General features: G+C 44.9%; 56 protein-coding genes, 1 pseudogene, 1 riboswitch and 1 other annotated feature (2 of these 59 only partly in view). Of the genes and pseudogenes, 37 read left to right on the forward strand and 20 right to left on the reverse strand.

Annotated features, from left to right (window positions below; translation table 11 throughout):
* Positions 1–208: the 3' portion of a tryptophan--tRNA ligase gene (trpS, locus tag DYB02_RS06740; protein WP_005459886.1), read on the forward strand. Its footprint begins 815 nt before the window's first position; only the last 208 of its 1,023 coding nucleotides appear in the window; its start codon lies beyond the left edge, outside the window; the stop codon is at positions 206–208.
* 69 nt (positions 209–277) lie between these two features.
* Here trpS and DYB02_RS06745 read toward each other — a convergent pair whose 3' ends face one another.
* The 4 genes from DYB02_RS06745 to DYB02_RS06760 all read right to left on the reverse strand — a co-directional run bounded on the left by DYB02_RS06745 (position 278) and on the right by DYB02_RS06760 (position 4,471).
* The gene (locus DYB02_RS06745; protein WP_029805451.1) at positions 278–1,237 is read right to left on the reverse strand and encodes a hypothetical protein; all 960 of its coding nucleotides are present in this window, start codon (positions 1,235–1,237) and stop codon (positions 278–280) included.
* Positions 1,234–2,562 (reverse strand): sphingomyelin phosphodiesterase, encoded by a 1,329-nt coding sequence (locus tag DYB02_RS06750; RefSeq protein ID WP_029805448.1) that lies wholly within the window; start codon positions 2,560–2,562, stop codon positions 1,234–1,236. The genes DYB02_RS06745 and DYB02_RS06750 overlap by 4 nt, the downstream gene beginning before the upstream one ends.
* Positions 2,563–2,811: 249 nt before the next feature.
* Entirely contained in the window at positions 2,812–3,582 is a 771-nt protein-coding gene (gene miaE, locus DYB02_RS06755) for a tRNA isopentenyl-2-thiomethyl-A-37 hydroxylase MiaE (RefSeq protein ID WP_029805446.1), read from the reverse strand.
* A gap of 124 nt (positions 3,583–3,706) precedes the next feature.
* Entirely contained in the window at positions 3,707–4,471 is a 765-nt protein-coding gene (locus tag DYB02_RS06760) for a hypothetical protein (RefSeq protein WP_005459911.1), read from the reverse strand.
* A gap of 314 nt (positions 4,472–4,785) precedes the next feature.
* Between DYB02_RS06760 and cysB the strand changes: the two genes are divergently transcribed.
* Both cysB and DYB02_RS06770 read left to right on the forward strand, forming a co-directional pair.
* Positions 4,786–5,760 (forward strand): HTH-type transcriptional regulator CysB, encoded by a 975-nt coding sequence (cysB, locus tag DYB02_RS06765; RefSeq protein WP_005459882.1) that lies wholly within the window; start codon positions 4,786–4,788, stop codon positions 5,758–5,760.
* Between the two features lie 56 nt (positions 5,761–5,816).
* Positions 5,817–7,013, forward strand: a complete 1,197-nt coding sequence (locus DYB02_RS06770) for a methyltransferase (RefSeq protein WP_029806389.1) — start codon at positions 5,817–5,819, stop codon at positions 7,011–7,013.
* A 92-nt stretch (positions 7,014–7,105) separates the two neighbouring features.
* On the opposite strand, the gene ald is transcribed toward DYB02_RS06770, so the two are convergent.
* Positions 7,106–8,230, reverse strand: a complete 1,125-nt coding sequence (gene ald / locus DYB02_RS06775) for an alanine dehydrogenase (RefSeq protein WP_029806388.1) — start codon at positions 8,228–8,230, stop codon at positions 7,106–7,108.
* A 156-nt stretch (positions 8,231–8,386) separates the two neighbouring features.
* Between ald and lrp the strand changes: the two genes are divergently transcribed.
* From lrp to DYB02_RS06815, 8 genes and pseudogenes are all read left to right on the forward strand, one after another.
* Positions 8,387–8,881: a leucine-responsive transcriptional regulator Lrp gene (gene lrp / locus DYB02_RS06780; protein ID WP_047022953.1), complete on the forward strand. Its 495-nt coding sequence runs from the start codon at positions 8,387–8,389 to the stop codon at positions 8,879–8,881.
* Between the two features lie 152 nt (positions 8,882–9,033).
* Positions 9,034–12,120 (forward strand): DNA translocase FtsK, encoded by a 3,087-nt coding sequence (locus tag DYB02_RS06785; RefSeq protein WP_029805929.1) that lies wholly within the window; start codon positions 9,034–9,036, stop codon positions 12,118–12,120.
* Between the two features lie 74 nt (positions 12,121–12,194).
* Positions 12,195–12,821, forward strand: a complete 627-nt coding sequence (gene lolA / locus DYB02_RS06790) for an outer membrane lipoprotein periplasmic chaperone LolA (RefSeq protein WP_029805927.1) — start codon at positions 12,195–12,197, stop codon at positions 12,819–12,821.
* A 66-nt stretch (positions 12,822–12,887) separates the two neighbouring features.
* Positions 12,888–14,177, forward strand: a complete 1,290-nt coding sequence (locus DYB02_RS06795) for a replication-associated recombination protein A (RefSeq protein ID WP_043043278.1) — start codon at positions 12,888–12,890, stop codon at positions 14,175–14,177.
* A 91-nt stretch (positions 14,178–14,268) separates the two neighbouring features.
* Positions 14,269–15,576, forward strand: coding sequence for a serine--tRNA ligase (gene serS / locus DYB02_RS06800; RefSeq protein ID WP_005495761.1), 1,308 nt, complete (start codon positions 14,269–14,271; stop codon positions 15,574–15,576).
* A 369-nt stretch (positions 15,577–15,945) separates the two neighbouring features.
* Positions 15,946–16,512, forward strand: coding sequence for an ATPase (locus tag DYB02_RS06805; RefSeq protein ID WP_225868813.1), 567 nt, complete (start codon positions 15,946–15,948; stop codon positions 16,510–16,512).
* Positions 16,506–16,946 (forward strand): annotated as a pseudogene (locus DYB02_RS25875) (hypothetical protein). Before DYB02_RS06805 ends, DYB02_RS25875 begins: the two are co-directional and overlap by 7 nt.
* Positions 16,947–17,080: 134 nt before the next feature.
* A complete protein-coding gene (locus tag DYB02_RS06815) occupies positions 17,081–17,347 on the forward strand; it encodes a DksA/TraR family C4-type zinc finger protein (protein WP_015296513.1) in 267 nt (88 codons plus the stop codon).
* 69 nt (positions 17,348–17,416) lie between these two features.
* On the opposite strand, the gene bioA is transcribed toward DYB02_RS06815, so the two are convergent.
* Positions 17,417–18,697, reverse strand: a complete 1,281-nt coding sequence (gene bioA, locus DYB02_RS06820) for an adenosylmethionine--8-amino-7-oxononanoate transaminase (protein ID WP_029845746.1) — start codon at positions 18,695–18,697, stop codon at positions 17,417–17,419.
* A 129-nt stretch (positions 18,698–18,826) separates the two neighbouring features.
* On the opposite strand from bioA, the gene bioB reads away from it, so the two are divergent.
* From bioB to bioD, 4 genes are read left to right on the forward strand one after another with little or no spacing between them, the layout of a single operon-like run.
* Positions 18,827–19,879 carry a biotin synthase BioB gene (bioB, locus tag DYB02_RS06825; protein WP_005495747.1) on the forward strand — a complete coding sequence of 351 codons (1,053 nt, stop codon included), beginning with the start codon at positions 18,827–18,829 and terminating at the stop codon, positions 19,877–19,879.
* On the forward strand, positions 19,866–21,017 hold the full coding sequence (gene bioF / locus DYB02_RS06830) for an 8-amino-7-oxononanoate synthase (protein WP_029806394.1): 1,152 nt from the start codon (positions 19,866–19,868) through the stop codon (positions 21,015–21,017). The genes bioB and bioF overlap by 14 nt, the downstream gene beginning before the upstream one ends.
* Complete coding sequence (bioC, locus tag DYB02_RS06835; protein ID WP_029806396.1) at positions 21,017–21,823, forward strand: malonyl-ACP O-methyltransferase BioC; 807 nt, start codon at positions 21,017–21,019, stop codon at positions 21,821–21,823. The genes bioF and bioC overlap by 1 nt, the downstream gene beginning before the upstream one ends.
* Positions 21,820–22,506, forward strand: a complete 687-nt coding sequence (gene bioD, locus DYB02_RS06840; RefSeq protein ID WP_005460040.1) for a dethiobiotin synthase — start codon at positions 21,820–21,822, stop codon at positions 22,504–22,506. Before bioC ends, bioD begins: the two co-directional genes overlap by 4 nt.
* Before the next feature lie 82 nt (positions 22,507–22,588).
* Here bioD and DYB02_RS06845 read toward each other — a convergent pair whose 3' ends face one another.
* Positions 22,589–22,756 (reverse strand): hypothetical protein, encoded by a 168-nt coding sequence (locus DYB02_RS06845; protein WP_005459995.1) that lies wholly within the window; start codon positions 22,754–22,756, stop codon positions 22,589–22,591.
* 357 nt (positions 22,757–23,113) lie between these two features.
* Here DYB02_RS06845 and htpX point away from each other — a divergent pair, with 357 nt between their 5' ends.
* From htpX to DYB02_RS06890, 9 genes are all read left to right on the forward strand, one after another.
* Positions 23,114–23,977, forward strand: coding sequence for a protease HtpX (htpX, locus tag DYB02_RS06850; protein WP_005459987.1), 864 nt, complete (start codon positions 23,114–23,116; stop codon positions 23,975–23,977).
* A gap of 214 nt (positions 23,978–24,191) precedes the next feature.
* Positions 24,192–24,611, forward strand: a complete 420-nt coding sequence (locus tag DYB02_RS06855; RefSeq protein WP_005495742.1) for a nuclear transport factor 2 family protein — start codon at positions 24,192–24,194, stop codon at positions 24,609–24,611.
* The gene (locus tag DYB02_RS06860; RefSeq protein WP_025611747.1) at positions 24,608–25,333 is read left to right on the forward strand and encodes an SDR family oxidoreductase; all 726 of its coding nucleotides are present in this window, start codon (positions 24,608–24,610) and stop codon (positions 25,331–25,333) included. Before DYB02_RS06855 ends, DYB02_RS06860 begins: the two co-directional genes overlap by 4 nt.
* An 11-nt stretch (positions 25,334–25,344) precedes the next feature.
* Positions 25,345–26,637 carry an NAD(P)/FAD-dependent oxidoreductase gene (locus DYB02_RS06865; RefSeq protein WP_029806642.1) on the forward strand — a complete coding sequence of 431 codons (1,293 nt, stop codon included), beginning with the start codon at positions 25,345–25,347 and terminating at the stop codon, positions 26,635–26,637.
* Between the two features lies 1 nt (position 26,638).
* The gene (locus DYB02_RS06870) at positions 26,639–27,457 is read left to right on the forward strand and encodes a DUF1365 domain-containing protein (RefSeq protein ID WP_024699922.1); all 819 of its coding nucleotides are present in this window, start codon (positions 26,639–26,641) and stop codon (positions 27,455–27,457) included.
* The gene (locus DYB02_RS06875) at positions 27,451–28,707 is read left to right on the forward strand and encodes an SAM-dependent methyltransferase (protein ID WP_029846432.1); all 1,257 of its coding nucleotides are present in this window, start codon (positions 27,451–27,453) and stop codon (positions 28,705–28,707) included. The genes DYB02_RS06870 and DYB02_RS06875 overlap by 7 nt, the downstream gene beginning before the upstream one ends.
* A gap of 5 nt (positions 28,708–28,712) precedes the next feature.
* On the forward strand, positions 28,713–29,225 hold the full coding sequence (locus DYB02_RS06880) for a DUF2878 domain-containing protein (protein ID WP_029805533.1): 513 nt from the start codon (positions 28,713–28,715) through the stop codon (positions 29,223–29,225).
* Complete coding sequence (locus DYB02_RS06885) at positions 29,185–29,778, forward strand: chalcone isomerase family protein (protein WP_031822875.1); 594 nt, start codon at positions 29,185–29,187, stop codon at positions 29,776–29,778. The genes DYB02_RS06880 and DYB02_RS06885 overlap by 41 nt, the downstream gene beginning before the upstream one ends.
* The gene (locus DYB02_RS06890) at positions 29,775–30,314 is read left to right on the forward strand and encodes a DUF3833 domain-containing protein (RefSeq protein ID WP_029805535.1); all 540 of its coding nucleotides are present in this window, start codon (positions 29,775–29,777) and stop codon (positions 30,312–30,314) included. The genes DYB02_RS06885 and DYB02_RS06890 overlap by 4 nt, the downstream gene beginning before the upstream one ends.
* Before the next feature lie 126 nt (positions 30,315–30,440).
* On the opposite strand, the gene purB is transcribed toward DYB02_RS06890, so the two are convergent.
* The 3 genes from purB to mnmA all read right to left on the reverse strand — a co-directional run bounded on the left by purB (position 30,441) and on the right by mnmA (position 33,705).
* Entirely contained in the window at positions 30,441–31,811 is a 1,371-nt protein-coding gene (purB, locus tag DYB02_RS06900; RefSeq protein ID WP_005460028.1) for an adenylosuccinate lyase, read from the reverse strand.
* A gap of 141 nt (positions 31,812–31,952) precedes the next feature.
* Positions 31,953–32,570, reverse strand: a complete 618-nt coding sequence (hflD, locus tag DYB02_RS06905; RefSeq protein WP_005459996.1) for a high frequency lysogenization protein HflD — start codon at positions 32,568–32,570, stop codon at positions 31,953–31,955.
* Positions 32,571–32,580: 10 nt separating this feature from the next.
* On the reverse strand, positions 32,581–33,705 hold the full coding sequence (gene mnmA, locus DYB02_RS06910) for a tRNA 2-thiouridine(34) synthase MnmA (protein WP_005459992.1): 1,125 nt from the start codon (positions 33,703–33,705) through the stop codon (positions 32,581–32,583).
* A 189-nt stretch (positions 33,706–33,894) separates the two neighbouring features.
* Between mnmA and DYB02_RS06915 the strand changes: the two genes are divergently transcribed.
* Both DYB02_RS06915 and DYB02_RS06920 read left to right on the forward strand, forming a co-directional pair.
* Positions 33,895–34,164 (forward strand): hypothetical protein, encoded by a 270-nt coding sequence (locus DYB02_RS06915; RefSeq protein WP_005459999.1) that lies wholly within the window; start codon positions 33,895–33,897, stop codon positions 34,162–34,164.
* Positions 34,165–34,281: 117 nt separating this feature from the next.
* On the forward strand, positions 34,282–35,586 hold the full coding sequence (locus DYB02_RS06920; protein WP_005459989.1) for an inosine/guanosine kinase: 1,305 nt from the start codon (positions 34,282–34,284) through the stop codon (positions 35,584–35,586).
* Between the two features lie 125 nt (positions 35,587–35,711).
* On the opposite strand, the gene DYB02_RS06925 is transcribed toward DYB02_RS06920, so the two are convergent.
* Positions 35,712–36,119 carry a DNA-binding protein H-NS gene (locus DYB02_RS06925; protein ID WP_005460020.1) on the reverse strand — a complete coding sequence of 136 codons (408 nt, stop codon included), beginning with the start codon at positions 36,117–36,119 and terminating at the stop codon, positions 35,712–35,714.
* Between the two features lie 597 nt (positions 36,120–36,716).
* Positions 36,717–36,897: riboswitch (Lysine riboswitch) on the forward strand.
* Positions 36,898–37,010: 113 nt separating this feature from the next.
* Here DYB02_RS06925 and tet(35) point away from each other — a divergent pair.
* Positions 37,011–38,612, forward strand: a complete 1,602-nt coding sequence (gene tet(35), locus DYB02_RS06930; protein WP_005460042.1) for a tetracycline efflux Na+/H+ antiporter family transporter Tet(35) — start codon at positions 37,011–37,013, stop codon at positions 38,610–38,612.
* Between the two features lie 105 nt (positions 38,613–38,717).
* Here tet(35) and DYB02_RS06935 read toward each other — a convergent pair whose 3' ends face one another.
* Both DYB02_RS06935 and DYB02_RS06940 read right to left on the reverse strand, forming a co-directional pair.
* Positions 38,718–41,090, reverse strand: coding sequence for a hypothetical protein (locus DYB02_RS06935; RefSeq protein ID WP_029806589.1), 2,373 nt, complete (start codon positions 41,088–41,090; stop codon positions 38,718–38,720).
* Between the two features lie 176 nt (positions 41,091–41,266).
* On the reverse strand, positions 41,267–42,220 hold the full coding sequence (locus DYB02_RS06940; RefSeq protein ID WP_021449282.1) for a sigma-54 interaction domain-containing protein: 954 nt from the start codon (positions 42,218–42,220) through the stop codon (positions 41,267–41,269).
* A gap of 364 nt (positions 42,221–42,584) precedes the next feature.
* Positions 42,585–42,722 (forward strand) — a sequence feature (His leader region).
* A gap of 54 nt (positions 42,723–42,776) precedes the next feature.
* On the opposite strand from DYB02_RS06940, the gene hisG reads away from it, so the two are divergent.
* The 8 genes from hisG to hisIE all read left to right on the forward strand — a co-directional run bounded on the left by hisG (position 42,777) and on the right by hisIE (position 49,947).
* The gene (gene hisG, locus DYB02_RS06945) at positions 42,777–43,673 is read left to right on the forward strand and encodes an ATP phosphoribosyltransferase (protein WP_005480403.1); all 897 of its coding nucleotides are present in this window, start codon (positions 42,777–42,779) and stop codon (positions 43,671–43,673) included.
* Between the two features lie 5 nt (positions 43,674–43,678).
* Entirely contained in the window at positions 43,679–44,974 is a 1,296-nt protein-coding gene (hisD, locus tag DYB02_RS06950) for a histidinol dehydrogenase (protein ID WP_029804748.1), read from the forward strand.
* 15 nt (positions 44,975–44,989) lie between these two features.
* Positions 44,990–46,030, forward strand: coding sequence for a histidinol-phosphate transaminase (hisC, locus tag DYB02_RS06955; protein ID WP_017448331.1), 1,041 nt, complete (start codon positions 44,990–44,992; stop codon positions 46,028–46,030).
* Between the two features lie 65 nt (positions 46,031–46,095).
* Positions 46,096–47,169 carry a bifunctional histidinol-phosphatase/imidazoleglycerol-phosphate dehydratase HisB gene (hisB, locus tag DYB02_RS06960; RefSeq protein ID WP_029804749.1) on the forward strand — a complete coding sequence of 358 codons (1,074 nt, stop codon included), beginning with the start codon at positions 46,096–46,098 and terminating at the stop codon, positions 47,167–47,169.
* 26 nt (positions 47,170–47,195) lie between these two features.
* Positions 47,196–47,810 carry an imidazole glycerol phosphate synthase subunit HisH gene (hisH, locus tag DYB02_RS06965; protein WP_029804750.1) on the forward strand — a complete coding sequence of 205 codons (615 nt, stop codon included), beginning with the start codon at positions 47,196–47,198 and terminating at the stop codon, positions 47,808–47,810.
* Positions 47,811–47,822: 12 nt separating this feature from the next.
* A complete protein-coding gene (gene hisA / locus DYB02_RS06970) occupies positions 47,823–48,560 on the forward strand; it encodes a 1-(5-phosphoribosyl)-5-[(5-phosphoribosylamino)methylideneamino]imidazole-4-carboxamide isomerase (protein ID WP_005495717.1) in 738 nt (245 codons plus the stop codon).
* Complete coding sequence (hisF, locus tag DYB02_RS06975; RefSeq protein WP_020840389.1) at positions 48,542–49,315, forward strand: imidazole glycerol phosphate synthase subunit HisF; 774 nt, start codon at positions 48,542–48,544, stop codon at positions 49,313–49,315. The genes hisA and hisF overlap by 19 nt, the downstream gene beginning before the upstream one ends.
* Positions 49,312–49,947 carry a bifunctional phosphoribosyl-AMP cyclohydrolase/phosphoribosyl-ATP diphosphatase HisIE gene (hisIE, locus tag DYB02_RS06980; RefSeq protein ID WP_029804751.1) on the forward strand — a complete coding sequence of 212 codons (636 nt, stop codon included), beginning with the start codon at positions 49,312–49,314 and terminating at the stop codon, positions 49,945–49,947. Before hisF ends, hisIE begins: the two co-directional genes overlap by 4 nt.
* Positions 49,948–50,014: 67 nt before the next feature.
* On the opposite strand, the gene DYB02_RS06985 is transcribed toward hisIE, so the two are convergent.
* The 4 genes from DYB02_RS06985 to DYB02_RS07005 form a co-directional block, all read right to left on the reverse strand.
* A complete protein-coding gene (locus DYB02_RS06985) occupies positions 50,015–50,518 on the reverse strand; it encodes a YchJ family protein (protein ID WP_015296531.1) in 504 nt (167 codons plus the stop codon).
* 73 nt (positions 50,519–50,591) lie between these two features.
* The gene (locus DYB02_RS06995; RefSeq protein WP_005459985.1) at positions 50,592–51,806 is read right to left on the reverse strand and encodes an EAL and HDOD domain-containing protein; all 1,215 of its coding nucleotides are present in this window, start codon (positions 51,804–51,806) and stop codon (positions 50,592–50,594) included.
* 108 nt (positions 51,807–51,914) lie between these two features.
* Positions 51,915–52,643 (reverse strand): UDP-2,3-diacylglucosamine diphosphatase, encoded by a 729-nt coding sequence (lpxH, locus tag DYB02_RS07000; protein WP_024702734.1) that lies wholly within the window; start codon positions 52,641–52,643, stop codon positions 51,915–51,917.
* 60 nt (positions 52,644–52,703) lie between these two features.
* Positions 52,704–53,198 (reverse strand): peptidylprolyl isomerase, encoded by a 495-nt coding sequence (locus DYB02_RS07005; protein WP_005495708.1) that lies wholly within the window; start codon positions 53,196–53,198, stop codon positions 52,704–52,706.
* Between the two features lie 203 nt (positions 53,199–53,401).
* On the opposite strand from DYB02_RS07005, the gene cysS reads away from it, so the two are divergent.
* Positions 53,402–54,784 (forward strand): cysteine--tRNA ligase, encoded by a 1,383-nt coding sequence (cysS, locus tag DYB02_RS07010; protein WP_005478905.1) that lies wholly within the window; start codon positions 53,402–53,404, stop codon positions 54,782–54,784.
* A gap of 82 nt (positions 54,785–54,866) precedes the next feature.
* Positions 54,867–55,445 (forward strand): thymidine kinase, encoded by a 579-nt coding sequence (locus tag DYB02_RS07015; protein WP_005450744.1) that lies wholly within the window; start codon positions 54,867–54,869, stop codon positions 55,443–55,445.
* Positions 55,446–55,517: 72 nt separating this feature from the next.
* On the opposite strand, the gene DYB02_RS07020 is transcribed toward DYB02_RS07015, so the two are convergent.
* The 3 genes in view from DYB02_RS07020 to DYB02_RS07030 are tightly spaced (at most 8 nt apart) and all read right to left on the reverse strand, a layout consistent with a single transcriptional unit that may run on beyond the window.
* On the reverse strand, positions 55,518–56,156 hold the full coding sequence (locus DYB02_RS07020; RefSeq protein ID WP_029804752.1) for a YdcF family protein: 639 nt from the start codon (positions 56,154–56,156) through the stop codon (positions 55,518–55,520).
* Positions 56,153–56,980, reverse strand: coding sequence for an NAD(P)H-binding protein (locus DYB02_RS07025; RefSeq protein ID WP_029804753.1), 828 nt, complete (start codon positions 56,978–56,980; stop codon positions 56,153–56,155). Before DYB02_RS07025 ends, DYB02_RS07020 begins: the two co-directional genes overlap by 4 nt.
* Before the next feature lie 8 nt (positions 56,981–56,988).
* On the reverse strand, positions 56,989–57,671 hold the 3' portion of the coding sequence (locus tag DYB02_RS07030; protein WP_005495701.1) for a LysR family transcriptional regulator. The gene runs 202 nt beyond the window's last position; 683 of the gene's 885 nt are visible here — the last part of the coding sequence; the start codon falls outside the window, past its right edge; its stop codon occupies positions 56,989–56,991.

The raw sequence follows: 57,671 nt of genomic DNA on the forward strand, positions 1-57,671 counted from the left end.
TGGCGGGCTAGGAGATGGAACCACGAAAAAAGTATTGGAAGAATGCCTTCAAGAAATGCTGCGTCCGATCCGAGAGAAACGGGCGTTGTATTTGAACGACAAAGCGCAACTTATTGAGATTCTTAAACATGGCAGCCAAGTCTCTCGAGAAAAAACAGAACAAGTTTTGTCCGATGTTAAGAGTGTATTTGGCTTGAACTTGTTCTGAAATAGGTTCGGGAGCACAAAGTAAAAAGGCGCGAAAGCTAACCTGCTACGTGCCTTTTTTATGCGCACCTTATGAAGCAAAGAACTCGCGACGAAAATTCGCTATCTCTTGTTGATAGTAACGCTGCCAGTCAGATTCAGACCAACTCGAGTGGCTGGTGGCTCTTTGCGTTGCCAATCTGGATTCGAGCTGCTTTAGATCGGTTTGATAACTGCGAACTTGCTGCTTTTGTTTTGCTATTTGTTGTTCACGAGTGCGGATTTGGTTGCTTTCTTGTTCAGACAGATAGTTTTTCTGCAACTCTTGAATCAAGGTTTGTCTCTCGACCCCATTCATACTTGCAGGGATCAGAGCCACCGCTCGTTCATATTTTGTTTGGTTGCTGTCTAACCCCAAGGCATTTTCGTTCCCCTGCCATTCGGTGATTAAATCCTCGAATGCTTTCACGTAATCTTGAGCCGATACGGCGTCAAGTTGCTCGGCTTGTAAGCTGAAGTCGTAAAGTGCGAACTCATCGGCGAAAATAACCTCAGCGAGCTCTCCCCAAATCTTTCTCGCTTCGGACTTTAATAGTGCGATACGAGAGGCGAGCGGTTGCTGCTCATCAAACAACAAGTTGCCAACGCTTTGCTGCCAAAGACCATCGAGTTGATGGTAGTTCGCTAACAAATTAAAACGCTCTTCAGACAAATCTGTGGCCAGTTCATTAAGTTTGGATTCGCAATTGAGCTCGGACATACAGGTGTGCCAAAACGTCTCGATTTCTGCTTTCAATGCTCGACCTTTAGAACGGTTTAGTCGCTCTGCAAGATCTTGAATCTCAGTGGGCATATTGTCTGATTTTGAATTGGACTTTTGTGTACTGCTTTGGCGCTGGGGTGGCGTCGAATCACTATCAACCAATGCGACTGATTTATCCTGCAACTCCGAAGAAAGCTGCGTTAAGTGATCGCGTTCGTCGACATTGACTGAATACCAAACTATGCCCGCCAAAACGGCGGACACAGTGATTAGTAAGCTAAGCTTCATGGCTTGATCACGGCGCTGACAGGGAAGTGATCCGACAGGTTGTAATGTTTCCACAACCCCTCTGTCGTTGAACGTGGAACATCAACGCGGTTGTCGTTAAACGATTTCACGCCATATTCGTTGCTCACCATGACGTAATCGAGGTATTCCACATTTTCGCCACCAGATAGTGCTTCGCCTGCGAAGTTATTGATACGAGGGTCGAACGTAGACGCTGTATAGCCAGAGTATTGAGGCTCCATCGCACTTAGGTTTGCGATCATCTGCTGGTAATCTCCAGGGAACTTTAGCTTGTTTACATTAAAGTCACCATTGTAAACGACCGTTTCGTTATTCGGAATGTTGAGAGATTGCGCCATAGTGCGCATTTGTTGAAATTGACGCTGACGATACTCACGCGCTGTATCAGTATCGAAAGACGCGGTATGTGTAGCAAAAACATGGTAGGCCTGACCACCTTTGATGATCTCTGCGTAGTTTACGCCTTTATCAGCGAAACAATCGGTACCCGAACAATCTGGGAACACGTATTGTGCCTCGTTGACGATAGGGTAACGACTCACAATGACTACGCCTCCGTCGTAAACGTTGAAGCCATCTTTATCCAACATCTTCGTTTGGTATGGGTAATCTTTTGCAAGCTCACGTAAAAATGCATCACGACCACTAGCAAAAACCTCTTGCAATGCCAGTACGTCATAGCCTTTTACGTAATCGGGGATTAACTCGTAACGGTCACCAATATGTGACGCAATCGCAGGCAAGGCCCAAATGTTGTAAGTCATCAGTTTGAGATTTTGCTCGTTGTTATCGACGGTTTCAGCCACTTTGCTTGGTGTGACGGTATAGTACAAATCGTCATAACGCGCGGTGCTATCCGATTTAAACGCTAGCTCTGCACTGCGAGAGCCAAACGCCTCGGTATTTGAACGATGAATCGTGCGATCGTCTTTTAATGCCAAGTTCACGTCGGCGGCTGACAAACCGTACTCAATGGTCGAGTTGTACCAATGTCCTTCCATGACTTGGTGGAGTGTAATGCTTTCACCTTGCGGGTTAGATACGACAGTTTCAAAGCGATAGTTCTGACCCGATTTCACCCCTTCCCAACGATTAAAACTCAGTACGGGCTTTGTTTCCCAAGGGCCTAATACTTCTACGTGTTGCTGCCATTCTTCTCCGTATTGCAGCAAATCACTGCCATTGTGTTTGACCTGAATGGTTAATGGTTGGTCTGAGTTATTGGTGAGGTATACGTCCGTATCAGCCAAGCTCGGCAATGCTACTAAAGTGCTCAGCAAAAGACTCCACTGCGAAAATTTCATCTTGTTTATCCATGATTTGTGTTAGAGCAATCATTCTTATTTATAAATGTTACTCGAGCGTTAAAGATGGATGACAGCTTATGGTTCGATGAAAATAGTTCGCTATTTGTGACCTTGGTTCTAACTGAGTTGTAAACAAAATGAAGTTACAGGCGCGGTTTATACAGACGGAGAGGTAGGTTGAAATGGTGAGATTTAAAACTAAAAAGCCAGACTCACATCTGGCTTTTTAGTGACGGTTTAGCACGGCTAAGCAGGTATGCCACTGTGGAACTTGAAGTCTTCGTCGGGGGTTGAAATCAGCTCAGCTTCGATACGGCCGAAGTATGCAATACGCTCGCTGATATCTTTGCCTGCAATCTGCTCAGCCAGTACAAGGTAGTCTTGATAATGACGTGCTTCAGAGCGGAGTAGGGAAACATAAAACTTCGCAATGTCTTCATCCATGTGCGGCGCAAGTTTAGCGAAACGTTCACATGAGCGGGCTTCGATGTAAGCGCCGATAATGAGCTTATCGATAAGCGTCTCGGGCTCATGAGTCTTCATGTGTGAAATCAGCGTTTTTGCGTAGCGGCTTGCGGGAATGTTTTTGTATTCCACGCCACGGCTCCCCATTATTTCCAGCACTTGATAGAAGTGATGTAATTCTTCTTTGATCAAGAGAACCATTTTATCGATCAGATCTTGGCTATACGGCGAATCCGATTTTGCCATGATGGCTTTCGAAATATTGCTCTTACCTTTTAATGTCTCTAATGAGCCGATTTTTCGGTAAGCGAAATCTTCATATGGTTTGAACCAGTCAAGTAAGGCATGTGAACTGTCTTTATCTACTGCGTATTTGCGGATCAAGAACATGGCTGACTGACCTGCTTTAAGCTCGCACAGTAAGTGATCCAATAAAATGGTTTGCAAGTTTTCTGGTTTCTTTGCTTCTTCAACCCATTCGTTGGGTGTGCGGCATTGCAGAAATTGATTGATAGGAGCAAGAAGATCTTGATAGGCGTCGAGATTAATCATTTTATTTTTAGTACGTTACGTTCAAATTTGGTTCATCCAGAGCATAAGTAAAACGGAAATCTGGATAGAAAAAAGGCTGCAAACGCAGCCTTTAATCGGATAGGGCGAAAAGCTGGTGGGGATATTACCACTTTTTCTTCTCGCCGAAGAGTGCTTCCATGTCGTTGTCACGCTCTTTGTCTGCCATTTGCTGCATTTCTGCATCGCTTTTGTCTTGGCGTTTCTTGTCTAAGTCGCCAAGCATCTCTTCAAGCTTTTGTTTTGCTTGGATGGAGTACGGATCGCTTTTTGTACTCAGCGCATCGATGCCTTTGCGAAGCAGTTGTAACGCAGTACCCGGTTGGCCGCGAGCAATGGAATCGTTCGCTCGCTTAATCACGTTTTCGATGTTGATGCGAATTTGCATCGTTTCCAAACGCGCATTCTCGGTTACGTAAGTCTGGGTGTCTAATCGGCCTTTGTTGTGCTCGTTTCGAACGGTGTCACGCAGGCGCTTAACCAGCTTAAGCATCACGATGGCTTGCTTATCGCTGCTTGGCATTTTGAAAGAGGTACTTTCACCAGTCGGACCGTTTTCTTTTAGCTGTCCGATTTGCTGCTTCATATTCTCTATGCGTTGAGTGAGCTGCTTATTTTTCGGGTCAAGCTCATGCATGCTTTCTAGTGCATCAAGAATACGATTGTTTAGGCACAGCAGAAGCTCCTTACTAAAAGGAATATGGTGTGCGTGACCAATCAGTTCTTCAGTGCCATCAATAAGTGCAACATAGCGTGCCGATTCCTGCCTTTTGGCGGTTTCAACTTTAACCTTGTATTGCAACATGATGTTATAGCCTAGGATTAATACCAGTAGGATGGCTACCAAAGCGATTATTAAACCAATATTCATATCTTTGCGTCTGCTTTTACTTTTCTACGGCTAGCGTTCAAGAATACATGAATCTTATCTTACTCGGCACCTTATTTGTTTGATTATTTTGCCTCACCCACGTTTTCGTTACTGATAGAACCAACATCACTAAAATCGATGTTTTTATAAGCTCAACATTGTGCATATTGTTTCTCTGCTTAAGGTTATCAGCTATATGTTAGAAATTACTGTTCATTTCGTTGTGATCGCGTTATAACTAATCATTATATCGCTCGTAAGAGCGGTCAATTTAGTTATGACATTATTATCTCGTGAATGAGTAAGGGATTACGATGAAACTGCAGCAGCTGAAGTACATTGTTGAGGTTGTGAACCATAACCTAAACGTTTCTGCGACGGCAGAGAGTTTATACACCTCTCAGCCTGGTATTAGTAAGCAGGTTCGTTTACTAGAGGATGAGCTGGGAATCCAGATCTTCGAACGAAGTGGTAAACATTTAACGCAAGTGACACCAGCAGGTGAAGAGATAGTACGTATTTCCCAAGAAATCCTTGCTCGGGTTGAGAGTATCAAAGCGGTAGCGGGCGAGCATACTCACCCTGAAATGGGCACGTTAAATATTTCAACAACCCATACTCAAGCGCGCTATGCATTGCCCGATGTCATCAAAGGTTTTACGGCACGTTACCCTAAAGTGTCTTTGCACATGCATCAAGGTACGCCTTCTCAAATGTCTGAAGCGATTGCAAAAGGTACAGCCAACTTTGCGATTGCGACAGAAGCTCTCCATCTTTACCAAGATGCTATCATGTTGCCTTGTTACCACTGGAATCGCTCTATTGTGGTGCCAAAAGATCATCCGTTGGCGAAGAAAGACTTAGTTACTATTCACGATTTAGCTGCTTATCCTTTGGTGACTTATGTGTTTGGATTTACTGGTCGCTCTGAGTTAGATACCGCTTTCAACCGTGAAGGTTTGACGCCGCGAGTCGTGTTCACTGCAACCGATGCGGATGTGATTAAAACGTATGTGCGCATGGGTATCGGTGTTGGTGTGATTGCGAGCATGGCCGTCGATGAAGAGCAAGACCGAGATTTAGTTGCTATTGATGCGAGCCATTTGTTTGGTGCAAGTACAACAAGTATTGGTTTCCGCCGTGGCACGTTCCTGCGTTCTTACATGTTTGACTTTATGGAGCGTTTCGCACCGCACTTAACGCGCCCTGTTGTCGAACAGGCGATTTCTCTTAAGTCGAATGCTGAAATTGAAGAGATGTTTAAAGACATCGAGCTTCCGGTAAGATAACACTTCATTCAAGTGATGATTCCCCCTACAATCCATCCCAAATTGTAGGGGGGGCTATGCAAACGCAATTTCAATTTATTAATGACTGCTTAATTGAGCATCAACCATTATGGCGATTCGAGCCATTTCAAAGCAGCATTCAACCATCATTACCTTGGCAGGAAACGCACCCTCAGCTTTGCCAATGGTTAGAATCGCTTTCTCCCTCTCAAATAGAAACTCTCAAAGCTGACCCAGACCTTGCGTTGGCTGAAATCAGTGTGTTTTTGCCAGATTTACCATCCTTACTTAGGCATACACAGTTAGAGTCGATGGCATTAGATGGCCTAGCGCTAGAAAGAGGGTTAGACAGTGGAATCCCAGGGCGCAAGTTAGAACAGATCACAGCGATGGGGGAGGCAGCGATTCAATCTCATCAAGGTGAGGAATGGTTAGAGTGGTGCTCGGGTAAAGGATACTTAGGTCGGATCTTAACCACGCAAACCGATCAACCAGTGACCAGTTTTGAATATCAACAAGCGTTATGCGACTCCGGCCAACAAGCCGCGAATGAACATCATTGGAAAATGATCTTTATCCAAGGTGACGCGTTTGATCCTCAAACCAAGGCAGTATTCAAACCCACGCAACATGCTGTCGCACTGCATGCTTGTGGTGACCTTCATGTTCGGTTGATGGAATATGGAAGTGAAGCCGGCATCGCGGCGATGACGATTTCACCTTGCTGTTATCATTTGATTCAAAGCGAGACGTACCAAGCGTTATCCCAATCAGTACGAGCGTCTGAACTCATTTTGTCTAAGCATGAACTGCGCATTCCATTGCAACAGACGGTGACAGGCGGTGAACGTGTGCGTCGCCATCGTCAACAAGAGATGGTATTCAGGCTTGGTTTTGATTTACTGACACGTGAGATTTTGGGAGTTGATGAGTATCAACCCGTGCCAAGCATTCGAAAATCACAGTTAAGTGATGGTTTTGAGGCATTGTGTCTCTGGGCTGCGAAAGAAAAAGGTATCGAGATTAACCAAGCGATTGACTTTGCCGAGTTTGAAAAGCGGGCAATAAAACGTTTTTGGCATATGGAAAGAATGAGCTTAGTGCAACTGGTTTTTCAGCGACCTTTGGAGATCTGGCTCGCATTAGACAAAGTGCTTTATCTTGAAGAACGTGGTTATCGTGTTAGATTGGCAGAGTTTTGCCCTAAATCAGTTACGCCGAGAAATATTTTAATTTGTGCACATAAGAATTAGTTATTTTTTATATCTAAATCGACTATATGAAAAAGCCCACTTTACTGTGGGCTTTTGTAAACAAAACGTGACAAAATTGCTTAATTTTGTTGTTAGTTGAACATAGCGATAGCTTGTTCAGGATCTACATATTCAAGGTCAAAGCTTTCTGCGACTTCTTTACAAGTGACTTTACCGTGAATCACGTTTAGACCTTCTAGGAAGCCTTTGTCTTCCAGAAGAGCTTGTTGATAGCCTTTGTTTGCAAGTTTCACAATGTAAGGGAGAGTGGCATTATTCAATGCGAAAGTTGAAGTACGTGCAACTGCACCAGGCATGTTTGCTACACAGTAGTGAACGACATCATCAACCACGTAAGTAGGCTCGGCGTGTGTTGTCGCGTGAGATGTTTCGAAACAACCACCTTGGTCGATAGCTACGTCAACGATTGCTGCGCCTGGCTTCATCTTAGCAATATGCTCTTTTGTTACCAGTTTCGGAGCTGCCGCGCCTGGGATTAGAACTGCACCAATAACAAGGTCTGCTTCTAGAACATGCTTCTCGATAGCGTCTTCTGTAGAATAAATGATTTTCGCTTGGCCTTGGAATTCTTCATCCAGTTTACGCAGAGTGTCTACGTTGCGGTCAAGAATTGTTACGTCTGCGCGAAGGCCAACAGCCATACGAGCTGCGTTTGCACCAACGACACCACCACCAACGATAACGACTTTAGCAGGTTCAACACCAGGTACGCCTCCAAGAAGTAAACCACGACCACCGTGTGATTTTTCTAACGTTTGCGCACCCGCTTGGATAGACATCCGACCTGCCACTTCTGACATTGGTGCTAACAGTGGCAAACGACCCATATTATCTGTTACAGTCTCATAGGCTATACAGACAGCTTTGCTCTTGATTAGCTCATCAGTTTGTGGAAAATCTGGTGCTAGGTGTAAATAAGTAAATAAAATTTGCCCTTCGCGGAGCATTGCTCTCTCAACTGCTTGGGGTTCTTTTACTTTTACTATCATGTCTGCTTGCGCGAAAACGTCTGCAGCATGAGGGAGAATGGATGCGCCGACGGCGATGTAATCATCGTCTGAAAAACCAATGCCGGCACCTGCATTGGTCTCAACTAAAACTTGGTGGCCATGTGAGATGAGTTCTCTCACGCTAGCAGGGATCATACCCACACGGTATTCGTGGTTCTTGATTTCCTTAGGTACGCCAATGATCATCCTGTATCCTCTTTCTATAATGGTTGTAAAAACTATTTGTAGGGTGTTATTGTCGAATTTGTAACTAGTATAGTTATGGGTTTGTAAAATTTGGCACCAAATATTAAAAAGTTGTAGTATATTTTTTTGCAAGGAAGTAATAAGGTGGAATAAAAAATGGCAGACAACTATAAAAAGCCGTCCAAGGAACTAGACCGTATCGACCGCAACACTCTTAATGAACTGCAGAAAGACGGTCGTATTTCAAACGTTGAGCTTTCAAAACGTGTAGGACTTTCTCCAACGCCATGTTTGGAGCGTGTGCGTCGCTTAGAGCGTCAAGGCTACATCACAGGATATACTGCGCTACTTAATCCGCAGCTCCTAGATGCATCACTACTGGTATTCGTTGAGATTACGTTAAACCGTGGTGCGCCAGATGTGTTTGAACAGTTTAACTCAGCTGTTCAAAAGCTAGACGACATTCAAGAGTGTCATCTAGTTTCAGGTGACTTTGACTATCTTCTAAAGACCCGTGTATCTGATATGGGTGCTTACCGTCGACTACTTGGCGATACGTTACTACGTCTACCTGGCGTAAATGACACTCGCACCTACGTAGTTATGGAAGAAGTGAAACAATCTAACCAGCTTGTGATTAAAACTCGTTAATTTCTTGCAAAGAAAGCGGTATATGCTTCCGCTTTCGCCATAGAGTAATTGGGTTTTTCTCTTTGATATGGTTAAATCAATTTACCGAGCGGCTTGATGCCGCTCGGAATGTTTTGCAAATTCCTATTTCATTTCCATATTCAAGTTGATTTATGTTCAAAGAGAACGCAAAGAAAGTCGAAACCATCATTAAAACCAGTGAAGAGCCTCAGTCTTCACGCTTAAATGGCTTCCAACGCTTAAAAGAGTGCTGCTTTATCGTTGGCGTTCTTAGCTCGGTATTGCTCGCTGTAGCACTATTTACCTTTAGTCCAGCTGATCCATCTTGGTCCCAAACTGCATGGGGTGGGGAGATCGATAACGCTGGTGGCCTGTTTGGCGCATGGCTTGCCGACACTCTATTTTTCACTTTTGGCTCTCTCGCCTATCCGATTCCTTTCCTACTGGCTGCGGCTGCGTGGGTGATTTGTCGTAAGCGAGGGGAAGATGAGCCAATTGATTTTATGCTGTGGGGAACCCGTTTACTGGGCCTAACCGTTCTTATCATGACCAGTTGCGGCCTTGCCGATATTAACTTCGATGATATTTGGTACTTCTCATCGGGCGGTGTAGTAGGCGATGTTTTATCAAGCCTTGCTTTGCCGACGTTGAATGTACTGGGTACAACGCTCGTCCTTCTATTTCTGTGGGGGGCTGGTTTTACTCTGTTTACGGGGATTTCTTGGCTGAACATCGTCGAATGGCTTGGTGATCGCTCGTTAGCGGTATTGGCTGCCATCGCGAATAAGTTCAGAGGTTCAGAACAAGAGACGCTAGAGCCTCAGCTTGATGAGTTTGTTGAGGATAAAGTATCAACAAAACACGTTGAAGACGATCAACAAGACGACGAGACGCTTCCTCACTTAACGGCTTACGAAGTTGAAGAGCCAAAAGAGAAAGCGGCAGTACACGAATATCCTATATATATGCCGCAAGCCAAATCAGAAACGTCTACGGTAAAACCGACGCCAGAGCCCCAAACTCAACGAGTTGCGGCAGTAAATGCGACGCCAACGTATGTTGAACCAGAACCACAACTTAAAGCGGTCAGCACAGATAACGTGGATCCAATGGTTGAGCGTACCAAGCAGCTGAATGTAACCATCGAAGAGTTGGAAGCTGCAGCGCAGCAAGCAGATGATTGGGTGTCAGAAGAACAAACAAGCCAATCTTATGCGGATACAAACGCAGTCTATCAAGAACAGGTGCAAGCCAAGCATGAAGAGGTTGTTGAACACGATACGCCTCAACGAGAATCAAGCTATGAAGAGTATGAACAGTTTGCTGCTCAGCAAGAACAGCAACTCCATGTGGAACCAACGCCACACGAAGAGCCTGTTATTGACACTCGTGCGCTTGATGACATTACCGACCACGCTGAGCCAAGTGAACATATTGAACCAACCATCTCTGATTTTGATGTAGTAGATGAAGAGGAGGCATATGTTGCTCCTCAACCTCAGTCGCGTTCACCAGAGCCTCAACCTATAGTTCAACCACAATCGGTTTCTCAAATTCAACCAGAACAGACACCTGAGCCGAGTGTAGTGTTTGAACCAGCGCCACAAGAAGTTGAGGTTGAGGAAGTGCAAGATGGCGATCAAGATGTTGCCGCATTCCAAAGCATGGTATCCAGCGCGCAAGCAAAAGTTGCCGCGACGCAAAACCCATTCTTGATGAAGCAAGAACAGAATTTACCAGTGCCAGAAGAGCCGCTGCCAACACTTGAATTGCTTTACCATCCGGAAAAACGTGAAAACTTCATCGATCGTGAAGCGCTTGAGCAAGTCGCGCGTTTAGTCGAAAGCAAGCTTGCAGACTACAAAATTAAAGCTGACGTAGTCGGCATTTACCCAGGCCCAGTCATCACTCGATTCGAGCTCGATTTGGCGCCAGGTGTGAAAGTAAGTCGAATTTCTGGTCTGTCTATGGACTTGGCGCGTGCTCTATCGGCGATGGCGGTACGTGTTGTAGAGGTGATTCCAGGCAAACCTTATGTCGGTCTTGAGTTGCCAAACATGAGTCGTCAGACGGTTTATCTGTCAGACGTCATCAGCAGCCCTCAATTTGAGCAAGCTAAATCGCCAACGACGGTGGTACTTGGTCAAGATATCGCGGGTGAAGCTGTCATTGCTGACATCGCTAAAATGCCTCACGTACTTGTTGCAGGTACGACAGGTTCAGGTAAGTCGGTCGGTGTAAACGTCATGATCTTGAGTATGCTCTACAAAGCTTCTCCAGAAGATCTACGCTTCATAATGATCGACCCGAAAATGTTGGAGCTTTCTATTTACGAAGGTATCCCTCATCTTCTTGCCGAAGTTGTTACTGATATGAAAGACGCATCCAATGCTCTACGTTGGTGTGTGGGTGAAATGGAACGCCGTTACAAACTGATGTCGGCACTGGGTGTGCGTAACGTGAAAGGCTTTAACGAGAAGTTGAAGATGGCAGCTGAAGCCGGCCACCCAATTCACGATCCATTCTGGCAAGAAGGCGACAGTATGGATACAGAACCGCCGTTGCTTGAGAAATTGCCATACATCGTCGTTGTTGTTGACGAATTTGCCGACCTTATGATGGTTGTGGGTAAAAAGGTTGAAGAACTGATTGCTCGTTTGGCTCAGAAAGCGCGTGCGGCTGGTATTCACTTGATTCTTGCAACTCAGCGTCCATCGGTTGACGTTATTACGGGTCTGATTAAAGCAAACATTCCAACACGCGTGGCGTTTACTGTATCAACGAAGACGGACTCGCGTACTATCCTTGACCAAGGCGGCGCGGAATCGCTACTTGGTATGGGTGACATGCTGTACTTGCCTCCAGGTTCTAGCCATACGATTCGTGTTCACGGCGCATTTGCATCGGATGATGATGTACATGCTGTGGTGAACAACTGGAAGGCGCGTGGTAAGCCAAACTACATCGATGAAATCATCAGTGGCGACCAAGGCCCAGAAAGTTTGCTTCCGGGCGAACAAATGGAATCAGATGAAGAGATGGATCCATTGTTTGATCAGGTGGTTGAGCACGTGGTTCAGTCGCGCCGTGGTTCGGTTTCTGGCGTGCAGCGTCGATTCAAAATCGGTTATAACCGTGCCGCACGAATTGTCGAGCAGCTTGAGGCTCAAGGCATCGTGAGTGCGCCGGGTCACAATGGTAACCGTGAAGTCTTGGCTCCTGCGCCACCAAAAGATTAATGAACTTGTTTTACTCACCTTAGTCCAACTGAGGTGAGTAACTTTAGGTCTTTGACCCTCTGATAGGTATCTGAATGAAAAAACGATTTTCAGCGAAACTTTTCTCAGCGCTAGTTTTAAGCATTTCTTTCTTCTCTGCTGCAAATGCAGCCTCTCCAAAAGATGAACTGAACAAACGCCTCGCGATGAATGAGGGCTTCAGTGCCGATTTCTCTCAGCAAGTGATCAGCCCTGAAGGGAAAACGGTCATGGAAGGGGAAGGCACGGTTGAAATCGCTCGTCCAAGCCTGTTCCGTTGGAGCACGACATTCCCAGATGAGAACTTGCTGGTTTCAGACGGTAAAACTTTGTGGTACTACAGCCCGTTTATTGAGCAAGTCAGCATTTACTGGCAAGAGCAAGCGACCGAGCAAACACCATTTGTGCTCTTAACTCGCAACAGAGCAAGTGATTGGGATAATTATAAGATCTCCCAGAAAGGGAATGAATTTACGCTTATCCCAACTGCAGTAGACTCTACTCAAGGTCAGTTCCAGATCAATATTGACGCGAAAGGCGTAGTGAAAGGCTTTAACGTCATCGAGCAAGATGGCCAGAAAGGGCTCTTTACATTCAGTAATGTTAAGCTTGGCAAACCAAAAGCAGACAGATTTACGTTCACAGTTCCAAAAGGCGTGGAAGTGGACGATCAAAGGAATTAATAGGTAGTGAGTAATTACACATTAGATTTCTCGGGGGACGAAGATTTTCGTCCCCTTGCTGCTCGTATGAGACCGCAAACTATTGAGCAGTACATCGGTCAGCAACACATTCTTGGCCCGGGTAAACCCCTGCGTCGCGCGTTAGAGGCTGGCCATGTCCACTCAATGATCCTTTGGGGTCCTCCTGGTACAGGTAAAACCACGTTAGCGGAAGTCGCTGCTAATTACGCCAATGCGGAAGTTGAACGCGTGTCTGCGGTGACGTCCGGTGTGAAAGAGATTCGTGCTGCAATCGAAAAAGCGCGCGAGAACAAAATGGCGGGTCGCCGCACCATCTTGTTTGTGGATGAGGTCCATCGCTTCAACAAATCGCAACAAGATGCGTTCTTACCACATATTGAAGATGGAACCGTCACGTTTATTGGCGCAACGACAGAGAACCCGTCTTTCGAACTGAACAACGCATTGTTGTCTCGTGCTCGAGTCTACAAGCTGACTTCACTGGATAAAGAAGAGATCTCACTCGCACTAAATCAAGCGATTAACGACAAAGAACGAGGGCTGGGCAATACGCCAGCGAACTTTGCTGATAATGTGTTAGACCGTCTAGCCGAGTTGGTGAACGGTGATGCTCGCATGTCTCTTAACTACCTTGAGCTTCTCTACGATATGGCAGAAGAGAATGATCAAGGTGAAAAAGAGATAACACTCAAACTGCTTGCTGAAGTAGCCGGGGAGAAAGTCTCTCGCTTCGATAATAAAGGCGACATTTGGTACGATTTGATCTCCGCTGTGCACAAATCTATTCGTGGATCAAACCCAGATGCCGCTTTGTATTGGGCTGCTCGTATGATAGCTGCAGGTTGTGATCCACTTTACATTGCCCGCCGATTACTTGCGATAGCATCGGAAGATGTCGGCAATGCGGACCCTAGAGCCATGCAAGTTGCACTCTCCGCGTGGGACTGTTTTACACGTGTTGGTCCAGCAGAAGGTGAGCGTGCGATTGCTCAAGCAATTGTTTATCTCGCGTGCGCTCCAAAGAGTAATGCCGTTTATGTTGCTTGGAAACAAGCGCTCACTGACGCACATAACTTGCCTGAATATGAAGTGCCGCATCACTTGCGTAATGCACCCACCAGTCTGATGAAAGACATGGGCTATGGCGCAGAATATCGATATGCTCACGACGAGCCGGGTGCTTATGCAGCGGGTGAGCAATATTTGCCACCAGAAATGGCGGATCGTAAGTACTATCAGCCGACAAATCGCGGTCTAGAAACCAAAATCGGCGAAAAGTTAGATTACTTGGCTAAATTAGACGCAAATAGCCAACAAAAGCGCTATGAAAAGTAGGCGTTTTTGGATACATTTGTTCAGTAAATTTTTTTAACGCGTACGCTTGGAAAGTGCGCGTGATTTCACAACAAAAAGCATAGGATTAACAATGCTGGATTCTAAATTACTTCGTACAGAGCTGGATGAAACAGCTGCTAAACTGGCGCGTCGTGGCTTTAAGCTAGACGTAGAGACTATTCGTAAACTTGAAGAACAACGTAAGTCCATTCAAGTAGAAGTAGAAAATTTACAATCCACGCGTAACTCCATCTCCAAGCAAATCGGCCAAAAAATGGCGGCTGGCGACAAAGAAGGCGCAGAAGAGATCAAGAAACAAATCGGTACTCTAGGTAGCGATCTTGACGCGAAGAAAGTTGAACTTGAGCAAGTAATGGCTCAACTAGACGAATTCACGCTTTCTGTACCAAACATCCCAGCAGATGAAGTGCCAGATGGCAAAGACGAAAATGACAACGTTGAAATCTCTCGTTGGGGTGAGCCTAAGACTTACGACTTCGATTTGAAAGACCACGTTGACCTAGGCGAAATGGGTGGTGGTCTAGACTTCGCAAGTGCAGTTAAGATCACTGGCGCACGTTTCATCGTGATGAAAGGTCAATTTGCTCGTCTACACCGTGCAATTGCTCAGTTCATGCTAGATCTTCATACAGAAGAACATGGCTACACAGAAATGTACGTACCTTACCTAGTGAACTCTGACAGCCTATTCGGTACTGGTCAGCTTCCTAAGTTCGGTAAAGATCTTTTCCACACTGAGCCTCTAGCGGAAAAAGTAAACGACGAAGAGCCACGTAAACTGTCTCTAATCCCTACAGCAGAAGTACCAGTAACGAACCTAGTTCGTGACACTATCACTGACGAAGCGGATCTACCTATCAAGATGACAGCGCACACGCCATGTTTCCGTTCAGAAGCGGGTTCATACGGTCGTGATACTCGTGGTCTGATTCGTATGCACCAGTTCGACAAAGTTGAGCTAGTACAAATCACGAAGCCAGAAGATTCAATGAACGCGCTAGAAGAGCTAACAGGTCACGCTGAGAAAGTTCTACAACTTCTTGAACTTCCTTACCGTAAAGTCGTTCTATGTACAGGCGACATGGGCTTCGGCGCTCGTAAAACTTACGACCTAGAAGTTTGGGTTCCTGCTCAAGAAACTTACCGTGAAATCTCTTCATGTTCTAACATGTGGGACTTCCAAGCTCGTCGTATGCAAGCGCGTTTCCGTCGTAAAGGCGAGAAGAAACCTGAGCTTGTACACACGCTAAACGGTTCTGGTCTAGCTGTTGGTCGTACCATGGTTGCTATCCTAGAAAACAACCAAGAAGCAGACGGTCGCATTGCAATCCCTGCAGTACTTCAGAAGTACATGGGCGGCGCAACGCACATCGGTTAATTCATTAGCCACTAGAACATCAAAACCCAGCCTCAGCGCTGGGTTTTTTGTTATCTGCGTCGAGTGAAAATACGTTGTTATGTAGATAGCGCACGCAATAGTGAAGAGCTCGCCCAGAATTTGACAGGATGTGATAAATGATATTTTCTAAGCGGTTTTAAAATGACAAGCTAACGGCCTTATTTGTCCTTGTTGTTAAACGTTATGCCATTAAATCATCTTTCTTTGCTTGTTATTTTTCCTCTTACCTTGCTCGTTAGCGAGAGTGTTATCGCAAGTAAACTTATCCAGCCTCAATATCTAGATAGTGAGCGAACCGACCTCTTTTTCGCACGCGAAATAGCGCAGCCTTCCCAAGAAAATATAGATATGCACAATTCATTCGACTGGGGATATGAGCTTGAGTTGAGTCGTACATCTGGCGAAACAAAATCGGTATCTAATTGCAAAGACCTGACTACAGCAAACTTAGCGGGTTTTACTGCGGCCAAAGCCTATGAATACGGCGCGTTTAAAGCGTATTTAATGCAGTGTCAAACATGGAGTGAGATGGCAAAGTTAGCTGCCTCTAAGCGCTCATTTATATCGAAATTGAAGTTAGACGATAACTTTCCTAAATTCGCTCCAAGTGCACTTGCTTTTGTTATATCTGACGAAAGTGAGGAGAAAGTAAAGACACTACCAACGTGGGATGAAGCAGACCATATCCAAAGTACTCGAGTCGTCAGTGAAGTGAGAGCAGAGTACTTCGACGCGACCGGTGGTTTTCAAGTCATCACGGTTGTAGCAAAAGGTGATTACAACGCTGACGGCATCGAGGATATCGTTATTGAGAAAGAAAATAGTGTACTCAGTGGCTCGTATTCTTCTTCACACGGATATGTATTAACTCGCATGTCTGAGCAAGCTTCATTTACTGTGCTGGCTGAATGGTAATGAAACTCATGGCGGTTATTTGGTTCTTAGCTGTTGCCATGGTGAGCACGTTTGCTCTCGCAGACACTCCGCCTAGAAAAGTCTTTGAATGCACGGTAAGCTAAACTACGAAGCTTAGTATATCGATAGACCAAGATAAGGAAGGGCTTCACTTTAAAGAGTTTATTGCCAATCGAAGTCAGCTTTCCCAATGTATAAGACCTCAAGATTATCACGTTAGACACTATCACCGAGCGTTAGTGGATGAAAAGTCACTGGAATTTAGTATTGGTGAACGTGTCATATTAGTCAGTGAGTACTTTAGCGAGGAGTTTAATGAGGTACAGAGAACACTCAGTGTTACTTTTAGGCAGTCAGGGAAAACAGAGTATTTTGAGTGTGAAGAAGGGAGTATTAGTAACCTTGCATTGCTTTTCAAAGAGAGCACAGAGTAGTTGAATGCATAATTATTACCAGGGTGTAATAGTGTTTTCTAATTCACCCTAATTATCTTGTTATTTGTAATCGATATAATCATCCCCCTTACCACGGTAAGTAGATTTTCTCATTCAAGTAACGAGGAGGGCTTATGGCCGTAGGGTGGGCAAGTGACGATAGCGTTAGCCAACAAATTCAAAATACCATCGACGACGAGATTTCCCGTGTTCGTGGCAATATTAAAGGGGGCGAAAGTGCTCACTATTGTGATGAATGTGGAGACGAGATACCTGAAGCGCGTCGAGTTGCAATGAAAGGTGTTCGTCTTTGTATCGAATGTCAGTCAACAATCGAATTGGTGTCTCAACGCCAAGCATTATTTAATCGACGAGCGAGTAAAGACAGTCAACTTAGATAGCTTTGCTGTTCTTGTAAATAAAGAGACGGTTTGAGTCTCATACTCAAACCGTTTTCGTGTTGAGTTGAACTATGAAGCGAAGCAGTCTTTACGTTGCAACGCTGCATCAATCGCATTAATTAACTTTTCAATATCTTCTGGTTTGCTGATGAATGGCGGCATCATATAAATCAGTTTGCCAAATGGACGAATCCAAACACCGTGCTCAACAAACAGTGCTTGGATGGTTTCCATATTCACTGGGCGATGCGTTTCTACGACGCCAATGGCACCCAACCAACGGGTGTTCTTCACCAAGTCGTATTCTTCAAGTTTTGGCAGTAATTCAAAAAACAGCATTTCGATTTGCTGGGTTTGCTGCTGCCAGTCACCTTGTTCGATCAATTCTAAACTCGCCGTTGCTACAGCGCAGGCGAGGGGATTACCCATAAAGGTTGGTCCGTGCATGAAACAACCTGCGTCACCACCACAAACCGTGTCAGCGACATGTTTACTCGCCAGCGTCGCTGAAAGGGTCATGTAGCCGCCTGTGAGTGCTTTGCCGACGCACAGAATGTCTGGTTGAATATCTGCGTGTTCGCAGGCAAACAATTTGCCAGTGCGTCCAAACCCTGTTGCGATTTCATCCGCAATCAATAACAAGTCATATTTATCACAAAGCCTACGCACGCCTTTGAGAAATTCTGGATGGTAGATACGCATGCCGCCCGCACCTTGAACGATAGGCTCTAGGATCACCGCTGCAAGCTCTTGATGGTGCGAGTCAATCTTGTGTTCAAAGTCAGCAAGGTCTTCTGGCTTCCACTCATCCCAATAACCACAAGTTGGTGACTCCGCAAAGATATGCTCAGGTAAAAAGCCTTTGTAGAGAGAGTGCATTGAGTTATCTGGATCGGTAACCGACATGGCTGCAAAGGTGTCACCGTGATAACCGTGGCGCAAAGTCAGAAACTTCGGTCGGCGTTCTCCCTTCGCATGCCAATATTGCAGAGCCATTTTTAAGCTAACTTCTACGGCAACGGAACCTGAATCGGCAAGGAATACATGCTCAAGGTTATTTGGTGCGAGGGACAGCAACTTCTTACACAAACTAATTGCAGGCTGGTGGGTAATCCCGCCAAACATGACATGTGACACTTGATCGATTTGCTGGTGAGCCGCTTGATTTAGGTGGGGATGGTTATAGCCATGGATAGTCGACCACCAAGAAGACATGCCATCGACAAGCTCTGTCCCATCTTTCAATTTAATGTGTACACCATTTGCTGAGGCCACTGGGTAGCAGGTCAGAGGTGTCAACGTTGAAGTGTAAGGATGCCAGATGTGATGGCGGTCGAAGGCGAGATCCATGTTCTATTCCAATAGTTGTTAAGGTTAAAAAATAAACCAATGTAAACTTCGTTGTTTCTTGTTGTGTTGACAGTTTATCGAGACTAAGTAGACTGTCAACACAACAAAAAAGTGATTAAAGGAATACACGTGGAAGTTCGTCATAACTGGACGCATGCTGAAGTGCGCGATCTCATGGAAAAGCCATTCATGGATCTCCTATTTGAAGCGCAGCTTGTTCATCGTCAATACCAACAAACCAACCATGTTCAAGTAAGCACGCTTCTGTCGATTAAGACGGGTGCTTGTCCAGAAGATTGTAAGTACTGTCCTCAGAGCGCTCGTTACACCACAGACATCGAAAAAGAGCGTCTGATGGAAGTCGAACGTGTACTCGACGCTGCTCAAAAAGCGAAAAATGCAGGTTCGACGCGATTCTGCATGGGCGCAGCGTGGAAGAACCCGAAAGAGCGCGACATGCCGCATTTGACCGATATGATCAAAGGCGTAAAAGACATGGGTTTGGAAACGTGTATGACGTTAGGTATGTTAACGCCAGAGCAGGCGAAGCAGCTGGCAAACGCGGGTCTGGATTACTATAACCACAACCTAGATACGTCGCCTGAGTTCTACGGCAACATCATTACCACTCGTACTTACCAAGACCGTTTGGATACGCTGTCTCACGTTCGTGATGCTGGTATGAAGATTTGTTCTGGCGGTATCATCGGCATGGGTGAAAGTGCCAATGATCGTGCAGGTTTGTTGGTTGAATTGGCGAATCTTCCTACACACCCTGAGAGCGTGCCAATCAATATGCTGGTAAAAGTGAAGGGTACACCGCTGGAGACTGTGGACGATGTTGAGCCATTCGACTTTATCCGCCTGATTGCGATCGCACGAATCATGATGCCTCAATCGGCTGTGCGTTTGTCTGCTGGTCGCGAAAACATGAACGAACAGATGCAAGCGCTGTGTTTTATGGCAGGTGCAAACTCAGTATTCTACGGCTGCAAACTTCTAACGACCCCAAACCCTTCTGAAGACAAAGACATGATGCTGTTTAAGAAGCTGGGTATTAACAGCCAAGAAGTGTCTCAAAAACCTGATGAAATCGAAGAAAACGAATTGCTGGATCGCGTGGTAGAGCGCGTTGCTGCACGTCCAACTAAAGACGATCTTTTCTACGATGCCAGCGTTTAAATCTCGAATCGAATCTGCTCTTTCTGCTCGTAAAGCGCGAGGGTTGAATCGTTCAATGAATGTGGTATTTGCCGGAAACCAATCGATTTTAGAACATGATGGCAGACGCTACATCAACTTCTCAAGCAACGATTATTTGGGCTTAGCCAATGACCAAGCGCTTGTACGTGCTTGGCAGCAAGGTCTGAGCGTTTATGGCAGTGGCAGTGGGGCATCACCCATGGTCACTGGCTTCAGTGCTGCGCACAGCAACTTAGAAGCGGCGTTAACTGAATGGTTGGGCTTCGAGAGGGCGGTATTATTTGGTTCTGGTTTCAGTGCTAATCAAGCGTTGCTTTTTACCCTGCTAGAAAAATCAGACGTATTGATTCAAGACCGATTAAACCACGCATCTTTGATGGAAGCAGGGTCACTGTCAACGGCGAAAATGAAGCGTTTTAAGCACAATGACATTAAGCATTTAGAAACGCTGTTTACTAACGAAGGCAATCATCTGGTCGTGACTGAAGGTGTCTTCAGTATGGACGGCGATTGCGCGCCGTTGAAAGACATTGCGGAAGTAGCTCGCTTACGTAATGCATGGTTAGCAGTGGATGACGCTCACGGTATTGGCGTGCTCGGCGAATCGGGTGGAGGCTCTTGTGAACTTGCTAATGTTAAACCAGAGATTTTAGTCGTGACCTTCGGTAAAGCGTTTGGTATGTCCGGCGCGGCGATTTTGTGTGATCAAGCAACGGGTGACTTTTTGACCCAGTTTGCTCGTCACCATGTGTATTCAACAGCAATGCCACCTGCGCAGGCCTACGCGTTGACACATGCGGTTTCTATGATTCAAGAGCAGTCTTGGCGACGCGAAAAGCTGGCGGAGCTAAATGAGGTTTATCAAACGAATCTAAGTGGTCTGGATGGCTTTGTTGAAACAGATACCCCGATCAAGCCATTTGTTATTGGCGAATCAGAACTTGCTTTGCAGGTTGCGAATGCTTGTCGACAAAATGGCATATGGGTCACCGCGATTCGTCCACCAACCGTTCCGAAAGGTACCTCACGCCTTCGTATCACGCTCACTGCGAACCATAGTACAGAACAAGTTAAAACGCTTTCAATCGCATTGAAACAAGCATTAGGAGCGCTGTAATGGATAATGCCGAAAACATGGTGTTGGACAACGTACACCAAGACAAAGAGGCGATTGCTTCGTCTTTTGGCAAAGCGGCTGACACCTATGACAAACATGCGGCATTTCAACGAGATGTTGGCCATCGTTTGTTGGAAAAGCTCCCAAGCGATCTTACCAACAAGCGCGTTTTGGACTTGGGGTGTGGAACCGGATATTTTTCTCAGTTATTGCTAGAGCGAGGCGGAAGTGTTGTTTGTGCCGATCTTTCGCAAGGAATGTTGGACAAAGCGCGCGAGCGTTGTGGTGACCATAATGTTCGTTATGTGGTAGCAGACGCGGAAAGCTTGCCATTCGAGGATGCTAGTTTTGACTATGTGTTTTCAAGTCTCGCGCTACAGTGGTGTGTCGATTTAAGTTATCCGTTGAGAGAAATTCGCCGAATATTAGCTGCTAATGGGAAAGGGTGTTTCTCAACACTAGTTGATGGCTCGCTATGCGAACTGCGTGATTCGTGGGCAAAAATTGACACATATCAACACGTGAATAACTTTATTACTCTCAATCAGGTAAAAATTGCGTTAGCGCAATCTCGATGCCATAACCATCATCTAGACTCGACCACCATCACAGTTTGGTACGACTCAGCATTTTCTGTTATGCGTGATCTCAAAGGTATTGGTGCAAATCACGTAAGCGGGCGCTCACATGGTCTAACAAGTCGTCGTACTTTGTTGCAAGTCGAGCGCGCGTACCAAGCATTCAAAAACGATCAAGGTCTTCTACCTGCAACTTATCAGGTTTGTTTTGGAGTCATACATTTATGATTGATGCATTTTTTATTGCTGGTACGGATACTGATGTAGGCAAAACGGTGGCGTCGAAAGCCGTTTTGCAAGCACTCGCAGCAAAAGGACTAAATACCATTGGCTACAAACCAGTGGCTGCAGGAAGCGAAAAAACAGAGCAAGGTTGGCGCAATTCAGATGCACTGCACTTGCAAAAAGCCGCAACCTTAGAAGTGGCTTATGAAGATGTGAACCCATACGCTTTGGAATTACCAGCTTCTCCTCACATCGCAGCCAAGCACGAGCAGGTTGAAATCGAATACGATTTGCTGAGTGAAAAGCTCGCTCAACATAAAGAGCAAGCCGATGTTGTATTGGTAGAAGGTGCTGGTGGTTGGCGTGTTCCTGTGTCAGACACAGACAGCTTGTCTACTTGGGTACAGCAAGAGCAGCTACCAGTGGTACTTGTCGTGGGTATTAAACTGGGTTGTTTGAGCCACGCTTTATTAACGGCGGAAATCATCAAAGCAGATGGTCTAAACCTAGTGGGTTGGATTGCGAACCGAGTTAACCCAGGCACAGAGCATTACGCGGACATTATTGAAATGCTTGAATCGCGCATTGATGCACCGAAGTTAGGTGAGATCCCTTACATTCCAAGTGCGAAGCGCAAAGAGTTGGGTAAATACATTAACGTTGAGCCATTACTGAACATCGATTAAGAGCATTTCTTGTAAACGTACTCAAAACCAAAGGGCTGCAATTTGCAGCCCTTTCTATTGGTGTAGCTTAATAAGATTACTGCTACTTTTCTTGGCTAAGTCCCATCAGCGCTTGCTGTGTCTCAGCAACACGTTTAGACAAGTGATGATCGGTTGAAATACCGAGTTGCTGTTTGGCCTCATCCTCTGAGATCCCTAGGTGACAACGTAGTAAATCGATAGCCATTTGATAGTCGTTAGTTTCTACCATGATATTTCCCTCAAGACATGGAAGTTTCGAGCTTCAATAACGCTCTTAGAGCGTGCTCTGTTTTGTTCATCTTGCTTGAATCTAGCATGTTCATTTGTCATCACAATAAGACCAAAGTCTATACTTAGCCTAAGGTGCTGTTTTTAGGTTGGTAACTTGTTTATGATTTTTCAGTCTCGAAAACAAATGTTGCAATTTATTGCTTAACCTTGTTTTTATCGCGGATAGACTATATCTATAACGCAACGGAGCACGAAACTAAGTGGAATCGGCTTTTATAGCGTTTGATTTCCCTTAAAAGATGTTCCATATAACAATCCGTTTTAAAAAAACGATAAGCTTCCTCGGAGAAAAGTAATGAAGCGAATTATGTTATTCCTAGCAACTAACCTAGCTGTTGTGCTGGTTCTTAGTGTTGTTCTGAATATTGTTTACGCGACCACTGGAATGCAACCAGGCAGTCTGTCTGGTTTACTTGTCATGGCAGCCGTATTTGGCTTTGGTGGCGCATTGATTTCGTTAATGATGTCAAAGGGCATGGCACTACGCTCAGTTGGCGGCATGGTGATTGAAAGCCCACGTAACGAAACAGAGCATTGGTTGCTTGAGACGGTAGGCCGTCAAGCGCAACAAGCGGGCATTGGTATGCCAACAGTAGCGATTTATGATTCTGCAGACATCAACGCATTCGCGACAGGGGCTAAGCGTGATGATTCACTGGTTGCTGTATCGACTGGTCTTCTACACAACATGACGCGTGATGAAGCTGAAGCCGTTCTGGCGCACGAAGTGAGCCACATTGCGAATGGTGACATGGTCACGATGACGCTAATGCAAGGTGTTGTGAACACGTTTGTTATCTTCCTATCGCGTTTTATCGCCAATATCGTGGCATCGAACGACGATGAAGAAGGACAAGGCACGAACATGATGGTGTACTTTGGTGTGTCTATGGTGTTGGAACTTGTCTTTGGTTTCTTAGCAAGCTTCATCACTATGTGGTACAGCCGTCACCGTGAATTCCATGCCGATGCAGGTGCAGCGCGTTTAGTAGGTAAAGAGAAAATGATTGCTGCTCTTGAGCGTTTGAAGATGAGCCAAGAATCGAAACTCGATGGCACAATGATGGCGTTCGGTATCAACGGTAAGCAGTCTCTAACAGAGCTACTGATGAGCCACCCACCACTAGATAAACGTATTGCGGCGCTACGTAACCAGTAATACGACTTACATAGTTTTTTGAAAAGGCTTGGTTTTTACCAAGCCTTTTTTTTGCCTGATGATCGCTCACCAATTTGATTACGTACTACTTTCTAAAAATCAAAGCGCAGAAACAAAGTTATACAAGTTTTTTTTTGTACAACTTTTTCTAATTGGTCTATCTTGTACATGTAATATTTTTGTACAACCATAAGTGACATTTGGGAGCGAAAGAATGGACATACAGTCGGTTGGAGACATTTACCAGAAGCTTAACAAAGCGAACCTGCATCTTCTGAAAGACGTTTATCACCAAGATGTGGTGTTTGAAGATTCGGCTCATCGCTTAGAAGGACTGCCTGCTCTTTCAGATTATTTCCAGTCATTGTACGCGAATGTGATTCGCTGTGATTTCATCATCCATGATCATCAGCAGGTTGGGGACACGGGTTTCCTGACTTGGACTATGGATCTTCAACATCCGAAATTACACAAAGGGGCTCCAATCGCTGTGAGCGGTGTTTCCCACATGAAGTTCTCCGATGGCCAAGTCATTTATCACCGAGATTACTTTGATTTGGGTGAAATGCTTTATGAGCATTTGCCTTTGCTTGGCTCTGTCATCAAAACCATTAAGCAAAGGTTGGGGCGATGAATAGTGTCGTTTTAATTACGGGGGCGACCTCCGGGATAGGTAAACAGCTGGCTGTCGATTTTGCTGAGTCTGGTTGGCGTGTCATCGCATGTGGACGCAATGAAGCTGTACTTGCTGAGCTAGCGGCAACATCTTCATCTATTGAAACGCTGAAGTTTGATGTAACCGATTATGAGGAGACGAAGCGAGTGCTGTCTTCGCTTAAGACGATTCCAGATACATGGATCTTCAACGCGGGTGATTGCGAATACATGGATGATGGCATTGTAGATGCGCAACTTATGGCGCGCGTGATGAATGTTAATGTCGTAGGTGTAGCTAACTGTATAGAAGCTTGCCAACCGTATTTTCAGCGAGGGCACCGCGTTGTCATTGTTGGCTCCATTGCCTCCGAAGTCGCGCTGCCAAGAGCGGAAGCGTATGGCGCGTCAAAAGCGGCAGTGAGCTACTTTGCGCGCACGCTCGCTGTGGATTTTAAGAAGAAAGGCATCAAAGTGATTACTGTGTTTCCTGGGTTTGTTGAAACGCCCCTAACGGATAAAAACACCTTTGAGATGCCTATGATCATTTCAACCAAGCAAGCGTCTCAATTATTGAGAAGGCAGCTGGCGGCGAATAAAAGCCACATTTATTTTCCGGCGAGATTTACAGGCATTCTCCGCTTTATCTCGTTGCTTCCATACAGTTGGCAAGCAAGGCTGACGGCTAAACTCGTATCTTAAAAGGAAGAAGCATGAAAATCGCTATTGTAGGCACTGGAATTTCTGGACTGACATGTGGGTACTATCTGCACCAACAACACGATATCACTTTGTTCGAAGCCAACGATTATATTGGTGGTCATACGGCTACGGTTGATGTACGTGTCGGGAATGAGGATTATGCGATTGATACAGGGTTCATTGTATACAACGACCGTACATATCCAAATTTTATCAAAATGATGAACGAAATTGGCGTGGAAGGTATTCCGACGCAAATGAGTTTAAGCGTGAGAAACGATGGCAACGGTTTGGAATATAATGGCCACACATTAACAACATTGTTCGCACAAAAGCGAAATTGGTTTAACCCAAAATTCTATCGCTTTATTCTTGAGATTTTACGCTTCAATAAATTAGCAAAAGCGTCCGCTACTGAGCAAATATCGAGTTCTCAAACGCTGGGTGCATTTTTGGATGAGCACCAGTTTAGTGATTTCTTTTCTGACAACTATATTCTGCCAATGGGCGCGGCGATTTGGTCATCTTCCCTCGCTGATATGCGTGCATTTCCATTGATGTTCTTCTTACGCTTTTTCCTCAATCACGGTTTGTTAGACGTGACGAATCGTCCGCAATGGTACGTTATCAAGGGTGGTTCACGTGCTTATATTCCACCTTTAACGCAAGGATTTGCAGACAAGATTAGACTGAATAGTCCGGTTGAAAAAGTTGTTCGCAGTGAACAAGGCGCAGCGATTTATGCAAATGGGCAGTGTGAGTGGTTTGATGAAGTCATTTTTGCTTGCCATAGCGACCAAGCTTTAGCGATGCTCAGTGATGCCTCGTCATGTGAAAACGACATTTTGTCTAATATGGCTTACCAAGCAAATGATGTGGTTCTTCACACTGACACGAGTGTATTACCGAAACGAAAATCTGCATGGGCATCGTGGAACTATTTGCTGGAAGGAGGCGAAGAGGAGCAGCAACGATTGCCGTCCCTGACGTACAACATGAACATTTTGCAGCATATCGACTCTTCACACACATTCTGCGTCACCTTAAACCGTACTGAAGATATCGACGAGAACAAGATTCTGTGTCAGTTCACCTACCATCACCCTGTCTTTACGATGGAGTCTATCGCTGCCCAGCAACGCAAAGAAGAAATACAAGGAGCTCAACATACGTGGTTTTGTGGCGCTTATTGGTACAACGGATTCCATGAAGATGGCGTGCGCAGTGCCTTGGATGTTGTGAAAGGAATTGCCGCTAAACATAACGAGAAAAGTGACACACTTTATGAACAAGGTGCTGCGTAATATGAGTATCCCTTCTCACAGCCAGTTATTTATAGGCAATGTAAGGCATCGTCGTTTCACGCCCGTTAAGCACGAGCTGAATTATTCAATGTTTATGCCAGCGATTGATTTGGATGAAATTGGCGTACTTGAGAAAAAAGTTTGGGGCTTTGGGACACGCTGGTGGCATTGGGCTCGATTCAAACGTGATGATTACCTCGGTGAAGGGAGTTTGAAAAAAGCGGTGCAAGACAAAGTCGCAGAACTTACGGGCGTACGTTGCAGCGGCAAAGTACTGGCTGTCTGTCATTTGCGTTATCTCGGGCTCTATTTTAGTCCAGTGAATTTTTACTACCTGTATGACCAAAAAGGTGAATGGCAATATCTTCTCGCTGAAGTCAGCAATACACCTTGGAATGAGCGCCATTATTACGCGATAGCGGCTGACCCAAAGGATGAAGATTTTGGTTGGGAGCAAGACAAAGCATTCCACGTGTCACCGTTCAACCCGATAGACCAATTGTACCGCTGGAAAATAAAACCGCTTACAGACAAGTTAAATATCCATCTTGAATGCCATAAAGGTGAAAAACACTTCGACGCCACAATGGTCATGAAAGCACAGCCATTTTCCAGCGGTTCTTTATTGAAGTGCTTGTTCGGAACACCAATTCAAACAGTAAAAGTGATGGTTGGAATCTACTGGCATGCGTTGAAGTTATGGATTAAAGGTGCGCCGTTTTATTCCCACCCTAAATATTTGGCGTCCAATGAACGTCAAGCCTCTAGCGACAAATCAGATAAGAAAAATAATAAGCACAAGGAGAATTCTGCATGTTAAATACGACTTCTATAACATTGCCGCGCAAACTGACGACGACTCAGAAAGCGGCTCGCGGAGTTATTTTTCAGAGTCTGCAAAAGATGGAAATGGGTTGCTTAACCATTATCGAATCGTTTCATACTGAGACAAAGGAGCGCAGTGAACGTTTTACTGCGCCAAACGGAGAATACAGTGGCCAAGCTGTCGTTGCGACTATTGAGGTCAAGCACCCAGGTTTTTACTCCAGAATATTACAAGGCGGCAGCATCGCTGCCGGTGAGGCGTACATGGATGGCTGGTGGGACAGTCCAGATTTAACGGCATTGATGAAGCTGATGGCGCTAAATATGCGGGCCCTTGATAAGCTTGAGGAGCAGGGTAGTTGGCTTACCAAGTTACTTTACAAGTTTAGCCATTGGACGAACCGAAACTCGCAAGAAAACTCTCGGAAGAACATCCATGCTCATTACGATTTAGGCAATGATTTGTATGAAGCTTTTTTAGATACCAATATGCTGTACTCATCAGCGCTTTACCACACAAGTGCCGACTCCTTAGAGCAAGCTCAAATCAATAAAATGGAACGCTTGTGTCAGCAGTTGGAGCTTCAATCTACCGACCATGTGATTGAGATTGGCACAGGGTGGGGGGCGATGGCGATATACATGGCTGAGCAATACGGTTGCCGCGTGACAACAACGACCATTTCGGAAGAGCAGCATGAGTATGCTCGACAGCAAATCGTACAACGAGGTTTAGCCGATCGAATTACTTTACTTAAAGAAGACTACCGTAACCTTACTGGGACGTACGATAAATTGGTTTCTATCGAGATGATTGAAGCCGTGGGGAAACAGTTCTTAGCTTCCTACATCAAAAAATGCGAGTCGTTATTAATACCTCGCGGCCTGATGGCTATCCAAGCGATTACGATTGCGGACCAGCGCTACGACTATTACAGCAACAATGTCGATTTTATTCAGAAATACATTTTCCCTGGTGGTTTCTTGCCGTCGGTGACGTCTTTGACACAAGCGACCACTAAGCACAGTGATTTGGTGGTTCGTGATTTGTTTGATATCGGCCTAGACTACGCAAAAACACTGAATGAGTGGCATCGCCGTTTTAACCGCGCAGAGGATGCTGTGCGAAGGTTTGGGTACGATGACCGGTTTGTCCGCATGTGGCGTTATTACCTTAGTTATTGTGAAGGCGGTTTTCTTGCTCGTACGATCAGCGCCGTTCATATGACTTTCCAGCGCCCATAACAATTATGAGAGTGTTGATTGCGTCCACTTGGTTTCAACTGTGCTGGTTTATTGCTGTGCTTGGTACGTTTGAGTGGCAATGGTTGATGATGATACTGGCGTTGGCGACTTTGGTGTATTCCATTCTGACGGCGTTTCACTCGGTGAAAGCGATCTCCTTTGTCACCATTTTCGGGCTAGTTCTCGATACGCTAAATCAACACTTCTTGCTTTTGGTTTTCCCTACCCCTTGGCTCCCTGTGTGGTTGATTGGTCTATGGGTATTGTTTGCATGGTATGCCTACCAACTGAAAGTGCTTTTGTACCGCTTCGCCAAAATCTACGTATCAATATTAGGTGGGCTTGGAGGAATGCTCAGCTACTTCGCTGGCTACAAGCTTCAAGCGGTAGAGTTTGGATTCGATACAAGTATTACGTTACTGGCCTTGTTTGTGGAATGGTTGGTGTTAATGCTGGTGATTCTCAAGGTGTATGACAATGGCAAGCTTAAAGAGAAAACTCGTCAGGGGTATGGGTAGCGGTATCTTGTTTGTTTTTGCAGTGGGCGCAATACCGTCGCAGGCACAAGATATAGGAAGTACTGACAGACTGAATGTAGAAAACTGGCAGGAATGGGAAACAGTTGGCGAAGCGCAGCTCACTTGGTTTGTGTTTGATATATATCGCTCTCGCCTAAAAGCACCCAATGGGCAATACCTTGTTTCTACGGATGTTTCTCCGCATCCATTTGCTTTAGAGATCAACTATCAACGAGACATAAGCAAGCTGCAATTGCTTGAGGTGACGGATGAACAGTGGCAAAAACTGGGCTTCCCTAAGTCGAGCCGCCAACAATGGATTACTCAATTGAGCTTTATCTTCCCAAGTATCAAAAATGGCGATGAACTTATCTACGTCACCGATGGAGATAAGGGACAGATCATCTATCGCCAAGCAGGAACTAAAACGCAAAAAATGGTTGGCGAAATAACGGACGAACGTATGAATGATGCATTCCTGTCCATTTGGTTGTCACCAAAAACGGAATTTCCAAAGCTGCGTAAACAACTTATAGGACAAGTCAGACCGTGAACATCTTTAAAACATTATTTCGATACTTTGCTGTGTGCGTTGTTGTTACGTTGAGTGCTTGCTCGGCGGATATAGACAATTACCAAGCATCTACGCCGCCATTTAATTTATTTGAATATTTTGATGGCAATGTGAAGGCATGGGGAATGGTGCAAGATTATTCCGAGAAACAAACACGCCGCTTTGAGGTTGATATTGTCGGTACGATAACGGGTGATGAATTGGTTCTTGTTGAGGACTTTGTTTTTGACGATGGTGAAACCGACCAGCGTGTTTGGACTATTTCTCGTGCAGAGGATGGCAGGTATACAGGCAAAGCAGATGACATTATTGGTTTCGCAAACGGAAAAGAGCAGGGTAACGCTCTGCAATGGCAATATGACTTTGAGTTAAAAATGGACGACTCGACAGTGACTGTTGCCTTTGATGATTGGCTTTACCGACAAGATGACAAACACGTATTCAACCTGACCAAAATTAAAAAGTTTGGCGTGGAGGTGGGGACAATAACCTTGTTCTTTCAAAAACAACCCTAAATCCGCGATGCTCAACACGTATTGGGCGAAAATACTCTATTGGAATGCCTCGGTTGGTAAGCTTCCAAACAAAAAGGTTGACGCTTTCACGTCAACCTTTTTAGTTTTTCGCTCATTATTGAGAGATTACAGCTTGTCAGTTAGCTCGATTGCTTGACCGATATAGTTCGCTGGCGTCATCTCTTTTAGACGTGCTTTTTCGTGTTCAGGAAGCTCAAGACCGTCAATGAAGTTACGCATTGCTTCACCGTCTACGCGCTTACCGCGAGTTAGCTCTTTCAACTTCTCATATGGCTTCTCGATACCGTAGCGACGCATTACCGTTTGTACTGGCTCTGCTAGAACTTCCCAGTTTTTGTCTAGTTCAGCAAGAAGCGCGTCACGGTTCACTTCCAGTTTGCTGATGCCTTTTAGCGTAGAAGTGTAGGCGATGATTGCGTAGCCAACACCAACACCTAGGTTACGTAGAACCGTTGAGTCAGTTAGGTCACGTTGCCAACGAGAGATAGGCAGTTTCTGTGCTAGGTGACCGAACACGGCGTTCGCAAGACCTAGATTACCTTCAGAGTTTTCAAAGTCGATTGGGTTAACTTTGTGTGGCATTGTCGAAGAACCGATCTCGCCAGCAATGGTTTTTTGCTTGAAGTGGCCTAGTGCAATGTAACCCCAAACGTCACGGTCGAAATCGATCAGAATAGTGTTGAAACGTGCCACAGCATCGAACAGCTCAGCGATGTAATCGTGTGGTTCGATTTGGGTTGTGTATGGGTTCCAAGTTACGCCTAGAGATTCAGTGATGAATTCTTCAGAGAACTTGTGCCAATCTAGTTCCGGGTAAGCAGATAGGTGCGCGTTGTAGTTACCTACCGCGCCGTTGATTTTCGCTAGGATTTCAACGTTTTCGATTTGCTTGTATTGACGCTCCATACGGTACGCCACGTTTGCCATTTCTTTACCCATTGTTGATGGAGAAGCTGGCTGACCGTGTGTACGAGATAGAAGAGGGATGTCGCGGTACTCAACAGCAAGTGCTTTGATAGCGTCAATAAGGTTGCGGATTTCTGGAAGAATCACGGTTTCACGCGCTTCTTTTAGCATTAGAGCGTGTGATGTGTTGTTGATGTCTTCAGAAGTACATGCAAAGTGGAAGAACTCGTTTACTGCGTGCAGTTCAGGAACGTCTGCGACTTTCTCTTTTAGGAAGTACTCAACCGCTTTTACGTCGTGGTTAGTTGTGCGCTCGATCTCTTTGATACGTAGTGCGTCTGCTTCAGAGAAGTTTGCAGCAAGGTCGTCTAGGAATTGGTTTGCTTCTGCGCTAAACGCTGGCACTTCTGCAATTTCAGCAGTAGCAGCAAGCTTTTGTAGCCAGCGGATTTCAACGATAGTACGGTATTTTAAAAGACCGTATTCACTGAAGATTTCGCGTAACGCAATTGTCTTGCTTCCGTAGCGGCCGTCTACTGGTGAAACAGCAGTCAATGCTGACAGTTCCATGATGTTCTCCTGAATTGGGTTTCTAAATTTCGTGAGCTTTATACCAATAACTGTGGCAATTGTCACGAATATTGCGCAAACGTTTGCGCGAGATTTATTTTAGTCAAAAAAATTAGCTCGCGATGAACGCGAGCTATGGAATTACATTCTGGCTAACAGGATTTGAGCCTGTTCAACCATCTTCTTGCGTCCGAAGATTAAGTGGCGACGTTTGCCACCCACTTGACGCCAGAGTACTGCGCTACGGATGCCTGATAACAACAAAGCTCGAACTTTGTGTTGGTTGGCGGTTTGCTGCAATACCGATGGTGTGCCAGTTACTTGAATACGAGGGCCGATTGGGCTCACTACATCAAGATAAATGCTTGCTAGGTTGCTGATCATTTGATCTTCTAGCAATTCAAAGTGTTCTGTTTGGCGTTTCGCCATTTGGATGCGATCACCAAGCTGAGACATGGCATCAGTGCGTGCGGTTAGTTTACGCTCTAATGCCATTAGGCTAATTATGTATCGGGTGATTTCACTGCCAGATGGGGTGCTATCAATCCCTTTCACCAAACACTCAAGGCCAAGTTTTAGGTCGGCTTCGCGACCGAATACGCCAATAGTATTGGCTGGGTTTGTGTTCAAAATGGCGTTCATGGATGTTTCAAAAGCATCTTGATCACAATGTCCGTTTCTCGCAACTTGTTGAACCAAAGCAACAGCTTGGCAAATACCAGCGAAAGCGATAGTACGGTCATAAAGTGTATTCGCCACGTAACAACTCCTAAGCTTGAGAATATTTAATGCGTTGCTCGATGATACCACCACCTAAGCAAACGTCATCTTTGTAGAACACGGCTGATTGACCTGGAGTCACGGCAATTTGTGGCTCATCAAAGATCACTTTAATGTTCTCGTCGTCGATAGGAATGATTGTACAAGGAATATCTTGTTGACGGTAACGAGTTTTCACTGTGCACTTCATAACATCGCGAATTGGTTCACGATCTACCCAGTGAAGTTGTGATGCAAGTAGACCTTCTGATTTTAGCATCGGGTGGTCTTTACCTTGAACGGCGATAAGCACGTTGCGGTCGAGATCTTTCTCACCTACGAACCATGGATCTTCATTACCACCGCCGCCTTTACGACCACCGATATGAAGGCCTTTACGTTGGCCTAGTGTGTGGTACATCAAGCCTTGGTGCTGACCGATAACTTCGCCTTCTGGCGTTTCGATGTTGCCTGGCTGAGCAGGAAGGTAACGGCCTAGGAACTCAGTAAATTTACGCTCACCGATGAAACAGATGCCTGTTGAATCTTTCTTCTTCGCTGTGATTAGACCTTGTTCTTCCGCGATACGGCGAACTTCTGGTTTTTCCAAATCACCCACAGGGAATAGGCTACGAGCAACTTGTTCGTGGCTTAGTGTGTACAAGAAGTAGCTTTGGTCTTTGTTGCTATCTAGGCCACGCAGCATTTGTGGTTTTTCGCCGTTTTCAGGGAAAGAACGACGCACATAATGACCCATGGCAATGTAGTCTGCCTCAAGCACTTCATCAGCGAATTCAAGGAATGCTTTGAACTTGATTTCTTTGTTACAAAGGATGTCTGGGTTTGGAGTACGACCGGCTTTGTATTCTGCAAGGAAGTATTCGAATACGTTATCCCAGTATTCTGCTGCAAAGTTGATGGTGTGTAGGTGGATGCCTAGCTTGTCACATACTGCTTGAGCATCGGCTAAATCTTCTGCTGCTGTGCAATATTCTTCGTTGTCATCTTCTTCCCAGTTCTTCATGAACAGGCCTTCTACTTGGTAGCCTTGTTGCTTTAGAAGATACGCAGAAACAGATGAATCAACGCCGCCGGACATACCGACGATGACTTTCTTTTGGCTGTTATCAGACATTACTAAACACCACTAAAATAAACGGGACGCAGATTCTAACAGAATCCACAGACCGGTGACAGATCCGAGATCGAAATCACAATTCGTTTTTGCTGCCTTTTTCCGCAACAGCATCACTAAATAGTAATTTCATAAGTATAGAAAGGATATATATGGCATAGTTGGCAAAAATCCAAGAGGGCAATATAAATGAGTGACGAAAACCAATTTATGCAAGAAGCTGAGTTGATTGAAATTGTTGAGAATCAGCTTGAAGATGGGAACCCTATCAAAGTTAAAGAAACATTGATGCGTTTGATGATGACGGGTACACCAAGAGAAGAAGCGGTAGCTATGATGGCATGTGCTATGTCGATTGAAATCTTTGATGTAATGAAAAACGAAGGGGAGTTCAATTTAAAGCGTTACACTGAACACCTAAATCAGCTGCCTGATCTGAGCTTCATGGAAGGCGAATAAGTAACCCGGAAGAAAAAAGCATCCAGCAAACGTTTGCTATAATTGCTTTTATTGCCGCTTTATTATTAGCGGTATAGAATCCGTTCTCCTTTTCATCCCCTTACTCAGACTAACAATATGAAATTTCCTGGACAACGCAAATCGAAGCACTATTTTCCTGTTCATGCTCGTGATCCTTTGGTGAGCCAAGCACAAGAAAGCAAGAAGATGACGCGCACTCACATCATCGGTATTGACCAAACTTTGGTGGATATCGAGGCAAAAGTAACGTCAGATGTGATTGAAAAGTACGGTTTGAGTAAAGGTCACTCGCTGGTTATTGATGATGTAAAAGCAGAAGAGCTATACCAGCAACTAAAAGAAGAGAATCTGATCACTAACGAATACGCTGGTGGTACGATTGGCAATACACTTCATAACTACTCGGTTCTTGCAGACGATCGTTCTACGCTGCTTGGTGTGATGAGCCAGGATATCAAAATCGGCAGCTACGGCTATCGTTACCTTTGTAATACATCGAGCCGCATGGATCTGAATTACCTGCAAGGTGTTGATGGTGCTATCGGTCGTTGTTTTGCTTTGATCACTGAAGACGGTGAACGTACTTTTGCGATCAGCGAAGGTCAAATGAACCAGCTTCATCCAGACAGCATTCCTGAGAAAATTTTCAAAAATGCTTCTGCACTAGTACTGACATCTTACTTAGTTCGTTGTAAAGAAGGCGATCCAATGCCTGAAGCAACAATGAAAGCCATTGAGTTTGCGAAGAAGAACGACGTTCCTGTTGTATTAACGCTAGGTACTAAGTTTGTTATTCAAGACGATCCTAAATACTGGCAAGACTTTATTCGTGAACACGTTTCTGTTGTCGCAATGAACGAAGACGAAGCAGAAGCTCTAACAGGCGAAACTGATCCGCTAGCCGCTTCTGATAAGACGCTAGAGTGGGCTGATATGGTGTTATGTACCGCAGGTCCTGTTGGTCTGTTTATGGCGGGTTACACTGAAGACAGTGCGAAGCGTGAAACCACGTTGCCATTACTTCCTGGCTCGATTGCTGAATTTAATCGTTACGAGTTCAGCCGTCCGGCTAAAAAAGATGCTTGTCAGAATCCAATTCGAGTTTATTCGCATATTTCTCCTTACATGGGTGGTCCAGAGAAAATTAAGAACACAAACGGTGCGGGTGATGCTGCGTTGTCTGCTGTTCTTCATGACATGGCGGCGAATAAATACCATAAAGAAAATGTGCCTAACTCTAGCAAGCACAGCAATGAGTATTTAACTTACTCATCTTTTTCTCAGGTTTGTAAATATGCGAACCGTGCGAGCTACGAAGTTCTCGTGCAACATTCTCCTCGTCTGTCTCGTGGTTTACCAGAGCGAGAAGACAGTTTGGAAGAAGCATACTGGGAACGTTAATTCATATCGAATTAACCACTTTATAACTAATGTTAAAATGGCGTGTTTGAAAAAATACGCCATTTTTTATTTGCGCAAGACAAATAAAAAAGGCTCCCAACGGGAGCCTTTTTAAACAAGAACGATTAGATTAGGAAATCGTCTAGTGATTTACCTGCGTCAAGTTGCTCTTGAATTGCAGAAGGTGTACGACCTTGGCCTGTCCAAGTTTTTTCTTGGCCATTTGTGTCGATGTACTTGTACTTAGCTGGGCGAGGAGCGCGCTTAGATTTTGCTTTAGTCTTAGTTTCGCCAGATAGTGCGCTAATTAGTGCTTCAACGTCGATACCGTCTTGAGCAATTTTTTCTGCAATCTCTGCTAGCTTAGCTTCTTGTTGTGCTAGTGCTTCACGCTCTGCTTCTTCAGCTTCACGACGCTCTTCAACAACAGTAGTTAGTTTATCTAGAGCTTCTTCCAATTGTTCTAGAGTCAGCTCACGAGAAAATGCACGAAGGCTACGGATATTTAGAAGTGTTTTAGTCAGCTCTGACATAACGATTCCTATTAATAGGTTAACGTGTTTGGCATTTTTAATCGTTACGATTAAATAATACCAATCTACAAATAAAGATAAGTCCTTATATTTAACTTTATCTTTTCCTTATGTGCAAATGCTAAATCATGATTTTGTTTAAATGGAGCTATTTTTTGACTGAAAACTAATATTAATTAACTCGAAATAAATCTTAATAGATAGTGAATTCAAGTTTTACATGATTATTCTAATCAAGCGAGTTATTGAATGGTGTTTTTTATAAAAGGCACGCTTTGTATTTGCGCAACAGAAAACGAAAGCTGTAATGTGTACGGTATTTGTTATTCATATTTCTTTAAATTATCGATATTAGATAATCCATGATATTTTTATGGTAGTAATAAAGTTTCATAAACAACCCAATTAACGTGATTTCAGTTGCACAATACTCAATTTGTTTGTTCGACGTTTATAAATTGGGTTGGCGATTATTTATTAGTTTAATTTAGTTTGATGTGTTGCATTGGTTCTCATCATAAGTACAATGGCTGCTACCTGATGCAATATTGCAGACAATTTGTTGTTAATTTGTACAATTAACGGTTAATTGTTTGTTGTTGCCGTAGAGGCGCAGTCTCGAAGAGTAGCTATTATTGGGGTGATGCCAATGAATAATAGTGGAAGGCGAAGATTGCCGAAGTAAGTCGTATATCAAAACGCCTTGCTGGGGTTGTATCTGAAAGGAACAACACTGCCATAGTATATTTACATTAAACTATGGAGCGCTACTGTAGGGTTGGGTGGAGTGTTCGCTTCCCTGTCGCTAAGTTCAACATGAGCACGTTTCTTATAAAGAAGGCGTGACTTGTCTGCAGTAGATCTCTAGCCAAACTTTGGTTTTTGAAGATCATGAATTTAATAGATTTTTCTCATTCTCCTGTTTCATTATTGCCTCCTATTGTTGCTCTGACATTGGCGATTCTGACTCGACGTGTATTAGTTTCTCTTGGTGTAGGTATCGCGCTTGGTGCGGTTCTACTTAACAGCTGGTCAATTGGTGGTACTGCAAGCTATGTAGGTACTCAAGTGTCTTCTGTCTTCATTGAAGATGGTGGAATTAACACTTGGAACATGAGCATTGTTGGTTTCCTAATTCTATTAGGCATGACAACGGCTCTATTGACACTTTCTGGCGGTACTCGCGCATTCGCTGAATGGGCACAGTCTCGTGTGAAAAGTAAACGCGGCTCTAAACTTCTTGCAGCCTTTTTAGGCGTATTCATTTTTGTCGACGATTACTTTAATAGTCTTGCTGTAGGTGCGATTTCACGCCCAGTAACGGATCGCTTCTATGTATCTCGTGCGAAACTGGCTTACATCCTAGATTCAACCGCTGCACCTATGTGTGTCATCATGCCAGCTTCTAGTTGGGGTGCTTACATCATTACTATCATCGGCGGTATTTTAGTATCACATGGTATTACTGAGTATTCAGCGCTTGGGGCGTATGTGCGTCTTATACCAATGAACTTCTACGCTGTATTTGCGCTGTTAATGGTGTTTGCAGTAGCGTGGTTTGGTCTAGATATCGGTAAGATGCGCGAGCATGAAATTGCAGCGTCTCAAGGTCGTGGTTTTGACAAAGACAAAGAGAACGACACTCAAGAAGCGCATGAGCTTAACGAAGAGTTGGACATTCGTGAGAGTGAAAAAGGTAAAGTCTCTGACTTAATCCTACCGATTGTTACGCTTATCGTCGCGACAATTGCTTCGATGATGTACACCGGTGGTCAAGCGTTGGCTGCTGACGGTAAAGAGTTTGCATTGTTAGGTGCATTCGAGAATACCGATGTGGGTACGTCTCTGATTTACGGTAGCTTGCTTGGTTTGGCCGTTGCTCTGTTTACTGTTCTAAAACAAGGTCTACCACTGACTGAGATTACTCGTACACTGTGGATTGGTGCTAAATCAATGTTTGGTGCGATTCTTATCCTTGTGTTTGCGTGGACAATTGGTTCTGTTATCGGTGACATGAAGACGGGTTCGTACCTATCGACTATGGCTCAAGGTAACATTAATCCGCATTGGTTACCTGTAATCCTGTTTTTGTTGTCGGGTCTAATGGCGTTCTCAACCGGTACTTCATGGGGTACATTCGGTATCATGTTACCAATCGCTGGTGATATGGCGGGTGCAACTGACATCGCACTAATGCTTCCTATGCTAAGTGCGGTTTTGGCCGGTGCAGTATTCGGTGACCACTGTTCACCAATCTCGGACACGACTATTTTGTCTTCGACAGGCGCTCGTTGTAATCACATTGACCACGTATCAACTCAGTTGCCTTATGCGCTGTCTGTTGCTTTGGTTTCATGTGTCGGCTTTATTGCACTTGGTATGACAACGTCAATCGCGTTCTCTTTCATTGCAGCATCGATTACATTTGTTATCGTCTGTGCTGTTCTATCATGGTTGTCGAAATCGAAAATAGCATCATGTCAGAGTGCTTAATGGCAATATGATTTGTTGAAAAGAGGAAGCTCCGCTAGTAACTAGCGGAGCTTTTTTTTAACGCGATTTAGGTGAGGGGGGCAATCGCGTTTTTGGGGATAACCTTTAAGATTCTGGCTGTGTGAAGTCAGGTGTTGGACAGTCTTCATACGACGATGGCAGAATTGGAACATCATCGTTGTTATTCAAACCATCCAAAACCGTCTTGATCTGATCAATTTGATTGATGTCTGAACCTTCCCAAGCGCTGACCGCGTTACTAATGATATCTCCAATAGACATCCACTGATCGCCAAACCAAATAACGGTAGTTTGGGTTAAACCTTCAGAGGTTGGACGATGTCGAGTGTTAAAGATAAATGCGAGTAGTTGCTGAGCTAGCTGCTCTTTATGCTCGTTAAGGTCTGCGTTGCCATTGCTATCGACCAAGAATTGTGACACTTCGGATTGCCAAGTCCCGGCCATCCAAATAGCAGAATCGCCGCTAAATGCTGCTTCAACTGGCTCTCCACCAGTAAATTTACCGTCAAATGGCTCGTCACCAGCTCCAAAGTAGTTACTTGGAGAGGCGTAAGGGGCTAAACCATTCACATATACTCTGTCGGCTTCAGTTAGTTCACTTAAGCCATTTTTGTTGTGCCAGTAACCTTTGGTGTCAAAGTCTGCGGTGATTTCACAAATGTTATTGAAGTGCACTTCATTACCATTAAGTGCGTCACTGCGGTTGTAAACTTCACCGATAATGAGAGGGACGCCATTTTCCATTTTCATGACAGATTTTACGTCGAACGAAATGGTGTGATCACTGGTATTGTTCCATGCAGCAGAAAGGCTTTCGCTCACTTCATAAGGCGCGGGATCTTCACCGCGAACATTTGGAACGAGAACGAAGAATGTGGCACAGCCATCCTCTCCTGTCATTCGCTGGACGTAACCATTGGCATCGACTTCCGCTAAATTCTCGCCTTCTGGAAGAACTCCGGCATCAAGAAGAAGTTGTTCTATCACTAAGAATTCACCATTTTCTGGATACTCAGGGTTGAATGGTTTAGGAACGGGTACACTGTCAGGTATGTAAAGGTTGACCGGCCAATTCGGAATCAAGCCTTCGCCTTCATCATGAATACCGTTACCGTTCATATCGAACGACTTACACACTTTAAGATTGGCAATACCGATAGAACCAAAACGGATGGTTAACACGGGATCATCATCAAAGGTTGGTTGAGCCCAAGCACTAGGCATGAAACCAACGTCATTCTCCTCATTACCGCTGGCTTCATCTGTGTCCTCACCAGCAGAACGTTTGATGCTTTCGTCGAAGTTGGTTTGACATGCTAGAGCGTTTGCAAAGCCTATATGCAGATCGCCATCTTCGAACGTCGGTGCAAAGTCTCTTAAATCTGCGAAGGTTGTGAAGTGAGTGAATGGGGTGTTCATTGCGGTAAAGCCAACTTTTTTCGCCCACCACATGAATTGGTCTAAGCTCCATTGATGGTCTTCAACCCCAAAAACACTAAACGTGATTGGCTCGTCAGGAGAATCATTGGAAAGTTTGGTATTACGCATACCGCCCATCTCCATCGCTAAGTCACGAATACCAAACTCCCAATTAGGAATAACTTCATCGATGATAGGATCATATTGGCAGTTCAGGTTTCTGTCGTGGAACGCACGAAAAGCAATATCAAAGTTTGGCGGTTCTGGCTCTGCAGTCTTCGCTTTGAAGTTATCTGTTTTCGAGAATCGAGGGATAAATCCAAAGAACCCGGCACAGTTTTCACCAGTTTCTTCGCCATACAGGTCAGTACCTTCACAAGCGGCTTCTACGCTCGCTGCTGTGGATACCCAAGCTTTGTAAACCCCACCGGAGTTAGGTGTGTTGGCAAATGGAAATAGCTGTATGGTTTCTCCATCAGGCAGAGAAGTAGGGTCGACATCTAAATACTCACTTCCCAATTGATGTCGACATTCTATGTCTATCGATTGGGTGACCATTTTGCCGCGCACTTTAACTTCTTGAGTGATGGTGACGACGTCATTCATATATGTCACACCACCTTCACCGTCGAAATAGAAAAGACGACAGGCTAATGGTTCTGCGTAAAACTCTTCGGCGTTTCTAGCGTTCTTGCCTTTGATTTTTACATCTTGATAGCAGGTACCACCGTTGGTGTCTGCGCTATCTAAAGTACTTGATAACAAACATTTACCTGATGGATCGGTAACTTGAAAATAATACAAACCAGCAGGCAGTGCTGCGGCTGTCCTTGGTGCGTTAGGCCCAGGGCCTCCATCTAAAAATACTTCTTGTTTAGACTCGTAGCGGACATTTTCATTGACGATATCACCAGCAGGTGTCGTCGTGAATATTGCGCCATCTAATCTAGCGAAAGCTGGTACAGCAAACATGATAGCTAACGAAGATATCGCAAGAGTTGTTGTCCTTAATTTGGATAAAAACCTGTTGATATTCATTTTTTGCTCCTGTGTCATCATGAGTGACGACACAGGATACAAAGGCAAAGAGTATGCCTATTTTAACTTATTGATTTAAAAGAGCCTTACATGACGTGTTTTATATGAAAAAGCTAAGTAAATGATATGCCGTGATTTCGTTGTTACACTGTGTTGCGTTACACATGTACACATTGTCAGATGTTGATATTGTACTTCTTAATCAGCCGATAAAGTGTTGTTCTAGAAATACCTAGATGGCGTGCGGCTGCACTCATATTGTGTTTATTTTCTTCGATGGCCTGTAACAAATAGTCAAGGTCAATTTGATCAACAGAAGGGAGTAATTGCCTTTCACTGTTCTCAAGCCCTAAATCAGCAACGAGTAGGGTATTGTCTTCACACATGACAATTGCCCGCTGAATCACATTACGCAGCTCACGTACATTTCCAGGCCAACGATGTTTAAGTAGTTTTGCTTTCACTTCTTCGGACATGTTGTGTACTTGACCATGAGATAAATCTGTTAAAAAGTGCTCAGACAGCATCAAAATGTCTTTGCCTCTTTTCCGAAGTGGAGGAATGGTCAGCGGTAATATATTGAGTCGATAAAATAGATCCTCCCTAAATTCTCCTTGTACGACTTCGCTTTTTAAATCCACGTGGCTGGCGGCAATCACACGACAATCAACATCGATAAATTTATCCGCACCTACTTTGTGTATTTGTTTGCTTTCTAAAAAGTGAAGGAGATGTATTTGAAGATCCGAAGGCATATCTCCAATCTCATCGAGAAATAAAGTGCCTTTGTGTGCTTTTTGAATAAAACCAATCCGGTCAGAAATGGCACCTGTAAATGCCCCTTTTTCGTGGCCAAAAAGTTCGGAAGCAATCAAGCCACTTGGAATCGCACCGCAGTTGACCTCTACAAAGGGTGATGAGCGCCGACTAGATAACTGATGGATCAGTCGAGCACATAACCCTTTACCCACACCAGTTTCACCTTGTATGAGTACTTCCGCGTCACATTGCGCGTACTTTTTAATGGCATTTCGAAGCTCGTGGATACAAGCGCTATTCCCAATCAGAGGATATAGCTCCGCCTCGCTGAATTGCACCGTTGGTTTGGTACTACCTTTTCGCAGTTTCATCATTAATCACTATTTTTGCCCCACTGAAATAATAGTTTTGAATTAGTCGTCTCAATCGTGAGTGAATGTCTCTTTATTGAGAAGTTTGTTAATTACTGTAGATGGTAAAGTCTAAATGTTTGTTTCGGGGAAAATTTATACTAGGGACTTTTTTTGCTAGGAAAATCGTTGTATAGCAACTTCATTTCTTGCACTCTATCGCAATGAAACTAAAAATAAACACTTAAAAAACATAGGCTTGAAAAAGTAGTTAAGAAAAGTTCAATTTCGGTATTGAAAAATTAAGAATCCTTGGTTAGTGTGGTTACTAACGAAGCAACTAACTAAAGTCTTAAATAAGTATGCGTAATTTTGTAATGAACATTCATCACCATCATCACCCAGCCTAGTCTTTCGGGAGATGTACGCATACCCGGGAGGCAGGAAACTCCCGGAGGTGAAAATCAAAGTAAGAACAGATTTTAAACCCTCGGGAGACACCAATCTCTCGAGGGTTTTTTAGTTTTACTGGTTTAAAAATTACTTAGATATCAAAATCTTGCACAGGGATAAAGCAATGCAAACACAACGCTTAAGAATCGCAATTCAGAAAAAAGGTCGTCTTAGCAAAGAGAGCCAAGCTCTACTAAAGCAATGCGGCGTGAAATTTAACGTAATGGGTGAGCGTCTTGTTGTTCACTCAGAGAACATGCCAATTGACTTGCTTTTGGTTCGTGACGACGACATCCCTGGCTTGATCATGGATGGCGTGGTTGACCTTGGTTTCATCGGAGAAAACGAACTAGAAGAAGTTCGTCTTGATCGCAAAGCTTTGGGTGAGCCATGTGAGTTTGTTCAACTTCGTCGACTGGATTTTGGTGGCTGCCGTTTGTCCATCGCCATCGATAAAGATGAAGAATACAACGGTCCACAAGATCTCGCAGGCAAACGCATCGCAACGACTTACCCTCAACTTCTTAAAGCGTACATGGATGAAGCCGGCGTGCCATTCTCAACTTGTATGCTCACTGGTTCTGTGGAAGTTGCGCCACGAGCGGGCTTAGCGGATGCGATTGCAGATTTGGTTTCTACAGGTGCAACATTAGAAGCAAACGGCCTGAAAGAAGCCGAAGTCATTTTTAGATCCAAAGCGACGCTTATCCAACGCATTGGTGAGTTCGACGCAGACAAAGCAGAGTTGATCAATAAATTGCTAACTCGCATGCAAGGCGTTCAACAGGCAAAAGAATCAAAATACATCATGCTGCACGCGCCAGCTGGAAAGTTGGAGCAAATTAAAGCATTACTGCCGGGCGCAGAAGATCCAACCGTTTTACCACTATCAGCAGACAAACAGAAAGTTGCCGTTCATTTGGTGAGTACAGAGAACTTGTTCTGGGAAACCATGGAACAGCTAAAAGAACTGGGTGCGAGCTCAATTCTAGTGCTACCAATTGAAAAAATGATGGAGTAACGGCAATGAGAACTGTTGTATGGCAATCACTGAGTGAAGAGCAACAAGATGCAATTTTAGAGCGTCCTGCCATTGCGGAAGGCGCGAATATTACCGCTGCAGTTGCGGATGTGATCGCAAAGGTGCGTACTCAAGGTGACGCAGCGCTATTAGAACTTACAGAAAAGTTTGACCGTGTAAAACCGGAATCAATCCGAGTTCCATCCAAAGAAATTAATGCGGCTTCAGAGCGCCTTTCTGCGGAAATGAAACAAGCACTAGAGCAGGCTTACAGCAACATTGCTAAATTTCATAAAGCGCAAAAGCCACAACCAATTAAAGTGGAGACACAACCTGGTGTGATGTGTGAGCAAGTGACACGTCCCATTCAAAAAGTAGGGTTGTATATTCCTGGTGGTAGCGCGCCATTGCCATCGACGGTATTGATGCTGGGCGTGCCTGCAAAAATCGCTGGTTGTCGTAAAGTGGTGCTTTGTTCTCCTCCCCCGATTGCAGATGAAATTTTGTACGTTGCCAAGTTGTGCGGCATTGATGAAGTTTACAATGTCGGTGGTGGACAGGCGGTCGCTGCAATGGCTTACGGTACGAAAAGCGTCTCTAAAGTCGATAAAATTTTTGGTCCGGGTAACGCCTATGTGACGGAGGCAAAACGTCAAGTAAGCAATGACTTCCGTGGTGCTGCGATTGACATGCCGGCTGGTCCTTCAGAAGTTCTTGTGATTGCAGACGAAACCGCAGATCCAGACTTCATCGCAGCAGACCTGTTAAGCCAAGCTGAGCACGGCCCTGATTCACAGGTGGTTCTTGTGACACCATCACCTATTGTCGCGGATCAAGTAACGGATACCGTTCAGCGTCAACTAAAAGCCTTGTCTCGTGCAGACATCGCGCAGAAGGCGTTGGCTTCGAGTCTGATTATTATTTCTGAGTCAATCACACAAGCGGTTTCTATCTCTAACTACTACGGCCCTGAGCACTTAATTGTGCAAACGAAGAACCCGCGTGAGCTACTTCCACTACTAGATAATGCGGGCTCAATCTTTCTTGGCGATTGGTCTCCTGAATCTGCAGGTGATTATGCGTCGGGAACTAACCACGTGCTTCCAACTTACGGGTATACTCGTACTTACTCAAGCCTTGGCCTTGCCGACTTTTCTAAACGAATGACAGTGCAAGAGTTATCGGCTGAAGGTTTACAGAATCTCGCTCCGACTGTGGTTACGATGGCGGAGGCGGAAGGTCTCGACGCTCACAAACGTGCAGTCACCATCCGAGTAGAAAAGCTGACCAAAAATAGATAATAAGAGAGTAAAGAGATGGAAAAGCTAGCACGCAAACAAGTTCAAGAATTAACCCCGTATTTATCTGCTCGCCGAATTGGCGGCACGGGTGACGTTTGGCTCAACGCCAATGAATCTCCATTTAATAATGAGTATAAAACGGATTTTGCTCGCCTAAACCGCTACAGCGAATGCCAGCCAAAAGCGCTTATTTCTGCTTACGCTGCCTACGCGGGTGTAAAGCCAGAACAGACGCTTACTTCTCGTGGTGCTGACGAAGGTATCGAGCTGTTAGTTCGCGCTTTCTGTGAGCCAGGACAAGACGCGATTTTGTACTGCCCCCCGACTTACGGTATGTACGCAATCAGTGCTGAAACCATTGGTGTTGAACGTAAGACTGTACCGCTAACATCGGATTGGCAGCTTGACCTTGCTGGCATCGAATCCAATCTCGATAACGTCAAGCTGGTTTTTGTTTGTTCGCCAAACAACCCAACCGGTAACCTCGTTAAGCGTGAAGATATTGTCTCTCTGCTTGAGATGACAAAAGACCGAGCAATCGTGGTCATGGATGAAGCGTACATCGATTTTTGCCCTGAGGCGTCAACGGTGGATTTGTTATCTCAATATCCAAATCTCGCGATTCTACGTACGTTATCAAAAGCGTTCGCGCTTGCAGGCTTACGTTGTGGTTTCACGCTTGCAAACGAGGAGCTAATCAACGTCCTACTTAAAGTCATCGCGCCGTACCCAGTACCAGTGCCTGTTGCTGAAATTGCGGTTCAAGCCTTGTCAGAAGCAGGTTTGGCTCGAGCGAAATTCCAAGTCCTCGACCTTAATGCAAACCGCGCTTATCTGCAGGTTGGTTTGTCGATGATTCCAGGATTGCAAGTTTTCGAAGGGTGGGGCAATTATCTATTGGTTAAATTCCCAGATGGTGATGCGCTGTTTAAAGCGGCGTGGGATACCGGAATCATTCTACGTAACTCACCAATTGAAAACTGCGTGCGTATCAGCGTTGGTAACCGCGACGAGTGTGAAAAGACACTGGGTTTCATTAGAAACTACTATTCATAAATAGAATTCTCAACGTTCTCGGTTCATGCCGAGAACAAAACAAGATTAGTAATAAGGATGTTCGAGTGAGCAAGCAACAAAAAATCCTATTTATCGACCGAGATGGCACGCTGATTGTCGAGCCACCGATTGATTTCCAAGTTGACCGCTTGGATAAGTTAAAACTAGAACCGTTCGTTATTCCAAGCCTGTTGTCGTTGCAGGATGCGGGATACCGTCTAGTGATGGTGACAAACCAAGATGGTCTAGGCACAGACAGCTACCCTCAAGAAGACTTCGATGCGCCACACAACATGATGATGGAGATCTTCGAGTCTCAAGGTGTGAAGTTCGATGATGTGCTGATTTGTCCGCATTTTGAAGAAGACAACTGCTCTTGCCGTAAGCCTAAATTAGGCATGGTGAAAGAATATCTTCAAGGCGGTAAAGTGGATTTCCAAAATTCTGTCGTGATTGGTGACCGTCAAACGGATCTGCAATTGGCGGAAAACATGGCGATTCGCGGTATTCAATACAATCCAGAAACCATGGACTGGAAGCAGATCTTGAAAGATCTGACGGTGAAAGCACGGGTTGCCGAAGTGATTCGTACTACTAAAGAAACCGACATTAAAGTTGCCGTTAATCTGGATGAGCAAGGTGGCAATGATATATCAACAGGTCTTGGTTTCTTTGACCACATGCTGGATCAAATTGCCACTCACGGTGGTTTCCAAATGGTGTGCAAAGTCGACGGTGATTTACACATTGATGATCACCACACGATTGAAGATACCGCATTAGCCCTTGGTCAGGCATTAAAAGAGGCGTTGGGCGATAAGCGCGGCATTGGTCGCTTTGGTTTCAGCCTGCCGATGGATGAGTGCTTGGCGCAATGTGCGTTGGATTTGTCTGGTCGTCCTTACCTGAAATTTGACGCGAAATTCAGCCGTGATCAAGTTGGAAACTTGTCGACAGAGATGGTGGTTCACTTCTTCCGTTCTTTAACTGACACACTAGCGTGTACGCTGCACCTTTCTTCTGCTGGCGATAATGATCACCACATCATTGAGAGCCTATTCAAAGCGTTTGGTCGAACGTTACGCCAAGCAATCAAGGTGGAAGGCACGGAGCTGCCAAGCAGCAAAGGCGTCCTTTAAGGCTCACGTGAGCAAGGAGAAAAACAGTGACAGAACAAAAAGTTGTCATTATCGATACGGGCTGTGCCAACGTTTCTTCGGTGAAGTTTGCCATTGAACGCTTAGGTTATGGCGTAACGATTTCAAAAGATCCTCAAGTGGTGTTGTCAGCAGACAAGTTGTTCCTACCTGGTGTGGGTACAGCAAGCGAAGCGATGAAAAACCTTGAAGAGCGTGATCTTATCAATCTCGTTAAGCAAGTTGAAAAGCCATTGCTCGGTATCTGTTTAGGTATGCAGTTATTGGGTAAGTTTTCTCAAGAGAAAGGCCAAAAAGCCGACGAGTTAGTTGAGTGTCTTGGGCTTTGTGATGGCGAAGTGGAGCTGCTACAAACTGGCGATTTGCCACTGCCACACATGGGGTGGAATACTCTTTCTGCAAAAGCAGGCAATCCGTTGTTCAAAGACATTGAAGAGGGGGAGTACTTCTATTTTGTGCACAGCTTTGCGATGCCAGTTGGAGACTACACCATTGCAGAATGTGATTACGGAAATCCATTCACTGCTGCGGTTCAAAGTGGTAACTATTATGGTGTGCAATTCCACCCAGAGCGTTCTTCAAAAGCGGGCGCGAAGCTTATTCAAAACTTCTTAGAATTATAAAAGGGATTTAGTGTGATTATTCCAGCTCTTGATTTAATTGAAGGACAGGTAGTTCGCCTATATCAAGGTGATTATGGCCAAGTAACCGAATATAAAGTTGACCCTGCAGAGCAGTTCAATTTGTACCATCAAGCAGGGGCTAACTGGCTACACTTGGTGGATCTGACGGGCGCGAAAGATACATCTGCGCGCCAACTTGATTTGATTGCAAAGCTATTAGCAAGCACGCCTGCGAACATCCAAATCGGTGGCGGTGTGCGTACCGAACAAGACGTTGTGGACTTATTAGAAGCGGGTGCACAGCGCGTTGTGGTTGGTTCAACCGCAGTAAAACAGCCTGAGTTAGTAAAAGGTTGGATGGAAAAATACGGAGCGGAGAAAATCGTTCTCGCGTTGGACATTAACATCGACCAAGACGGCACACGTAAAGTGGCGATCTCTGGTTGGCAAGAAGATTCAGGCGTGACTATTGAAGCTCTGATCAACGATTACCTGACGGTAGGTCTACAGCACGTGCTTTGTACCGACATTTCTCGTGATGGTACGTTAGAAGGCTCAAACGTAGAGCTTTACGTCGACCTATGTAAACAGTACCCACAAGTGCAGTTCCAATCTTCAGGCGGCATCGGTTCGCTAGCAGATATCGAAGCGCTAAAAGGCAGCGGTGTGGCAGGCGTGATTGTTGGTCGCGCGTTGTTAGATGGTAAGTTCACAGCAGAGGAGGCATTTGCATGCTGGCAAAGCGAATAATTCCATGTCTTGATGTTCGTGATGGACAAGTGGTGAAGGGCGTTCAGTTTCGCAACCACGAGATCATCGGTGACATTGTTCCTCTCGCTAAACGCTACGCTGAAGAAGGCGCTGATGAGCTGGTGTTTTACGACATCACTGCATCAAGCGATGGTCGTGTAGTAGATAAAAGTTGGGTGGCTCGTGTCGCGGAAGTGATCGACATTCCTTTCTGTGTGGCTGGTGGTATTAAATCCGCAGAGGATGCTGCACGTATTCTGGAGTTTGGTGCAGACAAAGTCTCTATCAACTCGCCTGCGTTGGCTAACCCGCAGCTTATTACTGATTTAGCGGATAAATTTGGCGTTCAGTGTATCGTTGTTGGTATCGATTCCTACTACGACAAAGATACTGGTAAATATCAGGTTTACCAGTTTACTGGCGACGAAGAACGTACAAAGGCGACGAAGTGGGAAACGCGCGATTGGGTACAAGAAGTGCAAAAGCGCGGCGCTGGTGAAATCGTGCTCAACATGATGAACCAAGACGGCGTGCGTAACGGTTACGATATTGAACAGCTCAATATGGTACGCGAAGTGTGTAAAGTTCCTCTCATCGCTTCCGGTGGTGCAGGTGCCATGGAGCATTTTGCAGAAGCATACCAAAAAGCAAACGTGGATGGTGCTCTTGCCGCTTCGGTATTCCACAAACAAGTCATCAATATTGGTGAACTAAAGCAGTATTTGAAACAACAAGGCATTGAGGTACGACTATGAGTTTTAAAGCCGCCGAAGTCAGTTCGCTGTCGGAGCGAATCAATTGGGAAAAGGTGGATGACTTGGTACCTGCCATCGTACAAGACTTCCAATCGAGCCAAGTTCTTATGATGGGTTACATGAACCAAGACGCGCTAGCAAAAACGGGTGAAACGGGTCAGGTGACATTTTTCTCACGCACTAAAGAGCGTTTATGGACTAAAGGTGAAACGTCTGGCAATGTTCTTCAACTCGTGAATATCTCTCTAGATTGTGACAATGATACTTTGCTGGTTCGAGTGAATCCTATTGGACCAACTTGCCACACAGGCACAACAACGTGTTGGGACGGCGATGCACAAGAGGAATCACAAATGGTGTGGCTTCATCAACTTGAGCAGCTACTGGCTGCCCGCAAGAGTGCCGATCCAGACTCCTCTTATACCGCCAGTCTTTATGCCCGTGGTACCAAGCGTATTTCGCAGAAAGTGGGCGAAGAAGGCGTTGAAGTCGCGCTTGCGGCGACGTCGGGCGATAAGGCGGAGTTAGTGTGTGAATCTGCAGATTTGATCTATCACTTGTTGGTGCTTTTACAAGACCAAGGTTTATCAATGAACGATGTGGTGAATAAGCTTAAAGAGCGTCACAAGTAGTTCAAATCAAAGAAATAAAACAAAGGCTTCCATTTGGAAGCCTTTGTTTTTTCTTGATAGTGCGATTTTATCCGCAGCACTTTTTAAATTTCTTACCGCTGCCACAAATACATGGATCGTTACGGCCTACTTTTAAGCTGCTGATGGATTGATTAAGTCGCGGATCTTGCTCGGATTCTTCTTCAGGGAAGGTGCCATCAATGTAATACCACAACCCATCTTCTTTCACGAAGCGTGAACGCTCGCTCAGGCAGTAGCGTTGGCCGTCTTCATTGAAATAGGCGTTGAACTCAACAAAGCCTTCATTTTCATGGCTGCCAGCTTCTGCTTTGACGACTTCCAGTTTGCACCAATCGCTGTCGATCGATTGTGCGATACCTTCACGTTGTTCTTCTGCGTTACAACTTGGGTGATATGTTTTCACAACGTAGTCAACGAGGCCTAGCACATGAGCGCTATAGCGAGAGCGCATTAACTGTTCTGGTGTTTTGACGTCAGCGTGATTGTTGTGCGCAATTTCGCAACACTGTTGGTAGGTACGGTTAGCGCCGCAAGGACAAGAAGAAGCCATAAGATGAAATCTCGTTAGGTAAAGCGATGAAACAAATAATCCCAATAGAGTGGGAGAGAAGCATTATAGCGAGTTAAGGTGTTTGAGAAAGCAGTTCTTGAGCCCACTCTGTTGATTCATTGAATGCATCAGCTAGCTGAGTTTCCGTTAACTTCAAGACAGAGCAGTATCTTTCAGCCAGTTCCCAATCTGCTTGTTCGTAAGCAATACACATAGAAAGGAGATACCCAAGCACACCTTTTCGACTTGTCAGTGCAAGCTTGATGTCTTCATCGACGGGAATGTCTTCAATCACATCCGACAGAGGCTGATCGAGAAGCGAGCCTAATAATGAGAACATACCAGTCAGAAAGGCTTGTCCAGGATCGTACTTGGTTTTCATTTGGCTAAGCAAAATTTCACACATACGAGCGCGTTGAATAGCAAGCGAGTAGAGTGAATCGGGCTTGTCCTCTTGCACAGAAGCGATTGCAACCAGTGAAATAAAGCGTCGTAAACGTTCTTCGCCCAGATAAATCAGCGCCTGTCTAAACGATTTGATCTTGGTTGTGAGCGTGTAACCCGAGTTGACGTAAGTGAGCAACTTATAGGAAAGCGTCACATCAATAGAGAACAGACGCTCCACTTCATTGAAGTCGATGGGCTTGTCAGCAATCTCTTTACACAACTGGATGACGGTTAAAAATGCCGGGTTGAGGCGCTTCTTTTGGATCATTTCTGGTTTACTAAAGAAGTAACCTTGGAAGTAGTTAAAACCAGCGTCAAGCGCTTGTTCAAACTCTTCGTAGGTTTCGACTTTTTCAGCCAAAAAATCGATATTAAACTGGCTCAATGCTTGGATGAAAATTGCCGCTTTTTCAATTGGTACTAAACGAATATCAAATTTGATCATCGATACGTACGGAAGAAAGCGTTTCCAAGCCTTAGTTGGTACAAAGTCGTCCAGTGCAATTCGGTAGCCGCATTCGTGCAGATGTTTTATTGCATCGAGAAGCTCTTGCGTAGGCTCACAATCTTCGAGTACTTCAATGACCAGAGAATCTTTCGGAAACAGTGTCGGAACAAGGTTGACCAAGCTTTGGTGGGGAAAGTTAACAAAACCGAGTTTGTTACCTAACGTGTTGTAGTGCGTCGACAAAAAATGATCAGATAGCAGTCGACTAGTAGCAAGCTCAGGTTCTACTTCAGGGAAGGTATTTTTGGGGCCGTCTCGAAAGAGAAGCTCGTAACCTATGGTTCGCTTTTCTCTGTCTAGAATCGGTTGGCGAGCTACGTAAGAATACTTCAATTAGGTACTTCGTTCTGTTTAACTTAGTAATATGATAATAGCGATTTTTTACAAAATATCTACGCTTTGAATGCGAATCTTCTACATGTTCGACATGCTTAGCGTAAATTATGTGTTGAAAGGCCGGTTTTGCAGTTCAAAACCATCAGAATTCACTTGTAAAACTGAGCCTTGCGTATACCAGTCCCCTAAGACGATGCGCGTGTTTTTAGCACCATTTGCGTCAAAAAAATGTGTATTTGGGCGATGAGTGTGGCCATGAATCATCAAGTTGACGCAATTCTGAGACATCACTTTTTCAACTTCGCTTTGATTCACGTCCATGATATCTAAAGACTTCATCTGTTTATCGTCGCGAATGTCTGATTGAACTTTAGAGACAATTTTTTTCTTTAAACACCATGGGATGCGTTTAAAGATCCATTGTAACCAAGGTTGATGCACAGTTTTACGAAATTTCTGATATTCCACGTCATCAATACACAGGGTATCGCCGTGTAAAATCACCGCTTTTGTGCCATATAAGTCGATGGTGCAAACGTCATCAAGCAAAGTGATGCCCGTTTCTTTACAAAAGCGTTCGCCCAACAAGAAGTCACGGTTGCCTTGAATAAAGAAAACCGGGACACCTTGGTCGGTGAGCGTTTTGAACTCGGTACGAATTTGGTTTGCAAACGGTGTTTTGTCATCATCACCAACCCAAAACTCGAAAAGATCGCCTAATACATAAAGAGCTTCGGCATTTTTGGCTTCCGTACGCATAAATGTAATGAAACATTCTGTGATGTCAGGACGTGACGGCGTAAGGTGCAAGTCTGATATAAATAATGTCGTCATAGAAATAAGGGGAGGCGAAGCCTCCCCAATTACTTATCTCTTGGGAATAATTCGCAAGAATTACTCTGCGATTGTAGTACCAGTGATTACCACGTCTTCTAGTGGTACGTCTTGGTGCATGCCGTGAGAACCAGTGCTAACGCCCTTGATCTTGTTTACAACGTCCATACCTTCTACAACTTCACCGAATACACAGTAACCCCAACCATCTAGGCTTTCGCTACGGAAATCTAGGAAAGTGTTGTTGTTTACGTTGATGAAGAACTGAGAGCTTGCAGAATGTGGTTCCATCGTACGAGCCATAGCAATCGTACCTACTTTGTTGCTTAGGCCGTTGTTTGCTTCGTTCTTGATAGGTGCACGTGTTGATTTTTCACGTAGACCTGATTCCATGCCGCCGCCTTGGATCATGAAACCGTCAATAACACGGTGGAAAAGAGTGTTGTCGTAAAAGCCGTCGCGGCAGTACTGAAGGAAGTTTGCGCTTGTCTCTGGCGCTTTCTCTTCGTTTAGTTGAATCTTGATGTCACCAAAATTAGTGTGAAGGGTGATCATGCTACTTTCCTTTACTGTGTTGTGTTGAGCCCGAGATTCTAGCCTAAGTTATAACGCATTAAAAACTCGAGAAGAGTAAATTCTTCGTTTTGTGCTTGAAGTTTAGCCGATTATCGTTTTATCGGTTAATTGCTATTACCTAATAAGGTCGGACTTGATATACTCGACGTTCTTGTATTCATTCACAATCATAGATAGAGATCATGTTAAAGATATATAACACACTCACAAGACAGAAAGAGGAATTCAAACCAATTACAGCCGGTAAAGTTGGCATGTATGTCTGTGGGGTAACCATCTACGATCTCTGTCACATCGGCCACGGCCGCACCTTCGTTTCTTTTGACGTAGTATCACGTTACCTGCGCTACCTTGGTTACGACCTAACGTTTGTTCGCAATATCACAGATATTGATGACAAAATCATCAAGCGTGCAGCAGAAAACGGCGAATCTTGTGAATCACTTACAGAACGTTTGATTGGCGACATGCACGCAGACTTTGACGCGTTGAACATGAAGCGTCCTGACGTTGAGCCGCGCGCAACTCAATTTATCGCAGAAATCATCGAATTGGTTGAAAAGCTTATCGAACGTGGTTTCGCATACGTTGCAGACAATGGCGACGTCATGTTTGAAGTGGGTAAGTTTGACGAGTACGGCAAGCTTTCTAAGCAAGATCTTGATCAGCTTCAAGCTGGTGCTCGCGTTGATATCGAAACAGCAAAACGCAGCCCACTAGACTTCGTTCTTTGGAAAATGTCTAAACCAGGCGAGCCAACATGGGAATCTCCATGGGGTCCAGGTCGTCCAGGTTGGCACATTGAATGTTCAGCAATGAACTCTACGATCCTAGGCGATCATTTCGATATTCACGGCGGTGGCTCTGATCTACAGTTCCCACACCACGAAAACGAAATCGCACAATCTTGCTGTGCACACGACACTAAGTACGTAAATACTTGGATGCACAGTGGCATGGTGATGGTAGACCGCGAAAAGATGTCTAAATCTTTAGGCAACTTCTTCACTATTCGTGACGTTCTTGGTCACTACGATGCTGAAACCGTGCGTTACTTCCTAATGTCTGGTCACTACCGTAGCCAATTGAACTACAGTGAAGATAACCTAAACCAAGCACGCGCTTCTCTTGAGCGTCTATACACTTCTCTGCGTGGTCTGGATTTAAATGCAGCACCTGCGGGTGGTGAAGAGTACGTATCACGCTTTACTGCTGCGATGAACGACGACTTCAACACACCAGAAGCATACTCAGTTCTGTTTGATATGGCGCGCGAAGTTAACCGCCTTAAGACAGAAAGCGTAGAGAAAGCGAGTGAACTTGGTGCGCTAATGCGCGAACTAGCAGACGTGATTGGTATTCTTTATCAAGATCCTGAAGCTTTCCTAAAAGGTAATGCTGGCAACGATGATGAAGTCGCTGAAATTGAAGCGCTAATCAAACTGCGTAACGACTCGCGTGCTTCGAAAGATTGGGCAAACGCCGACATGGCACGTGATAAGCTGACGGAAATGGGCATTGTCCTTGAGGATGGCCCAGAAGGCACAACGTGGCGTCGTAAGTAATTGAATCTTTTAAAAGGGCTGATGATTCAGCCCTTTTATTTTCCAATTTCATCAATAAAATTTTAACTTTAGGTAATGCTCTGTGGCTCAGATGTATTTCTATTACTCAGCAATGAATGCGGGTAAATCGACAACTCTTCTTCAATCTTCATTTAACTACCAAGAACGCGGTATGACGCCAGTGATTTTCACTGCGGCGTTGGACGACCGCTATGGTGTAGGCAAAGTAAGTTCTCGTATTGGTTTACAATCGGACGCGCATTTGTTCCGTCCAGATACGAACCTATACCAAGAGATTGCAGCCCTGCATGAAGTCGAAAAACGTCACTGTATTCTTATTGACGAGTGTCAGTTCCTATCGAAAGAGCAGGTTTACCAACTTACAGAGGTAGTGGATAAGCTGCATATTCCAGTACTTTGCTATGGTCTTCGTACCGATTTTCTTGGCGAACTTTTTGAAGGCAGTAAGTACCTACTCTCTTGGGCTGATAAGCTGGTTGAGTTGAAGACGATTTGCCACTGTGGCCGAAAAGCAAACATGGTTATCCGCACCGACGAACACGGAGTCGCAATCAAAGAAGGTGACCAAGTGGCGATTGGTGGCAACGACCGTTATGTCTCGGTTTGCCGTCAGCACTACAAAGAAGCCCTAGGTAAATAAACCTATCCATTCAGCTTCAAAGCAATACAGAAAAGCCACCGAACTCGGTGGCTTTTTAATTGTTCATTTCGCTCAGAGGAGATCAAAACCGAATCGCTCGAACAAGACTTGATAAGATGAATCCACTTGCTTTGGAATGTCTTGCTTAGTTTGAAATCCTTTTTCGGGATAGCTTTTGACGCGGGAAAAATCTTCCATCAGCGCTTCTAACACCATCATTAGCGGCATGTCTTCGTTGATGTATTCGAAGAATGGATGAGCGGTAGAACTGACTTGCACTTGCGAGTAAGGCGATTGCCATTGCTTCTCAAACGTAGCGATGGCGCGGCGTTCCATAAATGGCTTTTGCACTAAAATAATCGATTCGCATTGGATGCTTTTCTCTTTTAATAACTGCTCGGTGAAACGGACGTTTTCTCCACTATTGGTTGAACGTGTTTCTACTAAGATGGCATCGCTTGGTACGCCAGCTAAACGCGCAATGTCTGAAAATGTTTCGGCTTCACTTTTTTCAAACAAACCATCAGTAAAACGGCCTTCACCTCCGGAGAACACAATCAATGGTGCGAGTTTTTGGTGGTAAAGCGCAGCGGCGTGCTCAGCAACTCGCACGTCGTTACTGCACATAACAAACAAGCAGTCGGCAGGCTTTAAATCCTGTTTTAGCTGCATGTAATCCCAAAGCGTTTCTATATGTTGATATAACTTCATAGTGCATCCAGCGTTGAATTGAATCGGAATTGATACCCAAATGAAACCAGTTTGTCCGCTAAAATGCGTTTATCGGCATCTTCTGTAACGGGAGGTAGCGAAATCTCTGCGCCACTTTTGGTGATTGCTGCTTGGTAAAACTCAGCTTTGCTCACCGTGTGAGGCGTTGTGACATTGATGATCTGATTACTCAGGTGATCCAATGCAAATTGTGCCACAGCGACTGCGTCACTTTGATGAAGCATGTTGGCTGGGGCTTTACGGCTGACTTGTTTTAGGCGCATGGCAAAGCGAGCGGGGTGTCTGTCTGGGCCAATCAAACCACTGCAACGTAAGATGGCGTAGTTTATGCCAGAGTCGATGACGGATTGCTCCGCTTCGAGCATGATTTTCGCATTGTCAGAAAAGTGAGGGTGGGTTTGCGCGAGAGCGAGCGATGCGGATTCTTCTTTCATCTCCGTTGGTAAATTAGGGTAGACCGTTGTAGAGCTGATCATGACGAGCTTTTCAATCGCATTCTGTTTTGCCGCTTTAACTAACGTTGACCATTGCTGCGCATACTCTCGACCAGACCCTCTACGAAACCCAGGTGGAAACGCGCCAACAATACGCTCGATATGATTCGACTGAATTATTTCATCCAGTTTTTGCGCTGCGTTTTCATCGTTGAGATCAAGCAGGGCGGCGTTAGCAATAGTGGATGGCCGTTCATCTAACCGAGCTTGGCTACGACGCGTAATAACTACATCATGTCCCTCGACTAACAAGGCTTGCGCTAGCGGAGTACCAAGCCAACCTGCACCTACAATCAATGTGTTTGCCATTATTTATCCTACTTAATTGTTTGCTCAAAGAGAGTAATGAGCTCTGCTTTGGCTTGTTGATGGAGGGGATCAGAATGCCATTTTTGATGCTGAATCAGGTCAACATTGACTTGCCAAGCCAGCTTTGTGAAATCATCCCCAACTTTTTTTAACGTGTTTGGTGAGTCTGCGACTAAGTGCTCCGGCAGGAAGCACCATCCAAACCCTTTGTTCGCTAATTCCAACAAAATGTAGTAGTTATCAGCGTACCAGATATCTGGGCTCAATGCTTGGTTGAGGCTACCTGGCTCTGCACTCTTTGAGCGTATCACCAGTTGGCGATATTGTTTGAGTTGATCGATATGGGTAATTCGCTGAGCCGCTAATGGGTGATCGGAAGAGACATACACATCGAATGCGATATTACCAAGATTGGTGAAATCGATATGCCTAGGCATTTGCAGATCGCTCAGAATAATTCCGGTGGTCGCACGTTCAGATTTCACCAGTTCAATAATGTCTGGGCTAGATGCCGTTAAACATTCGACTTGTAGTTGCGGAAATTGTTGCTCTAGGTTTTTAAGCACATCCGGTAATCGAGTCAGCGGAATCCCTTCATCAATCGCGAGAACAAGCTCGCTCGCCTGCGCAGAAAAGAGCTGAGTCGCTTTATTGTTTAATCGGTCGAGTTGACTGATCGCTGCTTGCGCGT

Source organism: Vibrio parahaemolyticus, from assembly GCF_900460535.1.
Taxonomy (GTDB): domain Bacteria; phylum Pseudomonadota; class Gammaproteobacteria; order Enterobacterales; family Vibrionaceae; genus Vibrio; species Vibrio parahaemolyticus.

Excerpts from the sequence above, each read along its gene's own strand:
- hisG (WP_005480403.1), top strand. The coding sequence starts at position 42,777 with ATGCAAACACAACGCTTAAGAATCGCAATTCAGAAAAAAGGTCGTCTT.
- bioC (WP_029806396.1), top strand. The coding sequence starts at position 21,017 with ATGGATAATGCCGAAAACATGGTGTTGGACAACGTACACCAAGACAAA.
- DYB02_RS06865 (WP_029806642.1), top strand. The coding sequence starts at position 25,345 with ATGAAAATCGCTATTGTAGGCACTGGAATTTCTGGACTGACATGTGGG.
- DYB02_RS06805 (WP_225868813.1), top strand. The coding sequence starts at position 15,946 with ATGCACAATTCATTCGACTGGGGATATGAGCTTGAGTTGAGTCGTACA.
- DYB02_RS06845 (WP_005459995.1), bottom strand. The coding sequence starts at position 22,756 with ATGGTAGAAACTAACGACTATCAAATGGCTATCGATTTACTACGTTGT.
- DYB02_RS06935 (WP_029806589.1), bottom strand. The coding sequence starts at position 41,090 with ATGAATATCAACAGGTTTTTATCCAAATTAAGGACAACAACTCTTGCG.
- ald (WP_029806388.1), bottom strand. The coding sequence starts at position 8,230 with ATGATCATTGGCGTACCTAAGGAAATCAAGAACCACGAATACCGTGTG.
- DYB02_RS06880 (WP_029805533.1), top strand. The coding sequence starts at position 28,713 with ATGAGAGTGTTGATTGCGTCCACTTGGTTTCAACTGTGCTGGTTTATT.
- DYB02_RS06750 (WP_029805448.1), bottom strand. The coding sequence starts at position 2,562 with ATGAAATTTTCGCAGTGGAGTCTTTTGCTGAGCACTTTAGTAGCATTG.
- DYB02_RS06745 (WP_029805451.1), bottom strand. The coding sequence starts at position 1,237 with ATGAAGCTTAGCTTACTAATCACTGTGTCCGCCGTTTTGGCGGGCATA.
- htpX (WP_005459987.1), top strand. The coding sequence starts at position 23,114 with ATGAAGCGAATTATGTTATTCCTAGCAACTAACCTAGCTGTTGTGCTG.
- DYB02_RS06870 (WP_024699922.1), top strand. The coding sequence starts at position 26,639 with ATGAGTATCCCTTCTCACAGCCAGTTATTTATAGGCAATGTAAGGCAT.
- purB (WP_005460028.1), bottom strand. The coding sequence starts at position 31,811 with ATGGAACTGTCAGCATTGACTGCTGTTTCACCAGTAGACGGCCGCTAC.
- DYB02_RS06815 (WP_015296513.1), top strand. The coding sequence starts at position 17,081 with ATGGCCGTAGGGTGGGCAAGTGACGATAGCGTTAGCCAACAAATTCAA.
- bioA (WP_029845746.1), bottom strand. The coding sequence starts at position 18,697 with ATGGATCTCGCCTTCGACCGCCATCACATCTGGCATCCTTACACTTCA.
- lrp (WP_047022953.1), top strand. The coding sequence starts at position 8,387 with ATGGCAGACAACTATAAAAAGCCGTCCAAGGAACTAGACCGTATCGAC.
- DYB02_RS07020 (WP_029804752.1), bottom strand. The coding sequence starts at position 56,156 with ATGAAGTTATATCAACATATAGAAACGCTTTGGGATTACATGCAGCTA.
- lolA (WP_029805927.1), top strand. The coding sequence starts at position 12,195 with ATGAAAAAACGATTTTCAGCGAAACTTTTCTCAGCGCTAGTTTTAAGC.
- DYB02_RS07005 (WP_005495708.1), bottom strand. The coding sequence starts at position 53,198 with ATGATCACCCTTCACACTAATTTTGGTGACATCAAGATTCAACTAAAC.
- hisF (WP_020840389.1), top strand. The coding sequence starts at position 48,542 with ATGCTGGCAAAGCGAATAATTCCATGTCTTGATGTTCGTGATGGACAA.
- hisC (WP_017448331.1), top strand. The coding sequence starts at position 44,990 with ATGGAAAAGCTAGCACGCAAACAAGTTCAAGAATTAACCCCGTATTTA.
- DYB02_RS06785 (WP_029805929.1), top strand. The coding sequence starts at position 9,034 with ATGTTCAAAGAGAACGCAAAGAAAGTCGAAACCATCATTAAAACCAGT.
- DYB02_RS06925 (WP_005460020.1), bottom strand. The coding sequence starts at position 36,119 with ATGTCAGAGCTGACTAAAACACTTCTAAATATCCGTAGCCTTCGTGCA.
- lpxH (WP_024702734.1), bottom strand. The coding sequence starts at position 52,643 with ATGACGACATTATTTATATCAGACTTGCACCTTACGCCGTCACGTCCT.
- cysS (WP_005478905.1), top strand. The coding sequence starts at position 53,402 with ATGTTAAAGATATATAACACACTCACAAGACAGAAAGAGGAATTCAAA.
- DYB02_RS06920 (WP_005459989.1), top strand. The coding sequence starts at position 34,282 with ATGAAATTTCCTGGACAACGCAAATCGAAGCACTATTTTCCTGTTCAT.
- DYB02_RS06855 (WP_005495742.1), top strand. The coding sequence starts at position 24,192 with ATGGACATACAGTCGGTTGGAGACATTTACCAGAAGCTTAACAAAGCG.
- bioF (WP_029806394.1), top strand. The coding sequence starts at position 19,866 with ATGCCAGCGTTTAAATCTCGAATCGAATCTGCTCTTTCTGCTCGTAAA.
- hisD (WP_029804748.1), top strand. The coding sequence starts at position 43,679 with ATGAGAACTGTTGTATGGCAATCACTGAGTGAAGAGCAACAAGATGCA.
- DYB02_RS06760 (WP_005459911.1), bottom strand. The coding sequence starts at position 4,471 with ATGAATATTGGTTTAATAATCGCTTTGGTAGCCATCCTACTGGTATTA.
- DYB02_RS06770 (WP_029806389.1), top strand. The coding sequence starts at position 5,817 with ATGCAAACGCAATTTCAATTTATTAATGACTGCTTAATTGAGCATCAA.
- DYB02_RS06915 (WP_005459999.1), top strand. The coding sequence starts at position 33,895 with ATGAGTGACGAAAACCAATTTATGCAAGAAGCTGAGTTGATTGAAATT.
- DYB02_RS07025 (WP_029804753.1), bottom strand. The coding sequence starts at position 56,980 with ATGGCAAACACATTGATTGTAGGTGCAGGTTGGCTTGGTACTCCGCTA.
- DYB02_RS06985 (WP_015296531.1), bottom strand. The coding sequence starts at position 50,518 with ATGGCTTCTTCTTGTCCTTGCGGCGCTAACCGTACCTACCAACAGTGT.
- mnmA (WP_005459992.1), bottom strand. The coding sequence starts at position 33,705 with ATGTCTGATAACAGCCAAAAGAAAGTCATCGTCGGTATGTCCGGCGGC.
- serS (WP_005495761.1), top strand. The coding sequence starts at position 14,269 with ATGCTGGATTCTAAATTACTTCGTACAGAGCTGGATGAAACAGCTGCT.
- miaE (WP_029805446.1), bottom strand. The coding sequence starts at position 3,582 with ATGATTAATCTCGACGCCTATCAAGATCTTCTTGCTCCTATCAATCAA.
- cysB (WP_005459882.1), top strand. The coding sequence starts at position 4,786 with ATGAAACTGCAGCAGCTGAAGTACATTGTTGAGGTTGTGAACCATAAC.
- DYB02_RS06860 (WP_025611747.1), top strand. The coding sequence starts at position 24,608 with ATGAATAGTGTCGTTTTAATTACGGGGGCGACCTCCGGGATAGGTAAA.
- DYB02_RS06875 (WP_029846432.1), top strand. The coding sequence starts at position 27,451 with ATGTTAAATACGACTTCTATAACATTGCCGCGCAAACTGACGACGACT.
- bioD (WP_005460040.1), top strand. The coding sequence starts at position 21,820 with ATGATTGATGCATTTTTTATTGCTGGTACGGATACTGATGTAGGCAAA.
- DYB02_RS06940 (WP_021449282.1), bottom strand. The coding sequence starts at position 42,220 with ATGAAACTGCGAAAAGGTAGTACCAAACCAACGGTGCAATTCAGCGAG.
- hisIE (WP_029804751.1), top strand. The coding sequence starts at position 49,312 with ATGAGTTTTAAAGCCGCCGAAGTCAGTTCGCTGTCGGAGCGAATCAAT.
- DYB02_RS06795 (WP_043043278.1), top strand. The coding sequence starts at position 12,888 with ATGAGACCGCAAACTATTGAGCAGTACATCGGTCAGCAACACATTCTT.
- DYB02_RS06885 (WP_031822875.1), top strand. The coding sequence starts at position 29,185 with ATGGCAAGCTTAAAGAGAAAACTCGTCAGGGGTATGGGTAGCGGTATC.